Here is a 55,744-nt window from a genome sequence, read left to right on the forward strand (position 1 = left end):
GACTGTTTACTAAAAACACAGGTCCGTGCGAAGCCGTAAGGCGATGTATACGGACTGACGCCTGCCCGGTGCTGGAACGTTAAGGGGACCGGTTAGCTCACTTTCGGGTGGGCGAAGCTGAGAACTTAAGCGCCAGTAAACGGCGGTGGTAACTATAACCATCCTAAGGTAGCGAAATTCCTTGTCGGGTAAGTTCCGACCTGCACGAATGGCGTAACGACTTCTCGACTGTCTCAACCATAGGCCCGGTGAAATTGCACTACGAGTAAAGATGCTCGTTTCGCGCAGCAGGACGGAAAGACCCCGGGACCTTTACTACAGTTTGATATTGGTGTTCGGTTCGGCTTGTGTAGGATAGCTGGGAGACTTTGAACTCTGGACGCCAGTTCAGGGGGAGTCGTCGTTGAAATACCAGTCTGGTCGTGCTGGATGTCTAACCTGGGTCCGTGATCCGGATCAGGGACAGTGTCTGATGGGTAGTTTAACTGGGGCGGTTGCCTCCTAAAGAGTAACGGAGGCGCCCAAAGGTTCCCTCAGCCTGGTTGGCAATCAGGTGTTGAGTGTAAGTGCACAAGGGAGCTTGACTGTGAGACCGACGGGTCGAGCAGGGACGAAAGTCGGGACTAGTGATCCGGCGGTGGCTTGTGGAAGCGCCGTCGCTCAACGGATAAAAGGTACCCCGGGGATAACAGGCTGATCTTCCCCAAGAGTCCATATCGACGGGATGGTTTGGCACCTCGATGTCGGCTCGTCGCATCCTGGGGCTGGAGTCGGTCCCAAGGGTTGGGCTGTTCGCCCATTAAAGCGGTACGCGAGCTGGGTTTAGAACGTCGTGAGACAGTTCGGTCCCTATCCGCTGTGCGCGTAGGAGTCTTGAGAAGGGCTGTCCCTAGTACGAGAGGACCGGGACGGACGAACCTCTGGTGTGCCAGTTGTTCTGCCAAGGGCATGGCTGGTTGGCTACGTTCGGGAGGGATAACCGCTGAAAGCATCTAAGCGGGAAGCCTGCTTCGAGATGAGGACTCCCACCTCCTAGAGAGGGTAAGGCTCCCAGTAGACGACTGGGTTGATAGGCCGGATATGGAAGCACGGTAACGTGTGGAGTTGACCGGTACTAATAGGCCGAGGGCTTGTCCTCAGTTGCTCGCGTCCACTGTGTTGGTTCTGAAACCACGAACAACAACCCCATGTGCCACACATGGTGCGGTTGTCAGTTTCATAGTGTTTCGGTGGTCATAGCGTAGGGGAAACGCCCGGTTACATTCCGAACCCGGAAGCTAAGCCTTACAGCGCCGATGGTACTGCAGGGGGGACCCTGTGGGAGAGTAGGACGCCGCCGAACAATTTTTCAGGAAAACCCCGCACCGATACGGTGCGGGGTTTTCTGCGTTTATGGTCAAGGTATGCGCTATGACCTCGTCATCTTCGACAACGACGGCGTTCTCGTCGACAGTGAGCCGATCTCCAATCGGCTTCTGGCCGCCTATCTCACCGAACTCGGCCACCCGACGTCCTACGACGACTCCATCCGCGACTACATGGGTTCCGCCATGCACCGCGTGCACGACCTCGTGGAGGAGCGGACCGGGCGGCGGTTGCCGGCGGACTTCGACGACGTGTTCCACGCCCGGGTGTTCGCCGCGTTCGAGCGGGAGCTGAAGCCGGTCGTCGGCGCCATGGACGTACTCGAGAAGCTGGCCGCCGACGGGGTGCCGTACTGCGTGGCCTCGTCCGGGAGCCATGAGCGGATCCGGGTGGGGCACCGGACGACCGGGCTCGACCGCTGGTTCGACGACGAGCGGATCTTCAGCTCGCAGGACGTGGGACGGGGCAAGCCCGCGCCGGACCTGTTCCTGTACGCGGCGGAACGCATGGGCGTGGCCCCCGCGCGCTGCGTGGTCGTCGAGGACAGCCCGCTGGGCGTCCGGGCCGCGGTGGCGGCCGGCATGGACGTGTACGGGTTCACCGCGATGACGCCGGCCGGGAAGCTCAGCGGCGCCGCGCGACTCTTCGACGACATGCGGGAGTTGACCGGGCTGCTCGAGGCGGACCAGGGCGGAAACTGAGCAGGATTCACCTTCTACCGGATCTACCCACCGGTACCCCCGAGCCCTACGCTCGCCGCCATGACTGATGTGCTGCGGCGCGGCAGGGCCTCGCTGGCGTTCAGCTTCCTCGCGCAGGGCGTCGCCTTCGCTCTGCTCGTGACGCGGATCCCGGCCATCCAGGACCGCTACGGGGTCTCCGACGCGCTGCTGCCGGTCTTCCTGGCCGCCGTGCCGATCCTGGCCGGCGTCGGCAGCGTCGCCACCGGGCGTCTGGTGAAGCGGGTGCCGCCGAGCCGGGTGCTGCGCTGGTCGCAGCCCGTCGTGCTGCTGGCGCTGCTGGGCGTGGGAGCCGGGGAGCACATGGCCGGGCTGGCGGTGGCGCTGGCCGCGTTCGGGCTGGCGGTCGGCGCGCTGGACGCCTCGATGAACATGCTCGGGGTGAGTCTGCAGCGGTCGTACGGGCGCAGCATCATGCTGAGTTTCCACGCCGCGTACAGCCTGGGCGGGATCGTCGGGGCCTCGCTCGCCTGGGCCGGGGCGCACTGGGAGCTGGCGCTGTGGGTGTCGTACCTGCCGGTGGTGCTGGTGCTGCTGCCGGCCGCGCTGGTGGGGAGCCGGTGGTACGTCGACCGGGGTGGTGAGCGGTCGCCGGTGGAGGAGGCGGCCGCGGAGGGCGGGGGCGCCACCGCCGGACTCAAGTGGCTGCTGCCGCTGTGCCTGGTGATGACGGTGGCGTACATCGGGGACTCGACGGTCTCCAACTGGAGCGCGAAGTACCTCCAGGACGTGCTGGGGAGCTCGGAGCAGCTGGCGACCGTTCCGTACAACGTCTACATGGTCACCACGCTGCTGGGGCGGGCGCTCGGGGACGTCTCCGTGCGGCGGTTCGGGGCCGTGGCGGTGGTGCGGGCGGGGGCGCTGGTGGCGGCGGCGGGGTTCGCCGTGGTGGCCGGGGCGCCGGGCGCCTGGGTGGGCATGCTGGGGTTCACGCTGCTGGGGATCGGGCTGTGCGTGCTGGTGCCGGGGACCTTCGCGGCGGCGGGGCGGCGTGCCTTCGAGAGCGGCCGTCCGGGGGCGTCGGACGCGGCCGTCGCGCGGCTCAACGTCTTCAATTACGTGGGCTTCCTGATCGGTTCGCCGCTGGTCGGGGCGCTCGGCGATGCCTGGAGCTACCGCGGGGCCATGCTGGTGCCGATGGTGTTGGTGCTGGTGACGCTCGTGTACGCCAGGTCGTTCGCGGCTCAACCGGACCGATACGGTGGCGGGCATGAGCGGCCGCACACAGCTGATGTGGGACGAGGCAGTAACGGGCTATGACTTCGGCCGGGACCATCCCATGGACCCGGTCCGGCTCGCGCTGACCCGGAGTCTGGTCGGTGCCCTGGGGCTCGACCGTGAGGTGCGGGTGGTCGCCGCGAAGGCGGCCGGGGAGTCGACGCTGCGGCTCGTCCACCGGGAGGACTACATCGCGGCCGTGCGCGCCGCGTCGGCCGATCCGGCGGCGGCGGACCAGTCGTACGGGCTGGGGACCGTCGACGATCCCGCGTTCGCCGGGATGCACGAGGTGTCGGCGCTGATCGCGGGCCAGTCGGTGGGGGCGGCGGAGGCCGTGTGGCGGGGGGACGCGGCGCACGCCGTGAACTTCGCGGGCGGGCTGCACCACGCCATGCCGGGTGCGGCCTCCGGCTTCTGCGTCTACAACGACGCGGCGCTGGCGATCGCGCGGCTCCTGGAGCTGGGCGCCGAGCGGGTCGCGTACGTGGACGTCGACGTGCACCACGGGGACGGCGTGCAGGCGGCGTTCTGGGAGGACCCGCGGGTGCTGACGGTCTCGCTGCACGAGCATCCGCGCACGCTGTTCCCGCAGACCGGGTGGCCGGAGGAGACGGGGGCGGACAGCGCCGAGGGCAGCGCGGTCAACGTCGCCCTGCCGGCCGGCACCGGGGACGCGGGGTGGGTGCGGGCGTTCCACTCCGTCGTACCGGAGCTGCTCGCGGACTTCCGGCCGCAGGTGCTGGTGACCCAGCACGGGGCCGACACGCACTTCGAGGACCCGCTGGCCCACCTGGCGGTGTCGCTGGACGCCCAGCGGGCGGTGCAGGTGGCGTGTCACGAGCTGGCGCACGAGTACGCCGACGGCCGCTGGGTGGCGCTGGGCGGTGGCGGCTACGCGGTGGTGGAGGTCGTGCCGCGGTCCTGGACGCATCTGGTGGGCATCGCCGCCGAGCGGCCGGTGGACCCCACCACGATGATCCCCGAGGACTGGCGGCAGCAGGTGTACGCCCGGACCCGGCAGCCGGCGCCGCGGCGGATGACGGACGGCCGGTGGCCGGTCTCCTGGGCCGCGTGGGACGAGGGCTACGACCCGGCGGACCGGCTGGACCAGGCGATCCTGGCGGCGCGGCGTGCGGTGTTCCCGCTGCGGGGGCTGCTGCCCTGACGTCGCGGCGGCCGGGCGTTCCGTTACGCCGACCGTGCGGTGTTCCCCCGTTCCGGCCGCGCCCGGCTCCGGTATCGCGCAGCATCGCTTGCGTGCTGACCGACGTCGACCTCCGTGCGCATCTCCTCGCGGCCGGGCTCGCCGGTGCCGTGGGCACCACACGGGAGGAGAGCCTGCGGAGTTACCGGCTGTTCGCCGCCCGGGATCCGCGCCTGCTGATCGGGCTGGACCCGGAAGGGGTGTGGGGCGAGCGGGAATTGCTCATGTTGATGGCGGACAGATGCGGGGTTTCGGTCGATCCCGCGCACACTTCGGGCCATGATGTGATCGACCCCGAGCGGACGCTGGCCGCCCTGGACGCCCTGGCGGGGCGGCTCGCGGTCGCCGCCGGGCGTGGCGAGCCGGTGCTGCTGGGCACCGGGCACCCGCACCGGATGCTCGGCTTCTACGCCGCTCTCGCAGACGCCCTGTCGGCGGCGGGATGTGCCGTCCTCACCCCCGCGCAGGGTCGCTCTGTCGACATAACGACCCGGTTCGGTCTACGCACGCACAACCTCGACTACGTACGGGGAGTCGGGCTCGTCCGGGCGGACACCGGTGAACGCCCCGGTGGTGAGCCCGGCGCGCACACGCACTCCCCGCTCCCGGTTCGGGCCGCGCTGGCCGCGGCCGCCGACGCCGGCGGGCCGCTTCCGGAACTGGTGATCGGCGACCACGGCTGGGTCTGCGGAGCAGGTCAGCTGGGGTTCGAAGCGGTCGGGGCGGCCGATGTGAACGACCCCGCGCCGTTCGTCGGTGAGGCCGAGGGGTCCGTGTCGCTCGTCGTTCCACTTGATGACGGCGTGCGGTCCGACTACTACCTGCCGCTGGCCCGCTACGTACTCAATCGAGCGTGTCTGTCACAGTAGGCCGCCGATGGGTGCACCTCTTCCCCACTCGCATCACCCGCCCCTACATTGGGGAGTGAGCACGCAGCGACGAAGAGTCACCGGAAGGGGAAGCCGGTGGCCGTCGAGTGCGGAAGGTTCAGGTGTGTCATGGCTGCAGCTGGCGAAAGGCCTCTGAACGAGGTTCAGTTCCTTACCGTGGCGGAAGTCGCCTCGGTGATGCGAGTGTCGAAGATGACCGTGTACCGGCTGGTGCACAGCGGTCATCTGCCCGCGATCCGGGTGGGGCGGTCCTTCCGCGTCCCCGAGCAAGCGGTTCACGAGTACCTCCGCGAGAGTTACGTGGGGGTGGACACCGCCTGACGACGAGCCGGGAGGCCCGTACCGGGCACTCACGGGCCTCTCCGGTCACCTCGATTACGACCTCAGCGCTCGGACCGGTAGGCTAGCCCCTCGTAGGTCGTGTGGGCCCATGGCGCCCAAACACCGAGTGATGAGAAGTGAGCGAGGGTAGTCGTGGGCTCTGTTATCAAGAAGCGGCGCAAGCGGATGGCCAAGAAGAAGCACCGCAAGCTGCTCAAGCGCACGCGCGTTCAGCGTCGCAACAAGAAGTAAGCGACAGCGCGAAAGCGTGTCCAGTGGCCCCTCACCGCATTCCGGTGGGGGGCCACTGCCATTCGTACGTCCGGGTCATTCGTCCACGGCTCGTCGTCACTTCAAGCATCCGGTGGACACCACAGAGCGACGGCGACCCGATAGGTTGACCGTCGGGGGCAGGGCGAGAGGAAGGCGCTGATCTTGGGAAAGGTCGTGCTCGTGACCGGGGTGGCCCGTCAGCTGGGGGGCCGTTTCGTCCGGCGGATCCTGCGTGATCCCGAGGTGGACCGGGTCGTCGCCGTGGACGCGGTGCCGCCCGGGCACCATCTGGGCGGCGCCGACTTCGTCCAGGCGGACATCCGGCAGCCCAGCATCGCGCGGGTCCTCGCCGAGTCGGGCGCCGACACGGTCGTCCACCTCGACGTGACGGGCATGCCGCTCGGCAGCGGCGGCCGGGCCGCGCTGAAGGAGACCAACGTCATCGGCACCATGCAGCTGCTGGGGGCCTGCCAGAAGTCCCCGAACATCAAGCGGCTGGTCGTGAAGTCCAGTACGAACGTGTACGGGTCCGCGCCCCGCGACCCGGCCGTCTTCACCGAGTCGACGCCGCCCAAGTCGCTGCCCAGCGGCGGGTTCGCGAAGGACACGGTGGAGGTCGAGGGCTATGTGCGCGGCTTCGCGCGCCGCCGTCCGGACGTCGCCGTGTGCGTGCTCAGGTTCGCCAACATCCTGGGTCCCGCCGCGGACAGTCCGCTCGCCGCGTACTTCGCGCTGCCGGTGCTGCCGACCGTGCTCGGCTACGACCCGCGGCTGCAGTTCGTGCACGAGGACGACGTCATCGAGGTGCTGCGGATCGGCGCGCACGAACCCCGCCGTGGCACGCTCAACAGCGGCACCTTCAACGTCGCCGGGGACGGCGTCCTGCTGCTGTCGCAGTGCTCGCGGAGGCTGGGCAGGCCCACCGTGCCGTTGCTGCTTCCCGCGGTCACCTGGGCGGGCTCGCTGGTGCGTACGCTGGGCGTGACGGACTTCTCGCCCGAGCAGATCCGGCTGCTCACCCACGGGCGGGTGGTGTCGACGGACCAGATGCGGGAGACGCTGGGCTTCACCCCGAAGTACTCGACTGCTGAAACGTTTGCGGACTTCGTGCGCGGCCGCGGCCCCGGGCTGCTGCCGCCGGAGAAGGTCGCGAAGGCCGTCGACCGGATCGCCGCGCTGCCCCTGCCGGGCAGCGGTCACCCCCCGACGCAGAGCGCCAACTGAGGAGCGCAGCAACGATGGCGGACGCCAAGGTCATTCCGTTCGACGACGACCACCGCTCCCGCGGCGGCGCGGCGCAGCGCCCCTCGCGCCGTCGAGGCGCAGGGAGCCGGGGCGGCGGCCGGTCCGCCGCGGTGGGGGAGGTCCAGCCGCTGCCGGGCATGGCGTCCGTACCGGATGATGATCCGGTGACCGGTGACGAGGAGCAGCCCCAGGAGCAGGCCGGTGACGGCACCGGTGAAGGGATCGGCGGACTGGAACGGCGGGTCGCGAGCGGGCTGGCCTTCCTGCGCCGCCGGCTCACCGGGGACTACGAGGTCGACGACTTCGGCTACGACGAGGAGCTCACCGACCAGGTCCTGATGTCCCTGCTGCGCCCGGTGTACGAGAAGTACTTCCGGGTCGAGGTGAAGGGCATCGAGAACATCCCGGCGGAGGGCGGGGCGCTGATCGTCGCCAACCACTCCGGGACGGTGCCGGTGGACGGCCTGATGATGCAGATCGCCGTGCACGACCACCATCCGGCCGACCGCCATCTGCGGCTGCTCGCGGCGGACCTGGTGTTCGTGCTGCCGGTGGTCAACGAGCTCGCCCGCAAGCTCGGGCACACCCTGGCCTGCGCGGAGGACGCCGAGCGTCTGCTCGCGCAGGGCGAGCTGGTGGGGGTGATGCCGGAGGGGTTCAAGGGCATCGGGAAGCCGTTCAGCGAGCGGTACAAGCTGCAGCGGTTCGGGCGGGGAGGGTTCGTCTCGACCGCGCTGCGGCAGGGCGCCCCGATCGTTCCCTGCTCGATCGTCGGGGCGGAGGAGATCTATCCGATGATCGGCAACGCGAAGACGCTGGCCCGGGTGCTGGGCTTCCCGTACTTCCCGTTGACGCCGACGTTCCCCTGGCTCGGCCCGTTGGGCGCGGTGCCGCTGCCGACGAAGTGGACGATCCAGTTCGGTGAGCCGATTCCGACGGACGGTTATCCGCCGGAGGCGGCGGAGGATCCGATGCTGATGTTCAACCTGACCGACCAGGTCAGGGAGCAGATCCAGCACACCCTCTACAAGCTGCTGGTGCAGCGCCGGTCGGTGTTCTTCTAGGGGTCGGGGGCGCCCCTCGTGGTGAGGGGCGCCCCTGGTGCCTAGTCCGCGTCCTCGGCTTCGATGCCCAGGCCCGGGAGGAGTCCGGGCAGGAGCGGCGGGAGGGTGACGTCGGGCGCGGGGGGCGGGGTGATGCCGCCGCCGCCCACGGCCGGTGGCGGGGTGGTGAGCGAGCCGCTCTCCTTGGGCTGGTCGAGCAGTCCGCCGGTGTTGCCGCCGAGCAGTCCGTCGCCGTCCCGGTCGTTCTCGGCGGAACCGGAGGGTCCCGCACTGCTGGAGCGGCTCTCGCCGGACGCGCCGCTGCCGGGGGAGTGCGAGGGGCCCGTGGCGGACGGGTCCTCGGGGGTCGATCCGGTGCCGCGCCGCCGGTCTCCGGCGCCCTTGTCGTCGGTCGGCGACTGGGGGAGCAGCGACTCCAGCGGGGCCACGTCCTGCTCTATGGCGTCGAACACCGACGAGACCTGCTCACTCACGTCCCCCAGCTGCACGGGCAGCCGGTCGCGCAGGGTGCCCCAGGTCTGGCGGTGCGCGTGGGAGAAGGAGGAGAGGGCCTGCATCGGGCCCAGGGAGTCGGGGTTCCGCTCGTACGCCTCGCGCAGCAGCCGGTGGCCCTCGGCGGCGTCGTGCCGCATGCCGGACAGGGTGCGGCGGACCTCGCCGAGGGACTCGTGGTCGAGCGGGCCGCTGCGGGTGCGCTCCATCAGCCGGCGGGCTTCGCCGAGGCGGGTGGAGGCGTGGTCGAGATAGACCCGGCCGCGCTCGTCGTTTCCGTCGGCGAGGCCGAGCTTGACGTCCTCGATGCCGCGCTTGACCCCGTAGAGGGAGTCGCCCGGCAGGGCGTCGGAGCTGGCGGCGGCCACCCCGCCGAGGGCGCCCGCGGCGACGCCGACGGTGAGTCCGCCGGCGGTGAGCCCCTTCGCCAGCCTGGAGCGCGGTCGCAGCTTGCCCAGCGGGCTCGCCCGGTGGGCGCCCCTGGCCCGGTGCGCGCGCTGCTCGGGCACGCCCGGGCCCGTCGCCCCGCCCGCCGCGGTGCCCTCCTGGAGCATGGCCTCGAACGCGGCCACCAGCTGGGCCCGCTGGACGACCTTGACCTCGGGGTCCAGCGCCGGCTTGGGTAGCGCGCCGAGGCCGGAGGTCAGCGCGAGCAGCTGTGCCTGCCCGGTCTCCGCGGCGGCCGGGGCCGGTGGCGATCCTTCGGACTGCTCGGCCGCCGTGCCCCGGTCGGACTGCTCCTCCAGGGCCTGGGCGAAGGCGTTGGCCCGCCGGTGCGCCGATACGTTAGCGATCACAGGCGGCACCTCCTCTCGTCATCACGGTCGACTCCCCAGGGGTGACCGCAGGGAGCCTGTATCCCGCACAACGAGCGGCGCGGCACTTGGGTTACGCATTCGGGATCGCCGAATCGGGAAGCCAACCGGGTTTTACGCAACGTGAGTTGACTGTCGCGGAGTGTCGTCCGGCCGACCGGTCGGCGGGTCCGGTCGTCCGGTCAGCGGGCGTCTTCCGGGAGGAGGCGGGCGAGGGTGCGGACGGCCCGGTACTGGAGGGTCTTGATGGCGCCCTCGTTCTTGCCCATCACGCGGGCGGTCTCGGCGACGGACAGACCCTGGAGGAACCGGAGCGTGACGCACTCCTGCTGTTGGGGGTTGAGTCGTCGTACGGCATCGAGGAGGGCGGCGTTGGAGAGTGACTCGAGAACGGAATCCTCGGGGGAGCGCTCGACCTCGTTGGCGTCGAGCATCTCCCCGGTGGTGACCTCGAGGCGGAAGCGGCTGGACTTGAAGTGGTCGGCGACGAGGTTGCGGGCGATGGTCACCAGCCAGGCGCCGAAGTCGCGGCCCTGCCAGGTGAAGGTGCCGATGCGGCGCAGTGCGCGCAGGAACGTCTCGCTGGTGAGGTCCTCGGCGGTCGCCTTGCCGCCGACCCGGTAGTAGATGTAGCGGTACACGGTGTCGCTGTACTGGTCGTAGAGACGTCCGAAGGCCTCGGCCTCGCCGGCCTGTGCGCGCTCGACGAGGTCCATCATCCGGGCGCTGTCGCTGTCCGCGGCGGGCCTGCGGGTGGCGGGGGCGCCGCCGGCCGTCCGGGCGGCGGCTCCTCTGGCCGCCCCCCTGGCCGCGCCGGCGGGTGCTGTGGTGTGGCGGCCTCGTCTGCCGACCGCGGCGCCGCCGTCGGCCAGGGCGTAGCACGGGCCGGTGGTGGCGGTGGCGGTGGCGCTGGCGAGAGCGGGGACCGCGTGCGCGGGGGGGACGATTCCGCGCAACATCTCTCGGGCTGTCGCGACTGTTGCGCGCAGCGTAGCCAGGCCCGAGGCGTCAACCCCGACGTGTGGGTACACGGGACTCCCAGAGGCAGAGCTTTCATCACGTACGGTGCGGGGCCGTTCACCCAAGGTGGTGAGGGGTGGGCCCGGAATGCGTCTGAGGAGAATAACGCTTCGTGTAGGGGCTGCTACACCGAGTTGCTCAAATCATCGATTACGTCGCTTCCGTAACCGGTTGGGGGGTGGTTGGGTGCCAGGTAGTGACCGGTTCTTGACCGGAAACGTTCGTGTTTCTGGGCGGTGTGGGGCGAGTTGTGGCCGTGTGCAGCCAAGTGGACTGGACAGGGGGGTTGCGGGGTAGCGCCGGTGGATTGGGCTGTGTTGACCGGGGTGGTGCGGTTTCGTGGCCCTGGGCGGCGGGGTGGTGTGGGTTGCCGCCGGTGCGGGGGGCTGGGCGGGGGTGGGTTGCGCTGCCCGGCGTTTGCGGGGTGCCGTCGCGCCCACCCGTGCCGCCCCAGCGGCACGACTGCCCGCGGAGGGCGGCGGGGGTGCTGACCGTGGCCGGCCACGGCCTGAGTCGGGGGCGGCGGTGAGGGGTGTTCCCGCGGTGGGGCCGGCGGCGGGGGTCGGGAGGTTAGCGGCGTTTGCGGTGGAGGGCGATGGCGGCTGCTGTGCCGCCGGCCACCGCTCCGACGCCCGCCGCCGCCGGGATGCCGACCTTCGCGGCCTTGCGTCCGGTGCGGTAGTCGCGCAGACGCCAGTCCATCCGCCGCGCGTGCTTGCGGAGCTTGGAGTCCGGGTTGATCGCGTAGGGGTGGCCCACCAGCGACAGCATCGGGATGTCGTTGTGCGAGTCGCTGTACGCCGCGCAGCGCCCCAGGTCCAGCTCCTCCGCGAGCGCCAGCGCGCGTACCGCCTCCGCCTTCGCCGGGCCGTGCAGCGGCTCGCCCACCAGTTTGCCCGTGTACACGCCGCCGACCGACTCGGCGACCGTGCCCAGCGCCCCGGTCAGCCCCAGCCTGCGGGCGATCACCGTGGCGATCTCCACCGGCGCCGCCGTGACCAGCCACACCCGCTGTCCCGCGTCGAGGTGCGCCTGCGCCAGCGCCCGGGTGCCCGGCCAGATCCGCTCGGCCATGTACTCGTCGTAGATCTCCTCGCCGATGGACTGCAGCTCGGAGACGCGGTGGCCCTGGACGATGGAGAGGGCCGAGTCGCGGGCCTCCTGCATGTGCTCGGGGTCCTCGACCCCGGCCAGCCGGAACCACGCCTGCTGCCAGGCGAACCGGGCCAGGTCGCGCGTGTCGAAGAACTTCCGCTTGTACAGGCCCCGCCCGAAGTGGAACAGGGCGGCGCCCTGCATCACGGTGTTGTCCAGGTCGAAGAACGCGGCGGCGTGTTCGTCCCCGTGTACCGGGAACTCCGGTTCACGTTCGGAAACTTCCTGGGTGGACTTGCGTGCTGCCTCCGCCGAGGCCTCGCCTGCCAACACGCTCCGCGCCGTGGCGGAGCGCCTACGGGGAGTGAGCCATCCGAGAGCGGCCATGGCGTGAGCATAGCCAGTCGGCCGGGCGGTTCCGGAGCCGAGAGGTTCGGACGCCGTGAACTCTGCGTGTCCGGGGTGTCGCGCCGGGCGGGACAATGGCCCGTATGACCCCTCTCTTCCGCCGCAGTACCCCGGCCGCCCCGGGGGACCGGCTCGTCACCCTCGTCCGCAAGCCCGGCTGCCATCTGTGCGACGACGCGCAGGCGGTGGTGGAGAAGGTGTGCGGGGAGCTCGGTGTCCCGTGGGAGCGGAAGGACATCACCCAGGACCCGGCGCTGCACGACCAGTACTGGGAGCAGATCCCCGTCGTCCTCGTCGACGGGCGCCAGCACACCTTCTGGCGCGTGGACGAGGGTCGTCTCCGCAAGGCCCTCGGGGACTGACCGACCAGTTCAAAGTGACCGGAAAGTCGCTTAGGATCGATGGTGACCAGGTCTCGGGGGCGGGATTCACAGAGGAGAGTGTGCGGTTTTGCCCCCGGAAGAAAAGGAACGGTGCTGCTCGTCCGCCGGTTCCGCGCGAGTGCGCCGGGGGCGCGTGACCCCGGTCACGTTGGCCGGGCAAATCGGACACAATCTTTGTGCACGCGTTCACAAAGACATAGCCTGCATTCGACGGGGCGGTCCGGGGACGTATGACCGCCTGAAGCCCCGCTCTACCCGCAGGAGCACCGTGGCAACTGGCCGAACTCACCGACCGGCGACCCGTAGCCGAGGGATTCCCGAGGCCACCGTCGCCCGTCTTCCGCTGTATCTCCGCGCCCTCACGGCGCTCTCGGAGCGCTCGGTGCCCACGGTCTCCTCGGAGGAGCTGGCGGCCGCCGCGGGGGTCAACTCCGCGAAGCTGCGCAAGGACTTCTCCTACCTGGGCTCCTACGGGACCAGGGGCGTCGGCTACGACGTCGAGTATCTCGTGTACCAGATCTCCCGCGAACTCGGCCTCACCCAGGACTGGCCGGTTGTGATCGTAGGAATCGGTAACCTCGGCGCCGCCCTCGCCAACTACGGCGGGTTCGCCTCCCGTGGCTTCCGGGTCGCCGCGCTGATCGACGCCGACCCGGCGATGGCCGGGAAGCCCGTCGCCGGCATCCCGGTGCAGCACACCGACGAGCTCGAGTCGATCATCCAGGACAACGGCGTGTCGATCGGCGTGATCGCCACCCCCGCCGGCGCCGCCCAGCAGGTCTGCGACCGTCTCGTGGCCGCCGGTGTCACCTCCATCCTGAACTTCGCGCCGACCGTGCTGACCGTCCCGGACGGTGTCGACGTGCGCAAGGTGGACCTCTCCATCGAGCTGCAGATCCTCGCCTTCCACGAGCAGCGCAAGGCCGGCGAGGAGGCCACCGCGGAGGCCCCCGCCGCCCCGGCCGCCGCCCGCCGCAGCTCCGCCTCCGGCCGGGACTCCGGCACCGACCAGGGACCCGACGGGGACGTGCCCGCCGTGATGCCGGCATGAGTCTCCTCGTCGTCGGACTGAGTCACCGCAGCGCGCCGGTCAGCGTGCTGGAGCGGGCCTCGCTGCACGTGGACGCGCAGACCAAGCTGCTGCAGGACACGGTCGCCGCGGAGCCCGCGGCCGAGGGCGCGGTCCTCGCCACCTGCAACCGGATCGAGCTGTACGCCGACGTGGACAAGTTCCACGCCGGTGTCGCCGAGCTGTCCACGCTGCTCGCCCAGCACAGCGGGGTCGGCCTGGAGGAGCTCACTCCTTATCTCTATGTGCACTACGAGGACCGGGCCGTCCACCACCTGTTCTCGGTGGCCTGCGGGCTGGACTCGATGGTCGTGGGCGAAGGCCAGATCCTCGGCCAGATCAAGGACTCGCTGGCCCGCGCGCAGGAACTGCACACCGCGGGCCGTCTGCTGAACGACCTGTTCCAGCAGGCGCTGCGGGTCGGCAAGCGCGCCCACTCCGAGACCGGCATCGACCGGGCCGGGCAGTCCCTGGTGACGTTCGGCATGGAGCAGCTGGCCCTGGGCGCGCCCGTCGAGATCTGGGCGCGGGACAAGAGGGCCCTGGTCATAGGCGCCGGCTCGATGTCCTCGCTGGCCGCGGCCACGCTCGCGCGGGCCGGGGTCGCGGAGATCGCGATCGCCAACCGCACGCCCGAGCGCGCCGAGCGCCTCGCGGCGATCCTGGGCGAGGGCGACGACACGGACGTGCTGGCCCGCGCGGTCCCGATGGACTCGGTGCCGTTCGAGCTGACACGTGCAGATGTCGTCGTCTCCTGCACCGGCGCGACGGGGCTGGTCCTGACGGCCGACGCGATCGCCGCGGGCGCCGGGAGCCGCACCGGCCGGCCGGTGGTCGTCGACCTCGACGAGGAGGCGGCCGCGGAAACGCCTCCGGGGCCCGCCTCGGCGGGCGCCGACGAGGGCTGCCCGCTGGACCTGTCCGCCGTACGGCCCGGCTTCTCCGTGATGGGGGAGGCGGCCGTCGCCGGGATGGACGCGGCGACGCTGGAGCAGCACGCGGCGTGGGCCGCGAGCGGCACCGCCGACCGCAGGGAGTCCGCCCGCGGCGGCCCCGGCGCCGACGCCGAGCTGATCGGCGCGCTCGCCGCGACCGCCTCCACCGTCGGCCGGATCCCCGAGCGGCGCCGTCCGGAGCCGGTGGCCGAGCCGCCGCGCCCCGAGCCCGTGCTGTTCCTGCTGGACCTCGCGATGCCGCGCGACATCGACGCGGCCGCGCACCGCCTCGCCGGGGTGCGGCTGGTCGACATCGAGTCGCTCGCCGAGGCGTCCGCGGACGCTCCGATGGCTGCCGATGTGGACCAGGTCCGGCGTATCGTCTCCGACGAGGTCGCCGCGTTCGGGGCGGCACAGCGGGCGGCGCACATCACGCCGACTGTCGTCGCCCTGCGCACCATGGCGGCCGATGTGGTGGCCGGCGAGATCGCCCGACTGGAGGGGCGGCTTCCCGGCCTGGACGACAAGCACCGCGCGGAGATCACCCAGACCGTGCGGCGGGTGGTCGACAAGCTGCTGCACGCGCCGACCGTGCGCGTCAAGCAGCTCGCGGCCGAGCCCGGCGGCGCCGGGTACGCGGACGCGCTGCGCACCCTGTTCGACCTCGACCCCGAGACGGTGGCCTCCGTCTCCCGCGCCGAGGAAAGCACCGAGAAGAACGCAGAGAACCGAGGGCCGTGATGACTGAGAAGGCACTGAGGCTGGGGACCAGGCGGAGCAAGCTCGCCATGGCCCAGTCCGGGCAGGTGGCGGAAGCCGTGAGCCAGGTGACCGGACGGCCCGTCGAGCTCGTCGAGATCACCACGTACGGCGACGTCTCGCGCGAGCACCTCGCGCAGATCGGCGGCACGGGCGTGTTCGTCGCCGCGCTGCGCGAGGCGCTGGCGCGGGGCGAGGTGGACTTCGCGGTGCACTCGCTGAAGGACCTGCCCACCACGCAGCCCGACGAACTGGTCGTGGCGGCCATACCGGTGCGCGAGGACCCGCGCGACGTGGTCGTCGCGCGGGACGCGCTGAAGCTCACCGACCTGCCGCGCGGCGCCCGCATAGGCACCGGCTCGCCGCGCCGCATGGCGCAGCTGAACGCGTACGCGCGCAGCCACGGCATGGACTTCGAGACGGTCCCGATCCGGGGCAACGTCGACACCCGCATCGGGTACGTCACCAAGGGCGACCTGGACGCCGTGGTGCTGGCCGCCGCCGGACTGAACCGGGTCGGCCGCAGCGAGGACGTGACCGACTTCCTGTCGGTCGACACTGTTCTGCCCGCCCCCGGCCAGGGGGCGCTGGCGATCGAGTGCACCGCGGACAACGCGGCGCTCATCGCCGAACTCGCCGAACTCGACGACCCGCTCACGCGGGCCGCCGTGACGGCCGAGCGGTCACTGCTCGCCGCCCTGGAGGCCGGGTGCAGCGCCCCTGTGGGTGCGCTGGCCGACCTGCTGGCCGACGGGCAGATTGTCAAGGAAATGCGCCTGCGCGGCGTCGTCGGCACGACCGACGGCTCGACGCTGGTGCAGCTGTCCACCACCGGTCCCGTGCCCGAGACGCACGAGGCGGCGATGGCACTCGGTCGCGATCTCGCGACCGGGATGCTCGCGCAGGGCGCGGCCGGTCTGATGGGGGAGCGAGCACAGTGAGCCCCACCACCCTTCCCGCCCCTCCGGAACACGGGCACGTCACCTTCCTCGGTGCCGGACCCGGGGATCCGGGACTGCTGACCCTGCGCGCCGTGGAGGCGCTGGCGAACGCGGACGTCCTCGTCGCCGAGCACGAGGTGCTCGACGTCGTACGCACGCACGCGAGGCAGGGCGTCGCCGAAGTGCACACGGACTCCGACACGTCGGATCCGGGCACGGGCACGCCCCAGCTGACGGTCGTTGACGGGGCGTCAACAACCGCCGCTGTCCCCGCGATGCGGGATGCGGCACATCTTGTCATGGAGGCCGCGCGGGGCGGCAGGCGGGTCGTGCGTGCGGTGTCCGGTGATCCCGGGCTCGACACGTACGCCGCCGAGGAGATGCTGGCGTGCGCCTCGGCCGGGGTGCCGTTCGAGGTCGTCCCCGGTATCGCCACCGCCGTCGGCGTGCCCGCGTACGCGGGTGTGCCGCTGCGGGACGCCGAGGGCGCGGACGTGCGGTTCGTCGACGCCCGCACGGCGTCCGACCGGTGCTGGACGGAGGTCGGGGCGTCGGACGGCACGGTGGTCGTGTCCACCACGCTCGACTCCGTGGCCGCCGCGGCGGGCGAACTGGTGTCCGCCGGACGCAAGCCCGACACCCCGATGACGGTGACCGTCGCCGGTACGACGACCCGGCAGCGCACCTGGGCGGCGACGCTCGGCACGATCGCGCAGACGCTGAAGCAGGCGAAGGTGCTGCCGTCCCCGGAGGGCGGCCGGCCGGTGATAGCCGTGGTCGGCGAGCGTTCCGCCCCCGCCCAGCGCGACCGGCTGGCGTGGTTCGAGTCCAAGCCGCTGTTCGGCTGGAAGGTGCTCGTGCCGCGTACGAAGGAGCAGGCGGCGTCGCTCTCCGACCAGCTGCGGTCGTACGGCGCCGTCCCGCACGAGGTGCCGACGATCGCCGTCGAGCCCCCGCGCACGCCCCAGCAGATGGAGCGCGCGGTCAAGGGCCTGGTGACCGGCCGCTACGAGTGGATCGCGTTCACCTCGGTCAACGCGGTGAAGGCGGTCCGCGAGAAGTTCGAGGAGTACGGCCTCGACGCCCGTGCCTTCGCCGGTATCAAGGTCGCGGCGGTGGGCGAGCAGACGGCCAACGCGCTGATCGCCTTCGGCGTGAAGCCGGACCTGGTGCCGAGCGGTGAGCAGTCCGCCGCCGGTCTGCTGGAAGACTGGCCGCCGTACGACCCGGTCTTCGACCCGATCGACAGGGTCTTCCTCCCGCGCGCCGACATCGCCACGGAGACCCTGGTCGCGGGCCTCATCGAGCTCGGCTGGGAGGTCGACGACGTCACGGCCTACCGGACCGTGCGCGCCTCGCCGCCCCCGGCGGAGACCCGTGAGGCGATCAAGGGCGGCGGCTTCGACGCGGTGCTGTTCACGTCGTCGTCGACGGTCCGGAACCTGGTCGGCATCGCGGGCAAGCCGCACAACGTGACGGTGATCGCCTGCATCGGCCCGGCCACGGCGAAGACGGCCGAGGAGCACGGCCTACGGGTGGACGTGATGGCTCCCGAGCCGTCGGTCCACAAGCTGGCGGAGGCCTTGGCCGACTTCGGCACCCGCCGCCGGCTCGCCGCCTTGGACGCCGGCGACCCGGTGACCCGGCCGAGCGAGCGGCGCCCGGGGGCGCGGAGACGCCGGTCGACGACCTGACGGTCGTCCGCACGAGGTGAGGAGGGGCGTCCTTTCGGGGGCGCCCCTCTTCGTCCGGCCTCCGACGCCGCCACCGCGACACTCGGCCTCCGGACATCCGGCAGGCGGACGCCGTGTCTTGCAGCACCTGTTCAGACTCGGGTCACCGCGGTGTGGAGTTCCCGTACGCCCGTGGTCCGCGGGTGTCGCTCGGCGAGTTCGTCGACGATGCTCCGGATCGCCGGCCGGTCGCGTACTTCGCCGGGGCTGGCCCGGTAGGCGTGCAGCAGGGCGCGGGCCGCTTGTTCGGGTCGGTTCCACGCCCACCACGCGCGCGCCATGTCGGTACCCATGCGGGCCTCGCGCTCGGCGGTCGGGAACTGGTCGGCGCGCAGGTTCCCTCCCGGTGCTTTGGGCTCCGGCCGACCGCCGGAGTCCAGGGCACGTAGGGGTGAGATTCCCTCGAACCGGTCCGCCCGGAGGCTGCGCGCGCCACCATGGGCCGGGTGACAGCCCTCGCCTCTGCAGACTTGTGGTACCACTACGGCCGCACCCGCCACGCTAGTGACCGGACCGTGCCCGACACGTTCCGGTGGGCCTGGGGCCAGGACTGCGGGCCCGGTCCGGACGTTCTCGGTGACCTGTCCGGACTGTGCGTCGCCGATCTCGGCGCGGGCGCAGCCCGGCATGCCGCCCACCTGGCCGTGCATCACCGGCCCGCCCGGGTCGTCGCCCTCGACGCATCACCCGCCCAGCACACCATGGCCACGGACCTGTACGGCCATCTCGCGCCACGCCTGCAGTTGGTCCGGTCGGACGTCGTGGAGCACTTGCAGGCGGCGCCAGGCACGTATGACGTGCTCTACAGCGTGTTCGGCGCGGTCGACTTCACAGAGCCGCGCCACCTGTTGCCGGCGGCGGCGTCCGCGCTGCGGCGGGGCGGGCGGCTGGTGTTCTCCACTCTCGCCCACTACCTCAGCGGGGCGCCCGCACAGCCTGACGTGGAGCACGCCGACATTCCGGCCAAGACCCCGGACGGGGAGCCGGTCACGATGCGTCGCTGGGTGCTCCAGGAGCACGTATGGGCCAAGCTTCTCGACGAGGCCGGATTCACGCGGATCAGCGGCGATCTCCTGCCCGCCGGGCAGGGGCCGCGAGCAGCCGACACACTGTTGCTCACCGCATGCCGCGGTCCGCTGCCGTGATGGCCGCCGGGGACGGTCGCTGAGGCCTCGGCCGCCGACTGACGCGCAAGCGTGGCCCGCACCCGGGCATCCGGGTGCGGGCCACGTGTGTTTGCTACGTCAGCGCTCGGACGCGTACGGCAGGAATGCGGCCCAGGTGGTGGCCGTGACGGCGAGGCGGGGGCCGTTCGGGACCTTGGAGTCGCGGACGAGGATGTGACACTCGTCGGGGGTGGCCACCTCGACGCAGTCGGGGCCGCTGGACGTGCTGTAACTGCTCTTTATCCACTCCAGCTTCATGTCTCTCCAAGCGCTTTCTCGATGAGGGCCATCGACTCCCGTGGGCTGAGAGCCTGTGCCCGGATGATTCCATACTGGATGTCCAGAAGCTGCACCTCCTTCGGCTCCGCGATCACACGGCTGATGTGCGCCACTTCGACATGACCGACAGTGCTGCCGTCCTCGAGCCTGAGCAACCTGAACGAGCCGTCGAGCCCGGAGTTCTCCTCGCGGCCCAGGGGCAGCACCTGGAGGTCGACGTTGGGGAACTTGGCCACCTGCAACAGCCTTTCGAGCTGCTCACGCATGACCATCTTGCCCCCAATGGGTCGTCGGAGCGTTGACTCACACTGGACGAAGTTGAAGAGCGGTCGAGCCGTCGTGTCACTGACGATCTCCTGTCGTGCCACGCGGGCCGACACCTGCTGCTCCAACTGGTCGGCGGTGAAGGGCGGGCGGCGGGCGCTGAGCACTGCCCGTGCGTACTTCTCGGTCTGCAGCAATCCATGGATGACGGAATTGTTGTAGGCACACAGCTCGGTGGCCTCTGCCTCCAATTTCTTCAGGTCCCGTACCTTTTTCGGGTACCGGACCTCTGCCACGTCCTGCTTGAGCGCTGCGATCTTCCCGCCCGCGCCCAACACCTCGTCCGCCGCGTCCAAGTACTCCGGCCGGGGGATCCGCCGCCCTCGCTCCACGCAGGAGACCGTCTCCTCCCCGTACTTGATCGCCGCCCCGAACTCCGCCTGCGTAAGGCCGGCTGCCTCCCGCCACAGTTTCAACTGCCGTGTGACCGTGCGCATCACGGCCCCGGCCTCTTCGTCGTCCAGCCCCGCTTCCCACTCACCCATGTTCGCCGCCTCCCGTCGCGCGCCCTTCCCCGGACCAACTCCGGCCGCCCGTGCCCGGTCACCCCGGGCAGGCCGGACAGAAACCGGACAGCCGGCGTACAGACGTTGGCCGTACGAGCTGCCCGTATTCACAGTGTGCGCACGCGTGAGCACACTGTGTGGCGAGAATCTGGAACTCCGCATCGCGGACATAGAAGGGACCCCCCATGACGACACTCGCCCCCGAGGCACCCTGGGCGCTGCGCCTGGTCACCGACCGGCTGCCGGTCGGGCCGCCGCCTTACGCGACCGTGACGCTCGACCCCGTCACGCAGACCGCCCGCTACACCGACACCGCCGGGCGGCCGGTCGAGATGGGCAAGCACGGGACGTCGAGGACGGCCAGCACCGCATCCGTGTCCGGGGGCGGTGACGGGAACGGCCCGCAGTCCCAGACGAGGGACGACAGCACCACCGACTACGAATCGGACTGACCGATGGCCTCCACCGTCCTGGTCGTCACCGCGCTGGAAGACGTCACGGCGGACCGGGTCGTCGCCGCGTTGAACGAGCGTGAGGTGCCCGTCGTCCGGGTCGACCCCGCCGACGTCGGGCCCGCTCTGATGTTCGGCTTCCGCATCGGCGCGGGCCGTCCGGCATGGCGCGGACGACTGCGTACGGCGAGCCGGGAGGTGGAGCCGGGAGAGGTGGCGGCGGTGTACTACCGCCGCCCCACTCCGTACGGTCCCCGGTTCGCGCATCTGCCCCGACAGCAGCGGGACTTCGCCGCCGCCGAGGCGCGGCACGGGCTCGGCGGGGTCCTGAACGCCCTGTCCGGCGTCCGGTACGTCAACCACCCGGCCGCGGTGGCTCGCGCGGAGTCCAAGCCCGCCCAGCTCCGCAGGCTCGCCCGGCTCGGACTGAGGATTCCTCCGACGCTGATCACCAACGACCGTAAGGCGGCGCGGGAGTTCGCCGCCGAGCACGGCCCCGTCGTATGCAAGACGTTCCGCGGTCTGCCCGCGGACGACGACGGACGCGCCGGGGCGATCTGGACCCAGCGGGTCGACCCGGGGACCTTCGACGACACGCTCACCGCGACCGCCCACCTGTTCCAGGCCGAGATCCCCAAGACCGGTGACGTGCGCGTCACCGTGGTCGGCCGTCGTGTCTTCGCCCAGCAGATCGCCGCACCGGACGGCGCGCTGGACTGGCGCCGGGGCGACTGGGACGCCCTGCTCCACGCCCCGATCACGGTGCCGCCGCCCATCGAGGCGGCGCTGCACACCTACCTGGCCTCGTTCGGTCTGGTCTTCGGCTGCTTCGACTTCGCCCTCACCGGTGACGGCGACGACCCGGAACACTGGACGGCGATCGAGTGCAACCCGAACGGGCAGTGGGGCTGGCTTCCCGACGCCGACGACATCACCGAGGCGTTCGCCGACCTCCTCACCGTGGAAAGGAAGGGCCGTCCATGACGCTGCCCGTCGACCTCGAAACCGATGCCGCGCGGCTGCGCGCGATCATGGCGGAGGACCTCGCCGTACGCGGGGTGCTGGACGATCCCGCCTGGCGGGCGGCGGTGGAGGCGGTGCCCCGGCACCGGTTCGCGCCCGGCTTCTATCTGCCCGGTGAGGAGCGGGACGGGCTGGGGCTGACCGTGTGGCAGCCGGTCACCGCCGCGCTCGATCCCGGGCGCTGGCTGGCCGCCGCGTACTCCGACACCACGCTCATCACGCAGTTCGACGGTGACGAACCCGACTGGGAGCACCCGGCCGAGCGGCACGGAGGGGCGCCGACCTCGTCCTCCACCCTGCCGTCGCTCGTGGTGCGGATGTGGGCCGACGCCGACGTGCGGGAGGGGCACACGGTGCTGGAGATCGGCACGGGGACGGGGTACTCGACCGCGCTCGCCTGCGAACGCCTCGGGTCGGCCGGCGTGACGAGCGTCGACGTGGACCCGTACCGGCTGGAGCGGGCCGCGAGCTCGCTGCACGGCTGCGGTTACGCGCCCACTCTCGCGGTCGCGGACGGGGTGTACGGGTACTGGCCCGAGGCCCCGTTCGACCGAATCGTCGCGGCCTGTTCCTTCCGGGCCGTGCCTCCGGCTCTCGTCGCCCAGACCCGGCCGGGCGGGAAGATCCTGCTGACGCTGTCCGGCTGGCTCTACGGCTACGCCCGCGTCCTGCTCACGGTCTCCGGGGACGGTACCGCCGAAGGGTGCCTGCTGGGCGGCACCGTCTCCTTCATGTCGGCGCGTACCCATGCGGCGCCGGCCTTCGGTAACCCCGCCCACTGGGCGGCGGAGCTGCCGGGGGAGGCGCGGGACGCCCGGCACGGGCCCGAGCGGATCACCGCCGCGACCGAGGAGGCCTTCCACCTGCGTTTCCTCGTGCAGAGCGCGGTGCCCGGTGCGCAACTGGCCACCGTCGGCGACGTCGTGCACCTGGTCGACGTGGTCAGCGGGTCGGCCGCCACGCTGACCCCGGACTGCGAGGGCGGTTGGCGTGTGCGGGAGGGCGGACCGGTCAGGCTGTGGGAGAGCGTCGAGCGGGTCGTCGACGTCTACGAAGCTGCCGGACGGCCGGGGTCGGAGAGCTTCACCCTGAGCGTCCACCATGGCGGGCAGCATCTGAGGCACCCGCGGGTGCCCTGCCTTCCGCTGCCATCGCCCGAGGGGCGGCCCGGACGGAGCCGGACAGCCTCCGGTCGCACGGGTCACTCGTCTTCACAACTGGCACGTGAGTGAACACGCTGAGTGACATGAATCAAAGGATCACCGCACCGCGCACTCCGCTCCGCCAGTACACCGTGCCGCTCTCCACCACATGTCGGGGTGCCCGGCTCGCCCGTCTGCTCGCCGCCGAGCAACTGGAGGCCTGGGGAGTGCCGTTGGACCCGGCCCGGCTGATCGTCGCCGAACTCGCCGCGAACGCCGTTCTGCACGGCCGGGTCCCCGGCCGGGGCTTCCGGCTCACCCTCGCCCTCACCATGGACGGGGTGCTGCGCATCGAGGTGATCGACCCCAGGGGCGAGAACGCACCCGTCACCCGTGACGCTCCACCGGAGCCCGCCGAGTCGGGCTACGGGCTGCTGCTGGTGGAGGAGGCGGCCGACCGCTGGGGTGTGCTGCCGGGGCCGTTCCCGTGCAAGACCGTGTGGGCCGAGGTGGAGCTCGGACGCTTCCGGTGACCTCAGCGGCAGAGGGCGTCGATGTCCTCGGCGAAGGCCGGGAACTCGGCGCGGGCCTCGGTCACGATGTCTCGGGCCGGACGCCGAGGGGTGGTGGCATGGCGTTCGGCGAGTGCGGTGAGGGCCGCGTCGGAGCGTGACTGGGCGGCCCCGTACATCACGGCCTCGAAAGGCCCGCAGCCGTCGGCCAGCATCCACAGGAAGTCGGAGAGGTTCCCGGCCACCACGCCGCACTCGCCCTCCGAGCCCACGAAGACCACGGGCTGTTCGGTGAGGGGCAGGCCGGGCCGCACGTACCAGAGGGCCGCGAGGCCGCCGGACCCGTCCTGCCCGAACACTCGGTAGGCGTCACCGCCGACTTCGGGGTTACCCGTCCATTGGCGCAGCCAGTCGGTGGTCTCCTCGGCCGAGTCGAAGACACCGTACGGTTCGAAGTCGATCCCCTCGCCGTCCGCGTAGTCGATCTCCATGCGGGCCAGTTCGGCGAGGGCGGGGGGAAGGGCGCGGTGGTCATCGGTCGTCTGGTTCACGCGCGTACCGTAACCGCCGGCCTGACGTACGTCCGAGCCTGCCGGCCGGATCGGGGCAGGCCGCTGGTGTGCGGGTGGTGGGCCGGGGGCCGATGGTGCGGGTCAGCCGCCCTGGCCGGCGCTGCCGATCGGACCTACCCGTACCGGGGTGCCGGAGCCGTCCGTGACGGGCAGCGAGGCGGCGCCCGGCCAGTCGAGGGTGACCGACTTCGTCTCGTTCGGCGGGGTCACCACCAGGCCGGTGACGCGGACGCCGGAGCCGCCCGAGTCGTTGATCGGGTAGGTGATGCCGAAGAACACCGACTCGCCGTCCTTGAGGACGACCGAGGGGGACTGCTCGCCGGTGCGCTCGGCGGACAGGGAGCCCGCGTTGGTCTTCAGATCGACGCCCGCGTAACCCGAGAGGGCGCAGTCCCGGCCGCCCCCGTTCTTGAACTCCACCGCGACGCTGCCGTCCTCGTCGCCGTCGATGGTGCTGTCCGTCGCCGTGACCTCAAGTTCGTCGGTGCGGCACTCGCCGATCTCGCCGTTCTCGTTGGAACCGGTTCCGGCGACCGTGCCCTGCCCCTCTTCCGAGTCCTTCCCGGTGGAGTCCTTCGCTGAGCCGGATTCCGAGCCACCGGCGGAGGGGGACGAGGCGGCGGCGGAGGAGTCGCTCGTCGCGTCGTCGTTCTGGCAGGCGCTGAGCGAGAGACCCGCGACGACGGCCAGGGCGGCGAGGGCGATCTTGTTGAGGCGCATGGGGTGTCTTCCTCGGTGTCGGTCGGGTGCCGGCCCGTCGGCGCGGGACGGCGTTTCCGCCCACCAAGAGCCGTCCGGTCCGTCCGCCGTTTCGCCCAACCATCCGCTGGTACACCCCTGTTACAGGCGTATCCCGTCCGTATCGTGCCGGGGGAGGGTGAGGGTGGGTCAGGAGGGGTCCTCCGCGCGGCGGCGGGCGATCTCGGTGCGGACGGCGGTCGCGCTGGTGTAGAGGCGGAGGAGGGTCGGGGTGGGGAGGATGCCGGCCGGGCAGTCGGGGGTGTGGTCGAAGCAGGCCTGCTGGTCGCGCCATTCGGGCAGGTAAGCGCCGCGGCAGAGGGGGCAGTACGTCGTCACGCGGTCGTCGAAGTCGTCGTCCCAGTCGATGCCCATGCTCATGGTTCCTGCCTCCGGCTGTGTCGGTTGCGTCGGACGCGTCGGGCCTCCGCCGTCGTGGTGACGGCCACGCGCACGGTGGCGACGACCACGAACGCGCAGGCGGCCCAGCGGCACGCCGCGTGCGCGGACGAGGCACTCTCGTGCGGGGCCAGCGCGGTGGCCGTGCCCATGCCGAGTGTCACCACACCCCAGTTGTAGAGCCTGACCGCTCTGCGGGACGACTGTTTCCAGATCTGGAAGTCGCGTTGCTGGATCTGCATGAGGACGGTGTCCGGAGGTTTCTCGGACGATCCGTACCAGGCGTCCAGGTCCGCCGGGTTGAAGAGATGGGTGGCCGCGTTGAAGCTGCTCTGGATGCAGGAGACGAAGAAGACGGCGCACACCGTCATCAGCGTCATGGCCGGTCCCGGCCAGCGGAACTTGTCGCCGTCGGCGGCCATCACCCCGGCGATCCCGATGGCCGCGGCGGCCAGCAGTGGGGCCGCGACGAAGTGCGCGTTCTGCGCGGCGTTGACATAGCCGATCTTCGGCGGGATCGCCCAGCGGTCCCTCGGCGTCTGCGACATGCTCCCCCCAGGAACCTGGTCCCGCCTGTCGGGCCAGGTCCCCGGCCACGGTACGGGCGAACGCCTCGGGGCTGTCCAGCGTCAGGGTGTGCCCACCGGGGGCCGGGCCGACTGGGCGTCGGTAAAGGCACGGGTGGGGCGGGCGTAGCGTAGGTGGTATGACGACGTACGGATCCTTTCCCGGCACGCGGCCCCGGCGTCTGCGGACCACCCCCGCCATGCGTCGGATGGTCGCCGAGACCCGGCTGCACCCCGCCGACTTCATCCTCCCGGCCTTCGTGCGCGAGGGCGCGGACGAACCCGTGCCGATCGCTGCCATGCCGGGTGTCGTGCAGCACACCCGCGACAGCCTGAAGAAGGCCGCCGCGGAGGCGGTGGCGGCCGGGGTCTCCGGGATCATGCTGTTCGGCGTGCCGGAGGAGTCGAAGAAGGACGCCGTCGGGACGCCGGGCACCGACCCGGACGGCATCCTCCAGGTGGCGCTGCGCGATGTGCGGGCCGAGGTCGGGGACGACCTGCTCGTCATGTCCGACCTGTGCCTGGACGAGACCACCGACCACGGGCACTGCGGCGTCCTCGACGAGCAGGGGCGCGTGGACAACGACGCCACGCTCGAGCGGTACGCCGAGATGGCGCAGGTCCAGGCCGACGCGGGCGCCCACGTGGTGGGTCCGAGCGGGATGATGGACGGGCAGATCGGGGTCGTCCGCGACGCCCTCGACCAGATCGGGCGGGAGGACGTCGCCATCCTGGCGTACACCGCCAAGTACGCCTCGGCCTTCTACGGGCCGTTCCGGGAGGCCGTCGCCTCCTCGCTGCAGGGCGACCGCAAGACGTACCAGCAGGACCCGGCGAACGTCCGTGAGTCGATGCGGGAGCTGGCGCTCGACCTGGAGGAGGGCGCCGACATGGTGATGGTGAAGCCGGCGGGCCCGTATCTGGACATTCTGGCGCGGGTCGCGGACGCGGTGGACGTGCCGGTGGCGGCGTACCAGATCTCCGGTGAGTACTCGATGATCGAGGCCGCCGCCGAGAAGGGCTGGATCGACCGGGACCGGGCGATCCTCGAGACGCTGACCGGCATCAAGCGGGCCGGTGCGCGCAACATCCTCACCTACTGGGCCACCGAGGCGGCCCAGAAGCTGAGCGCCGTTCAGTAGGTGAGGGCGTCGTCCATCGACTGCTGCCAGTAGGACACCGCCAGCGTGCTGTCGTAGTACACGCCCTTCGCCGGCAGGGACGGGATCGCGGAGGGGCCGCCGCTGCTGTTAGGCGTGCGGCCCTGGAAGCCGACGGCGAGCTTGTGGCCGGTGGTGCCGCCGTCGCCGCTGCCGTCGGCGGCCGACAGCAGCACCCCGGCGTACGCCGACTCGCCCGGGTCGATGCCGACCACGGCCTGCGGCTTCGTCTCCTCGATCGGCTGCGGCACCCACTGCATCTCGTCGAAGCGGAGCACCGGGTAGTAGGTGAGGTCGCAGGGCCCCGAACCGGTGTTCTTGACCGTGATCAGCATGTGGTTGAGGGGGCGGGAGACCGGCCGGGCGGTGACGGTGGTGTTGGAGCCGTTGCAGGCGACGCGGGTCTCCGGACCGTCGTCGGCCCCCTCGTCGGTCTTGCCGTCGTCCGTGTTCCCGCCCTTGCCCCCGCTCCCGGTGTCCTTGCCTCCGCTCCCGGTGTCCTTGCCGCCGCCGGCTTCATGGCTGCCGCCGCCGGCCGCCGTCGGGGCGCTGGAGGCGGAGTCGTCCTTCCCGGCGTCCGAGGGTGTGTCCGTGGTCGCCGTCGCGGTCGGCCGGGAGGTGCTGCCCGCGCCCTCGTCCTCGGTTCCGGTGCCGTCCTCGCAGGCCGTGAGGGCGAGGGCGGCGAGGGTGGCGCCGGTGGCGGCGAGCAGGCGGATGCGGGACGTACGCATGGCGAAATCCTTTGCTTCGAGTACGGGTTCGGCGTGGCCGCTCGACCGGTGACCGGGAGCGGCGTGCTTGGATGACCAGAGCTTGTCGGGTGATCCGTCCCGGCTGCCACACCTGACGGGGCATCCGGGACGCTGGAACGCTCATACCGCTGTGACCTGGGGAAACGACCGTTCCCTGGAACGGCGGAATGGGACACGGGGGTGGGAGGAACGGTGTCGGAGGGCACGGCCGCGGCGGAGTTCGCCGCACGGTTGAGGGAGCTGAAGGAGCGGTCCGGGCTGAGCTACGGGGTGCTCGCCAAGCGGCTCCACATGAGTACGTCGACCCTGCACCGCTACTGCAACGGGGACGCGGTGCCGGCCGAGTACGCACCGGTGGAACGGCTGGCCCGGCTCTGCAAGGCGGGTCCCGGGGAACTGGTCGAGCTGCACCGGCGGTGGGTGCTGGCGGACGCGGCACGGGGGCGGAAGGGGGCACCCGCGGAGGCGGTCGCACCGGCCTCGGAGGCACCGGCCACTGACCCGGGGGCCGGTGCCGCGGCGACGGAGACCGGTGCCGCGGAAACGCAGCCCGCAGCCCCGGACGACGGCCCTCCGCAGGACGAGGTCCCCGAAGTCACCGACTCCGGCGCACCCCGGCCCGCCCCCCGTTCCCGCCGCCGCACCCGCACCGCCGTCCTCGCCGGAATCGCGGTGGCCGCCGTGCTCGGCGGGGTCACCCTCGGCCTGAGCCTCTCGGGGGGCGGGGAGACGGACGGGGACGGCCGGAAGGGGCCGGTCGGGGCCGCGAACGCCGGCGACGGGGCGGGCGAGGACGTCACCGCGTCACCGTCCCCGTCGGCCTCGCCCTCGACCTCGCCCTCCGCCGGGAAGAAGGAGAAGGGGGCGCCCAGCGCCTCCGCCTCCCCGTCCGCCGCCCCGCCGGAAGCCGCCAAGGGCGGGGGAGGTCAGGCGGACGCCGTGCCGCTCACCGTGCGCACCGCCCCGTACACCTGGGAGGACCCCTGCTCGCAGCGGTACCTGATCGACCGGGCGCCGGGCGAGGTGCCGCCGCCCCCGCTGGAGCAGGACGTGCCCGCGTGGACGAGCGCGGTCGGCGCGGTGTCGTCGGGCGGGCAGTACGTGCAGCTCACCGTGCAGGGCACGGGTGCGGAGACGGTCGTGGTGGAAGGGCTCACCGTGCGGGTGGCGGGCAAGCGGTCGCCGCTCGCCTGGAACGACTTCGCCATGGGCTACCCCGGTGTCGGCTGCGGCGGCAACGTGCCCACGCGTTCCTTCACCGTCGCCCTGGACGCCGCGCGGCCGGTCGTGACGCCGGAGTCCGGGCACCGCGACTTCCCGTTCAAGGTGAGCGAGTCGGACCCCGAGATCTACTACATCAAGGCCGACGCCTCGGCGTACGACGTGAGCTGGTCCCTGGAGCTGAAGTGGTCCAGCGGCTCCCGCAGCGGCACGCTCACCCTGGACGACAAGGGCCGCCCCTTCCGTACCAGCGGCAACAACGGGCGCCCGGCGTACGAGTTTCCGCTGGGCGGGGAGAAGTGGGTCCCGGAAGGCACCACGAAGCTCGAGTAGTGCCCTCCGGGACTCCGGGACCGGCTTTCGCGATCCTCTCCCGGCGACGCGGGATCACGGCGCCGGCACGGTCTCCTTCTCGCCCCGCAGGGCGGCCAGCCGGGCCTGCCGGGTGCGGGGCCCGAACAGGGCCAGGGCGACGGCCCCGACCAGCCAGGTCGCGGCGATGAAGTAGAAGACGCTCGCGTAGCCGTTGCTCTGGTAGAGCGCCGCGACGATCAGCGGACCGGCGGCGTTCGACAGCCGTCCGAGGCCGTAGGAGACGCCGGTGCCCAGCGAGCGGCCGCGGGTGTCGAACAGCTCGGGGGAGTAGGCGTAGGCGAGGGCCGTGTAGCCGCGCTCGAACATGTTGACCAGGAAGCCGAACACGATGATCAGCACCGGGTTGAAGGTCAGGCCGTACAGCAGACCGCACAGCGCGATGACCGTGCCGAAGGCGGCCAGGCTCCACTTGCGTTCGAAGCGGTCGGTGACCAGGGACGCGAGATACGAGCCGAGCGGTGCGCCGACGGTGGTGAGCGCCACGTAGAAGACGGACTTCTCGACGCTGAAGCCCTCCTTGGCGAGCAGCGTGGGCGCCCAGCTGGAGAAGCCGAAGAAGCCGATGGTCTGGGTCACCCACAGCACCGTGAGCAGCAGCGTCGGGAAGAGGTACTTCTTCTGCAGCAGCACGCGCAGCGGCGTCCGGGTCGACGGGGTCTCGGCCACCGGGGGAGCCGGCTCGGGCAGCGGGCCCTTCTCCGCGGCGACGCTCGCCTCGATCTCCCGCAGGACCTCGTCGGCCTTGGCGTGCTCGCCCCGGCTTTCGTACCAGCGGGGCGACTCCTTCAGCCGCTTGGTGAACAGGACGAGCAGGATGCCCAGCGAGCCCCAGAGGTAGACGAGCCGCCACGACCAGTCGTTGAGCGGCACGACCGCGCTGGCGATGAGGTTGGTGGCCGGGGTGCCGCAGATGCCGATGACGATGGCGTACGCCTGGTACTTGCCGCGGACGGCGGCCGGGTACATCTCGTTGACGTAGATGACCGCGACGACGGTCATCGCCGCGAGGCCCGCCGAGGTGAGCACGCGGAACACGCCCAGCGACACGACGTCCCAGGAGAACACGGACACGAACGAGAACGCGCCGAACCAGACGGTGGTCAGCATCAGGGCCCGTTTGCGGCCCCAGCGGTCGGCCATCGCGCCGGCGCAGATCGAGCCGACGAACATGCCGACGAACGACAACGAGGTCACGTAGGCGATCTGGTCGATCGTCACGCCCCACAGCTTGATCAGCTTGGGCGCGGTCGTCGCGAAGGTGTTGATGTCCGCGAACTCGAAGAAGTAGGCGAAGGAGACGGCCACCAGGGTGACCTTGTGGAACCGGCCGATCGGCAGCCGGTCCAGCCGGTTCATCGCGTTGGCGTGGGTGGGTGAGTGCTGCACGGTTCAGATCTCCTCGCCGGGCCAGTACAGGTTCATGGGGTTGTCGACGAGCAACTTGCGCCGCTGTTCGGGCGTGACCGCGATCCGCGGCACGTAGTCGACGAGGAGGCCGTCGTCGGGCATGTGGTCGGTCAGGTTGGGGTGGGGCCAGTCGGTGCCCCACAGCACCCGGTCGGGGAACTCCTCCACGACGCGGCGGCCGAAGGGCACGACATCGGCGTACGGGAGCCGTTCGCCGTTCAGGGCGGCGGGCCCGGTCGCGCTGAGACGTTCGGGGCAGGTCACCTTGACCCAGACGTCGCCGTCGCCGACGAACCGCAGGAACCGGGAGAACTCCGGTCCGTCCGCCGGCCGGGTCACGTCCGGGCGGCCCATGTGGTCCACCACCAGCGGGGTGGGCAGCGAGGCGAAGAAGTCCTCCAGGTCGGGCAGGTCGGCGCTCTCGAAGTAGAGGACGACGTGCCAGCCCAGCGGGGCGACCTTGTCCGCGATCACCCGCAGGTCGTCCCGGGGCGAGGCGTCGACCAGACGCCGTACGAAGTTGAACCGCACCCCGCGTACGCCCGCCGCGTGCAGTTCCTCCAGCTCGCGTTCGGTGACGTCCGGGCGGACGGAGGCGACGCCCCGCGCCCGGTTCCCGGCCGACCGTACGGCGTCGACCATGGCGGAGTTGTCCGTGCCGTGGCAGGTGGCCTGCACGACGACGGTGCGCGAGATTCCCAAGTGGTCGCGGAGCGCGAACAGTTGATCCTTGCCGGCGTCGCAGGGCGTGTACTTGCGCTGCGGCGCGAAGGGGAAGGCGGCCTGGGGGCCGAAGACATGGCAGTGGGCGTCGACGGCGCCCGGCGGGAGCCGGAAGGCGGGCCGGGACGGGTCCGGATGCCAGTCGAGCCAGCCCGGGGTCTTGGCGGTGGGCATGGGTCTCCTCGGGGAGGGGAAACGGGGCGGGGAGGGGGGTGCGGGCGGGGGCCTTCGGGCCGGGTCAGCGGCCCTGGCTCTTCAGCAGCGCGTCCAGGCGCGGGTACACGGCGCGGGCGTTGTGCTCCTGGACGGCGGCCAGGTCCGCCGGGGACAGCGCGGCGGCCTCGGCGTAGCGACGGGTGTCGTCGAAGTGGTGGCCGCTGCAGGGATCGATGTCGCGGACGGCGCCGATCATCTCGGAGGCGAAGAGGATGTTCCTGGCCGGCAGGACGTCGAACAGCAGGTCCGCGCCAGGCTGGTGGTACACGCAGGTGTCGAAGAAGACGTTGCCCAGGACGTGTTCCTCCAGCGGCGGCTTGCCGAGCGCCATCGCCAGCCCCCGGAAGCGGCCCCAGTGGTAGGGCACCGCGCCGCCGCCGTGCGGGATGACCAGGCGCAGCTCCGGGAAGTCGGCGAACAGATCACCCTGGACGAGCTGCATGAACGCCGTGGTGTCGGCGTTGAGGTAGTGCGCTCCGGTGGTGTGGAAGGCGGGGTTCACGCTGGTGCTGACGTGGATCATCGCCGGGATGCCGTACTCGGCCATCTTCTCGTAGACCGGGTACCAGGAGCGGTCGGTGAGCGGCGGGGCGGTCCAGTGGCCGCCGGACGGGTCGGGGTTCAGGTTCACCGCGACGGCGCCGTACTCCTCGACGCAGCGGACCAGTTCGGGGACGCAGGTGGCGGGGTCGACGCCGGGCGACTGCGGGAGCATCGCGGCGGGCGCGAACCGCTCCGGGTACAACTGGCTCACGCGGTAGCAGAGTTCGTTGCAGATCGCGGCCCACTCGGCGGAGGTGCGGAAGTCCCCGACGTGGTGCGCCATGAAGGAGGCGCGCGGGGAGAAGACCGTCAGGTCGATGCCGCGCTCGTCCATCAGCCGCAGCTGGTTCGCCTCGATGGTCTCGCGCAGCTCGTCGTCGCCGATGCGCAGGTCGGCGCGGGCGGGGGCGAGGGCCGGATCGGCGAGCCCGGCGATCTGCCGGTCCCGCCACGCCGCCAGGGCCGGCGGGGCGGTCGTGTAGTGGCCGTGGCAGTCGATGATCATGGCTGGTTCCTCTGCTCCGGTACGTCGTCCTCGACCGCTGCAGCCTGGCTCCGCCCGCCACGGCGACGGGAGACGGCCGTGCCCAGAACTAACCTCCCCTTAACATTCCGGACCCGGGCCGTCCGGCCGCGCTCCGGCCGCGCTCCGACCGCGCTCCGGGGGCACCTCCGGCGGTGGTCTACATTCGGAACCGGAAGTTCCTCACAGTGGCCGGAGGGAGGCGGGCGGGGATGCAGATACTGCTGGCCGAGGACGACGACGGAGTGGCCGCGGCCCTCGTCGAGGTCCTGTACGACCACGGCCACGACACCCGCCGGGTGCGCCACGGCAGGGACGTCCTGACCTACCACCGCAGCGCCGACCTGCTGCTCCTCGATCTGGGCCTGCCCGACATCGACGGCCTGGAGGTACTGCGCGGACTGCGGGCGGTGAGCGGCGTCTCGGTGCTGATCCTCACGGCGCGCGGCGACGAGCGCTCCGTGGTGCGCGGGCTGCGGCTCGGCGCCGACGACTACCTGGTCAAGCCGGTACGGCTCACCGAGCTGCTCGCCCGGATCGAGGCCGTCACCCGGCGCACCACCGCCCGCGCGGTCACCCCGGCCGCCCCCGGCGCGCGCACGGTCCGCTCCGGTGACGTGGAGGTCGACCTCGACGCGCGCCGGGTCAGGGTGGACGGCACGGAGGTCGAGCTGACCGCGAAGGAGTTCGACGTCCTCGCCGCCCTGGCCGCACGCGCCGGCACGGCGGTCAGCCGCGAGCAGCTCCTGGACGAGGTGTGGGGCGACGCCCACCACGCCGTGTCCCGCTCCCTCGACGTCCACCTCACCCAGCTGCGCGCCAAGCTGGGCCGCCCCGGCCCGCTCACCACCATCCGCGGCTTCGGCTACCGCTTCGGGGACTGAGGGACCGGCGCGTGCGTACCCGGGTCCAGGCCGTGCTGCTGGTGTTCGGCATCCTCGTGGTCGCCGCGTTCGCCGTCCCCCTGCTGCTGTTCACCGCCTCCGACCGCACCCAGCAGCTGGTCCTGGCCCGCAGCTCCTCCCTCGACCGCTTCGCGTCGCTGATGGACCAGGCGGCGGCGACCGGCGACACCTCCGCGGTCGTCGCCGAGGCCCGCCGCTACACCCGCCTCTACGGCGAACCGCTCGTCGTCACCGACGTCCGCCGGGTCCCCGTCGTCCAGACCGGCGGCATGCGCGCCGCCGACCCCGCCGTCGCCCCGCTGATCGACGCGGCCCTGCGCAACCAGACCGCGCACCCCGGGGGCCCGCTGCGCCCGTGGTCACGCGGCCACCGCACGTTCGCCCAGCCCGCCGGCACCGGCACCCGCGTCACCGGCGCCGTCGTCATGCGGGCGTCGGTGGGGGCCGCGGCGCGGGACATCACCCGGAGCTGGGCCGCCGTACTGGCCGGCACGGCACTGGTCGCCCTCGCCTGCACGGCCCTCGCCCGGGCCGCCACCCGCTGGGTGGTCAGCCCGCTGCGCCGGCTCGACCGCGCCGTGGGCCAGCTCGCGGCCGGACTGCCGCCCGAGCAGACCAGCGCCGGCGGCCCGCCGGAACTGCGTCAGCTCGCCACCGGCTTCAACCGCATGGCGAGCACCGTCACCGCCGCCCTGGAGCAGCAGCGCCGGCTCGTCGCCGACACCTCCCACCAGATGCGCAACCCGATGGCCGCGCTCAGGCTCCGGGTCGACGCCCTGCACACCCATCTGCCGGCCTCCGCCGACCGCACGTACAACGGCGTCACCGGCGAGCTCGACCGGCTGGAGACCCTGCTGGACGACATGCTGGCCCTCGCCGCCGCGGAGCACCGGGCCGGGGAGCTGACGGTGACCGACGGCACGGACGCCCGCTGCGACGCGGCCGCCGTCGCGCTGAGCCAGCACCGGCGGTGGGAGCCGGTCGCCCACCGCGCCGGAATCACCCTCACCACCGACGCCCCCGCCCCGGTCACCGCCGCCTGCACCGACCGCGAGCTCACCCAGATCACGGACATCCTCCTGGACAACGCCATCAAGTACGCGGGGGGCCCCGGCGCCCGGATCACGCTCGGCTGCACCGCCGAGGGCTCCCACGCGGTGCTCACGGTGACGGACGACGGCCCCGGCCTCGACCCGGACGAGCTCGCCCGGGCCACCACCCGCTTCTGGCGCTCGGCCCGGCAGTCCGGGACGGCCGGCACGGGCCTGGGGCTGGCGATCGCCGAACAGCTCCTGTCCGGGCGGGAAGGCCGGCTGGAACTCCGCCCGGCGCGGCCCCGCGGACTGCGGGCGAGGGCGCTCGTCCCGCGCGCCCCGGGTGAGGACGGCACGCCGTGACGCCACTTCCCGATCGCCGTACCGTGCTGCGGACGGGCGCCGGCGCGGCGGCCGCCGTCGCCCTCGGGGGCGTGCTCGCCGGCGACACCTCAGGGCGGGGACCCGGACCGGGCGGCGTGCTCCGTCTCGCGACCGGCGAGCCCACGGCGTTCTACGCGGCCTTCGGCCGGCTGCTCGCCGCCGAGATCGAGCGCGCCCACCCCCGCCTGAGCTGCCGTGTCCGCACCACGGCGGGCAGCACCGCCAACATCGAGCTGCTCCGCGACGGCCGGGCCGACCTCGCGCTCGTCCTCACCGACACCGCCCGCGCCGCCCGGGGCGACGGCCTCTTCCCGCGTCCGGTGCCCGTGCGCGCGCTCGGCAGGCTCTACGAGACCTACCTCCAGTTCGCCGTCCGCGCCGACTCGCCCGTACGCACGGTGTCCGGCCTCGCCGGGCACAAGGTGTCGCTCGGCGCCGTCGGCTCGGGCGCGGCCCTCCTCGGCGAACGCATCCTCAACGCCGCCGGCCTGTCGCCCGGCACCGACGTCCCCGTCCTCCATCTGCGGCTGGCGGAGGCGGCCGACGCCCTGCGGGACGGCTCCATCGAGGGCCTGCTCGTGGCGGGCGGCGTACCGCTGCCCACCCTCACCGACCTCGACGCCGGGCCCGGACTGCGGTTCCTGCCGCTGGCCGGACTGCTGCCCCGGCTCGGCGGTCACGAGGGCCTGGCCGCCTCGGGCCTGGAGGAGGTGCCGTTCCCGCAGGGCGCCTACCGCGGGGCGGGCGGCGTCGCCACCATCGGCGTCTCCAACCTGCTGGTGTGCCGTCCGGGCCTGGCCCCCGCCGTGGCCGACGCGGTCACCCGCCTGCTGGTGCTGCGCGCCACCGCCCTCGTCCCCGCGCACGCCGTCGGCGCCCAGTTCCTGGACGTGCGCACCCTGATCGGCACCGGCAGCGTCCCGCTGCACCCCGGCGCGGTCTCGGCGTACCGCTCACTGCACGGCTGAGCGGCATCCGGCACCGGCCGGCCGTGCGGAGCGGGCACCACCAAGTGCGGGAGCGCGTTAGGTTGTTGAACGCCGACAGACCTCACAGAACCCAGGGGAGACGCCCATGACCGGTGACGCGCTCAGTCAGGATCCCACCGAGCTGCAGCGGCGGATCGACAGCAGCAGGGCGCATCCGGCCCGGGTCTACGACGTCTTCCTCGGGGGCAAGGACCACTACCCCGCCGACCTGGCGGCGGCCGCCGCGGCGCTGGCCGCGAACCCGACCGGCTTCCTCGACGTGCGGCACAACCGCGACTTCCTGCGGCGCGCGGTGAACACGCTGGTGAAGGAGGACGGCATACGCCAGTTCCTCGACATCGGCACCGGGCTGCCCACCGCGGAGAACGTGCACCAGATCGCCCAGCGCGTCGCCCCCGAGTCCCGCGTGGTGTACGTCGACAACGACCCGGTGGTGCTGGCGCACGCGCGCGCCCTGCTCACCAGCGGGCCCGAGGGGCTTACGGACTACATCGACGCGGACCTGAAGGACCCCGCGGCCATCCTCGAACGGGCCGCTAAGACACTGGACTTCGACCGGCCCATCGCCCTGTGCCTGGTCGCCGTCCTGCACTTCGTCGAGGACGAGGAGGCGTACCCGATCGTGCGCGAACTCGTCGACGCGCTGCCCGCCGGCAGCCGGCTGGTCCTCAGCCACCTCACCGAGGACCTCAACCCCGAGAACGTGCGGGCGGTGCAACGCACCTACACCGAGCGCGGGTTCACCTTCGTGCTGCGGACACGGGCGGACGTGGAGCGGTTCTTCACCGAGCACTCCCTGGACATCGTGGAACCGGGTGTGGTCCCGGCGCACCACTGGCGCCCCGACCACGCGGCCCCCGTCCCCGCCCAGCCGGAGGCCGCCTACCTGGAGGGCCTCGACCCGGTCGAGCGGGTCCGCTACGCGGACATCAACGACGTGACGGACGCCGACATCAACGTCTACGCGGCGGTCGCCACGAAGGGCTGAGACGGTCCCGGCCGTCCGGATGACGGAAGGCCACTTGTAGAGGGCACGTATTTTTCTAGGCTGCGGGGCACGCGCCGTCCCGCAGCCCAAGGAGCCGTGCCATGACCGTCACCGAGCCCGTCCGCGTCCCCGCCCCCACCCCGCAGTTCGCGGCGCGGGCCCGCACCGTCGGCGGCTCGCCCGTACGGGACATCCTGGCCGTCACCGCACGCCCCGAAGTCATCAACTTCGCCGGCGGGCTCCCGGCGCCTGAGCTGTTCGACGCCGACGGCATCGCGGCCGCGTACCGGACGGTGCTCGCCGGGACACCCGCGCGGGCCCTGCAGTACTCCACGACCGAGGGCGAGCCCGCGCTGCGGGCCGCACTCGCCGAGCGCACCACCACCCGCGGCCTGCCCACCACCCCCGACGACCTGCTCGTCACCACCGGGTCCCAGCAGGCCCTCTCCCTCCTCGCCACGGCGCTCGTCGAACCCGGCGACACGGTCCTCGTCGAAAACCCCTGCTACCTGGCGGCGCTCCAGGCCTTCGCCCTGGCCGGGGCGCGCGTGGTGGCCGTCCCCGGCGACGAGCACGGCATCGACCCGCAAGCGCTGGACGACCTGGTGGCGCGCGAGCGCCCCAAGCTCCTCTACACCGTGCCCACGTTCCAGAACCCCACCGGACGCACCCTGCCCGCCGCCCGGCGCGCCGCCGTCGCGGAGGTCGCCGCCCGGCGCGGACTGTGGATCGTCGAGGACGACCCGTACGGCGAACTGCGCTACGCGGGCACACGCGTGCCGTGGATCGCCGCCCACCCCGGCGCCGAGGACCGCACCGTGCTGCTCGGCAGCTTCTCCAAGGTCATGGCCCCCGGCCTGCGCCTGGGCTGGCTGCGCGCCCCCGCCGGCCTGCGTCGCGCCTGCGCCGTCGCCAAGCAGGCCGCCGACCTGCACACCCCCACCGTCAACCAGCTCGCCGCGGCCCGCTACCTGGCCGACAACGACCTCGACGCGCACGTCGCACGGGTCGCCGCGGTCTACGGCACCCGCCGGGACGCGATGCTCGCGGGCCTCCCGGACGCCCTCCCGGACGGTTCGGCCTGGACCCGCCCGGACGGCGGCATGTTCCTCTGGGCCCGCCTGCCGGACGGGCACGACACCACGGCCCTGCTCCCCGAGGTGGTCCGGCACGACGTGGCCTACGTCCCCGGCGCCCCCTTCTACGCCGGCGACCCCGACCGGGCCACCCTCCGCCTGTGCTTCGTGACCCAGACCCCGGACGAGATCACGGAGGGCCTGCGCAGACTGGGGAACGCGCTGCGCCCCCGGCGTTAGTGGGCCGAGGGCGGCGGAGCCGCGGTGGCGGTCCGGTGCGGCATGCACACGCGTCGCGGCCCGTCCTCACGGGGAGGACGGGCCGCGACGTGCCGCTGTCAGGTGCTCAGAGCCGCTCGGGCGTCCGGATGCCCAGCAGGGCCATGCCCCGGTGGAGGGTGCGGGCCGTGAGGTCGCACAGGAACAGGCGGTTCTCCACCTGCTCCGGCGAATCGGCCTTCAGCACCGGGCACTTGTCGTAGAACGACGTGTACAGCGACGCCAACTGGTACAGGTACGCGGCCAGTTTGTGCGGGGCGTACTCCGCGGCCGCCTCGAAGACGGTGTCCCCGAAGGCGTCCAGGTGCAGGCCCAGCGCGCGCTCCGCCTCGTGCAGCTCCAGCTCCGGGTGGGCGGCGGGGCGGACCTCGCCGGCCTTGCGGAGGATGGACTGGATACGGGCGTAGGCGTACTGGAGGTAGACCGAGGTGTCGCCGTTGAGCGAGACCATCTGGTCCAGGTCGAACTTGTAGTCGCGGCTCGGCGACGTCGACAGGTCCGCGTACTTCACCGCGCCGATGCCGACCTGCGCGGCCCGCTCCCGGATCTCGTCGTCGGTGAGGTCCCGCGCCTTCTCCCGGACGACCTCCGCGGCGCGCTGCACGGCCTCGTCGAGGAGGTCCTCCAGCCGTACGGTCTCGCCCTCACGGGTCTTGAAGGGCTTGCCGTCCGCGCCGAGCACCGTGCCGTAGCCCATGTTGTGCGCGGTGACGTCGTCGTTCAGCCAGCCCGCCCGGCGGGCCGTCTCGAAGACCATCCGGAAGTGCAGCGACTGGCGCACGTCGACGACGTACAGCAGCGTGGTGGCGTGCAGGTCCTGGACCCGGTCGCGGATCGCGGTGAGGTCGGAGGCCGCGTAGCCGAAGCCGCCGTCGGCCTTCTGCACGATCAGCGGCACGGGCTGGTCGTCCTTGCCGCGGATCTCGTCGAAGAACACCACCAGCGCGCCCTCGGAGCGCACCGCGACGCCCATCTCCTCCAGGAGACGGGCGGTCTCCGGCATGCCCTCGTTGTACGCGGACTCGCCGACGATCTCCTCGTCGCGGATCTCCATGTCGAGCTTCTCGAAGACGGAGTAGAAGTAGACCTTCGACTCGTCCACGAACTGCTGCCACAGCTCCAGCGTCTCCTTGTCGCCGGACTGCAGGGCGACGACCCGCTTGCGGGCCCGCTCCTTGAACTCCTCGTCCGAGTCGAAGAGCACCCGCGACGCCTTGTACACGCGGTTCAGGTTGCTCATGGCCTGCTCGCCGTCGACGTCGGCCGCGGGGGCCAGCTCGCCCGGGTGCTCGAACAGGTACTGGATGAGCATGCCGAACTGGGTGCCCCAGTCGCCGATGTGGTGCCGGCCGATCGTTTTCTCGCCGGTGAAGTCGAGCATGCCGCGCAGCGCGTCGCCGATGACCGCCGACCGCAGGTGACCGACGTGCATCTCCTTCGCCACGTTCGGCTGGGCGTAGTCGACGACCGTGACGCCCGCGTTCTCCTTCAGCGGCACGCCGAGGCGCTCGCCGTCCGCGTGCCGCGCGGCGAGGTTCGCGGTGATCGCCCGGTCGGCGATGGTGAGGTTCAGGAAGCCCGGCCCGGAGACCTCGACGTCCTTGATCAGGTCGCCGGTGGTGAGGTGGGCGACGGCCTCCGCCGCCAGCTCCCGCGGGTTCGCCTTCGCCTTCTTGGCCAGCGCGAGGATGCCGTTGGCCTGGAAGTCCGCCCGGTCGCTGCGTCGCAGCAGCGGGTCCGCGCCGGCGGCCTCCGGCCGGGTGGCCGTGAGGGCGGACGCGAGCTGCTGCTGGACGGAGTCGGTGAGGGACGTGACCGAGGCCATGGAGTGGCTGCCGTTCTCTCGGGTTCGTGGACTGCTACGGAAGACGAGTATCCCACGCGGTGAAAAGCGGTTTTCGCGGATGAGGGCCGTACTGGGAGAATGGAACGGTCAGCCGTGCGACCGTACCGGCTGCTCCAGCGCAGAAAGAAGGACGTGCCGATCGTGGCTCAGAGCACCGAGACCACCGACTGGGTCTCCCGTTTCGCGGATGAGGTCATCGAGGAGTCGGAGCGCCGGGCCCCGGGCAAACCTGTTGTCGTCGCGTCCGGGCTGTCCCCCTCCGGTCCGATCCACCTGGGCAACCTCCGCGAGGTCATGACCCCGCACCTGGTCGCCGACGAGGTCCGCCGCCGCGGGCACCGGGTGCGGCACCTGATCTCCTGGGACGACTACGACCGCTACCGCAAGGTGCCGGCCGACGTGCCCGGCGTCGACAAGACCTGGTCCGAGCACATCGGCAAGCCGCTGACCTCCGTCCCCGCCCCCAAGGGCTCCGCTTACCCGAACTGGGCCGAGCACTTCAAGGCCGCGATGGTCGAGTCGCTGGCCGAGATGGGCGTGGAGTTCGACGGGATCAGCCAGACGGCGCAGTACACCTCCGGCGTCTACCGCGAGCAGATCCTGCACGCCATGAAGCACCGCGGCGACATCGACGCGATCCTCGGCCAGTACCGCACCAAGAAGGCCCCGGCCAAGAAGCAGCAGCAGAAGCCGGTCGACGAGGCCGAGCTGGAGGCCGCGGAGGGCTCCGGCGCGGCCGGCGAGGACGACGGCAGCTCCGGAGCGGCCGGGTACTTCCCGTACAAGCCGTACTGCGGCAACTGCGAGAAGGACTTCACGACCGTCACCTCCTACGACGACGACTCCACCGAGCTGACCTACGCCTGCACGGAGTGCGGCTTCTCGGAGACCGTCCGGCTGAACGAGTTCAACCGCGGCAAGCTGGTCTGGAAGGTCGACTGGCCCATGCGCTGGGCGTACGAAGGCGTGATCTTCGAGCCCAGCGGCGTCGACCACTCGTCCCCCGGGTCGTCGTTCCAGGTCGGCGGGCAGATCGTCGGGATCTTCGGCGGCGAGCAGCCCATCGGCCCGATGTACGCGTTCGTCGGCATCAGCGGCATGGCGAAGATGTCGTCGTCCAAGGGCGGGGTGCCGACCCCCGGCGACGCGCTGAAGATCATGGAGCCGCAGCTGCTGCGCTGGCTGTACGCCCGCCGCCGGCCCAACCAGTCCTTCAAGATCGCCTTCGACCAGGAGATCCAGCGTCTCTACGACGAGTGGGACCGGCTCGACGCCAAGGTCGACGACGGCTCCGCCCTGCCCGGGGACGTCGCCGCGCACTCCCGCGCGGTGGGCACGGCCGGCGGTGAGCTGCCCCGGACGCCCCGGCCGCTGCCCTACCGCACACTCGCCTCGGTGGCCGACATCACCGGCGGCCACACGGACCAGGCGCTGCGCATCCTGAGCGACCTCGACCCGTCGAACCCGCTCGGCTCCCTGGACGAGGCCCGGCCGCGCTACGACAAGGCCGAGGCGTGGATCAACAACCACGTCCCCGCCGACCAGCGCACCATCGTCCGCGCCGAGCCCGACGCCGAACTGCTGAAGTCGCTCGACGAGCAGGGGCAGCGGTCGCTGCGCCTGCTGCTCGACGGGCTCGCCGCCAACTGGTCGCTGGACGGGCTCACCCACCTCGTCTACGGCGTGCCCAAGGTCCAGGCGGGCTTCTCCGCCGACGCCACCCCCAAGGAGCTGCCGCCCGAGATCAAGACCGCCCAGCGGTCGTTCTTCGCGCTGCTCTACCACCTGCTGGTGGGACGGGACACCGGCCCGCGGCTGCCCACGCTGCTGCTGGCGGTCGGCCAGGACCGGGTGCGGGCGCTGCTCGGGGAGTAAGCGGAAGCACGGAAGAGGGGGCGTCCCGGTGCGGGACGCCCCCTCTTCCGTCGCGGGCCCTCGCTACGCGATGTGGTCCTCTTCCATCTCCGCCATGTGGCGCGCCTGGAAGCCCTCGGCGAGCGCCTTCAGGGCGCTCGGGCTCAGCGCCGTGCCGTACGTCGCCTCGATGTTGTCGCCGAGCACCCGCGGGGTCGGGTAGCTGCCGTCTATCGACTGGCGGAACACCTGGTAGTACGCCTCCTCGTCCGGGTCTGCGGCGGGGGTCCCGCCGCCCTCGCCCAGCTCGCGGGTGCGGCCGCCGGGGACCACCGGGATGGGGAAGCTGCCGGTCTCCTCGGGAGACGGCTCCTGGAGGGGAGGCTCCTCCTGGTACTGGTCCTGGTACTGCTCGGCCTGCTGCTGTTCCGCGACCCAGCGCGCGTACTCCTCGTCCGGGTCGTAGGTGGGGTCGTAGCCGCCGTGGTACTCGACGGTCCGGGGGTCCCGGGCGTGCAGCCACTGGTTCTGGTCCGTGTCCCCGTCCTCCTGGGACCCGGGGGCGGGGTGGGCCTCCAGCTCCAGGCGCTGCTCGCCGGAAGGCGCCGCCGGGCCGACCTGCGCCGCCCCGGCTCCACGGCCGCCGCCGGCCGTGTCGGCACGACCGGCCGTGGCCGAATCGAGCTCCGGGGCCGGGGGTATGAGCGCCGGTTCTATGCCGGCCGCCGCCAGACCCGCGGGGGCCGTGTCGGCCAGAGGGACGCCGTACTTGGCGAGGCGGAGCGGCATCAGGGACTCGACCGGGGCCTTGCGCCGCCAGGCGCGGCCGAAGCGGGAGCGCAGCCGGGCCTGGTAGACCAGGCGCTCCTGCTCCAGCTTGATCACCTGCTCGTACGAGCGCAGCTCCCACAGCTTCATCCGGCGCCACAGCAGGAACGTCGGTATCGGCGACAGCATCCAGCGGGTGAGGCGGACACCCTCCATGTGCTTGTCGGCGGTGATGTCGGCGATCCGCCCGATCGCGTGCCGGGCCGCCTCCACCGAGACGACGAACAGCACCGGGATCACACCGTGCATGCCCACACCGAGCGGGTCGGGCCACGCCGCCGCGCCGTTGAACGCGATCGTCGCCGCCGTCAGCAGCCACGCCGTCTGCCGCAGCAGCGGGAACGGGATGCGGATCCAGGTCAGCAGCAGGTCCAGCGCCAGCAGGACGCAGATACCGGCGTCGATGCCGATGGGGAAGACGTAGCTGAAGTTCCCGAAGCCCTTCTGCAGGGCGAGTTCACGGACGGCCGCGTACGAACCGGCGAAGCCGATCCCGGCGATGATCACGGCACCGAAGACGACCACACCGATGAGAACCCGGTGCGTCCGTGTCAGCTGAAGTGGCGCGGCCACCCGTACTCCCCTCCCAGTGCGTGTTGTTGCGCGCAACAGAGTGGCACATGTGTGCGGGGGACGGGTGGCCGGTTCTGCTTCAGCGGGCTCAGTCCTTGTCGGAGGCCTTGTCGGAATCCGACTTCGAGGCGGACTCGGACGGCGCCTTCGACGCCGAGCCGGAAGGCGAACCGCCCTCCTTCTCCGTGTCGTTGGCCTCCGTCACCGAGGCCACGGCCTCCTTGGCGGCCTTCTGCGCGTCCTTCATCAGGTCGTCGGCGGAGGGCGTCTTGTCCCCGGCGAGACCGGCGCCGTTGTAGTCGAGCGTGAGGACCACGTTCTCCACCCGCGCCACGACCGTCTGCTGCTTGAAGGCGCCTTCCTTCTTCTTCAGGTCGTAACGCACCGCCGTCGCCTCGTCACCGACCCCGGAGACCGGCTCCGACTTGGTGCCCTTGGCGCCCTCGGCGGACTGGGCGTCGGCCACCTGCTTGGCGTAGTACTTCTTGGCCAGCTCGTCCGCCGGGCCACGGGTGGTGTCCGAGTCGAAGCGCAGCAGCGAGACGCTGAGCCAGCGGAACTGCGAGCCCTTCACGCCATTGTTGTCCAGGCTGTTCCAGGAGCAGTTGGCGCGGGTGGAGATGTCGTCCGAGTTGCCCTCCTTGCCCGACTTCGCCTTCGGCGCCAGATCTTCGAGGGTCTTCTTGGACAGCACCGTGCACGCTTCCGGGAGCTTCCCGTACTTCGCCGCCCGCACGGTGGGGGAGGGGCTCGCGGACTTCGAGGCGGACGCGCTCGCGCCCTTGTCCTTGCCGTCGTCGGAGCCGGAGTCCGAGGAGCAGCCGGCGGCGACCAACGGGACGGCGGCCGCGCAGACAAGGACACGGGCGAGTCGCTTCACTCGCCGGCCGGACTGCTGCTCTCGCTGTGCTCGTCGCTGCATGGTTCCTTCACTCATGACGCTCGTGTTCCCTGCGGTCGGGACGGGGTCCGAGGGGTCACCGTACGCGTTGACTCGCCCGTGTGGTCTTCCTTCGGGTGGTTCGCGCAGGGCGGTGAAGGGGTCGTGAACGGTGCTCAGCCGCCCAGCGAATCGGCCAGCTCGGAGGCCAGTTTCCGTGCCCTGTCCTGCAGTTCCTTGCTGTCCGGGACGGCGCCGACGGTCATCGGCTGCTCCGCGTACTCGATGGTCACGATGACGTTGGACGTGCGGAACGCCACAGTCACGGTGCGCTGCCCGGCGGTCGAGCCGGAGCTGTCGAGCTCGTCGTCGAGGAACGCCTCCTCGCCCAGGTCCTCCAGCAGCCGGGGCCGCAGGTCGGTGGGGGCGGCGGAGGGCGGCACCGCGGAGCCGGACGGCGCGGAGGCGGAGGGGGAGGAGGCGGAGGCGGACGAACTCGGGTCCGGGGTAGGGGCGATGGACGGCGTGCCGGACTCCGTGGTCGTCACCGTGGGCTCCGGGAGCTGCGCCGCCGTCCGCTTCGTCGCGAAGAGCTCGCCCGCCTGGGCGTCGTCGCTGACGGCGTTGTCGTAGGAGACGACCCGCTCGAAGTCGACCAGCAGATGGTCCGTCGCCAGCGACGACTCCACCTTCCAGCGGCAGCCGACCTTGCGGTCGGTGTCGTACGTGAGGGTCGCCTCGCCCGCGTACGCCTTCTCGCGCTGTGTCTCGTCGGCCATCTCCGCGACTCCGGGCAGGAGTTGGCCGAGGGTCTCGTCGGCGACCAGACCGCAGGGCTCGGGGAGCGTGGCGTATCTGCCGGGCTGGGCGGCCTGCGTCGACGTGCCGGCGCTTCCCGGGTTGGAGTTGTCCGACTGGCCGCCGTCGTCCGAGCTGCCGGTGCAGCCGGCCAGGACGGCCGCCAGGAGCGCGGCGACGCCGGGTACGTACGCCTTCCGCTGCACGTTCGGGTTCCTCTCGACGGTGGGTGCGGGCCGGGGCCCGCCGGGTCTCTCCAGTGTCCCCGCTGGTTAATCGCTTGCCGCACGGGGGCGGCTCCAGCAGACAATGTGTATCGCACGCACTGCCGTGGACGCCGGTCCGTCATCCCTTTTCGTCGACCTTGGCGCCGGTTTTGCGATTCGTGACTTCTGCTGTCTTTCGGGGGAATGGGGGCGTTGTGTCGTACGTGGAACTGCCGGGTGCCAAGGTGCCGATCCGGATGTGGACGGACCCGGCGACGGTGGAGGAGGGCGCGCTCCAGCAGCTGCGGAACGTGGCGACCCTGCCGTGGATCAAGGGCCTGGCCGTGATGCCGGACGTGCACTACGGCAAGGGGGCGACGGTCGGCTCGGTCATCGCGATGCGGGGCGCCGTGTGCCCGGCGGCGGTGGGCGTCGACATCGGCTGCGGGATGTCCGCGGTGCGGACGTCCCTGACGGCGAACGACCTCCCCGGTGACCTGTTCCGGCTCCGGTCGAAGATCGAGCAGGCGATCCCGGTGGGCCGGGGCATGCACGACGACCCGGTCGACCCGTTCCGCTTCCACGCCTTCGCGACCGGCGGCTGGGACGGCTTCTGGGAGCGCTTCGGCGGGGTGGCGGACGCGGTCAAGTTCCGCGAGGAACGCGCCACGAAGCAGATGGGAACACTCGGATCCGGCAACCATTTTGTCGAAGTGTGTGTGGATTCGACCGATTCTGTCTGGCTTATGCTGCACTCCGGTTCCCGGAACATCGGCAAGGAGCTCGCCGAGCACCACATCGGCATCGCCCAGAAGCTCCCGCACAACCAGGGCCTGGTCGACCGCGACCTCGCCGTCTTCGTCGCGGACACCCCGCAGATGGCGGCGTACCGCAACGACCTGTTCTGGGCGCAGGAGTACGCGAAGTACAACCGCTCGATCATGATGGCACTTCTGAAGGACGTGGTCCGCAAGGAGTTCAAGAAGGCCAAGCCGCTCTTCGAGCAGGAGATCAGCGCGCACCACAACTACGTGGCCGAGGAGCGCTACGAGGGCGTGGACCTGCTCGTGACCCGCAAGGGCGCGATCCGCGCGGGCTCCGGCGAGTACGGGATCATCCCGGGGTCCATGGGCACGGGTTCGTACATCGTCAAGGGCCTCGGGAACACCAAGTCCTTCAACTCGGCGTCGCACGGCGCCGGTCGGCGGATGAGCCGCAACGCGGCGAAGCGGCGCTTCTCGACGAAGGACCTGGAGGAGCAGACGCGGGGCGTGGAGTGCCGCAAGGACTCCGGCGTCGTGGACGAGATCCCGAGCGCGTACAAGCCGATCGAGCAGGTCATCGACCAGCAGCGGGACCTCGTCGAGGTCGTCGCCAAGCTGAAGCAGGTCGTCTGCGTCAAGGGCTAGCGCCCCGGCGTCACGCCTCGCGGTAGACCTTCGTGTTGGAGGCCTGGGCGCGGGGGCGGACGATCAGGAGGTCGATGTTGACGTGGGGCGGGCGGGTGACCGCCCAGGTGATGGTGTCGGCGACGTCGTCGGCGGTGAGGGGGTCCGGCACGCCCTGGTAGACCTTCTCGGCCTTGGCCGTGTCGCCGCCGAAGCGGGTGAGGGCGAACTCCTCGGTCCTGACCATGCCGGGCGCGATCTCGATGACGCGCACCGGGCGGCCGACGATCTCCAGGCGCAGCGTCTCGGCGAGGACGTGGGCGCCGTGCTTGGCCGCGACGTAGCCCGCGCCGCCCTCGTAGGTGGCGTGGCCCGCGGTGGAGGAGACGATCACGACGGTGCCGTCGCCGCTCGCGTCCAGCTTGGGGAGCAGGGCCTGGGTGAGGTGGAGGGTGCCGAGGACGTTGGTCTCGTACATGGTGCGCCACTGGTCCGGGTCGCCGGTGGCGACCGGGTCGGCGCCGAGCGCGCCGCCGGCGTTGTTGACGAGGACGCCGACGGTCTTGAAGGCGGTGGCGAACTCGTCGACGGCGGCGCGGTCGGTGACGTCGAGGGGGTAGGCGGTGGCCTGGTGGCCGGCCGTGGTGATCTCCTCGGCGAGCGCCTCGATGCGGTCCTTGCGGCGGGCGGTGAGGACGACCCGGTAGCCGGCCTCGGCGAGCCGGCGGGCGGTGGCGGCGCCGATTCCGCTGCTCGCACCCGTGACGACGGCGATACGGGACGCGGCGGGCGGTACGGCGGTGGCCATGGGCTGCTCCTCGGACGTTCTGCTTCGTGTTGCTTCCTGGCGGGTACCCTGCGCGGCCAGCATAGGCGGGCGCCGCCGGGTGGCGGCGGGGGCGTCAGCCGTTGCGCGGGGCCCACATGATCAGGGCCATTCCGGCGAGGCAGACCAGCGCGCCGGAGATGTCCCAGCGGTCCGGGCGGTAGCCGTCGGCGACGACGCCCCAGAGGATCGAGCCGGCGACGAAGATCCCGCCGTACGCGGCGAGCACGCGGCCGAAGTGGGCGTCGGGCTGGAAGGTGGCGACGAAGCCGTAGGCGCCGAGGGCGAGGACGCCGCCGGCCGCCCACATCCAGCCGCGGTGTTCGCGTACGCCCTGCCAGACCAGCCAGGCGCCGCCGATCTCCAGCACGGCGGCGAGGACGAACAGGGCGGCGGAGCGGAGGATCGGCATGGGCGCAGCTTCGCACGCCGGACGTCACCTGATGGACGGCGCCTGCCAGGGCCCGGGGGCGTGGGATACATCCGCAGATGTGGCAGGAGCGGAGAGGAGTCGCACATGCCCGAGGACGCGCGGCCGGGGCTGCTGGCCGAGCTGGCCGTGGTGTCCCGGCGCTACATGGCCGCGTACGCCCTGTTCGGCCAGGCGCTGGCCGACCACATGGGCCTGCACCCCACCGATGTGCAGTGCCTGAACCTGCTGACGCTGGAGGGCGGCCCGGTGACCACCACCCGGATCGGGCAGCTGACCGGTCTGACGACGGGGTCGGCGACGCGGCTGGTGGACCGGCTGGAGCGGGCGGGGTACGTGGTCAGGAAGCGGGACGCCGCGGACCGGCGGCTGGTGCTGGTGACGGTGGTGCCGGCGAAGGCCGCCGAGTTCGGGCGGGTGTGGGAGCGGCTCGGTGGCGGCTGGGTCGCGTTCTTCGAGGATCTCGACGACGCGCAGCTCGCCCTGTTCATCGACCACATGCGGCGTACGACGGAGTTCGGTGTGGAGCAGGCCGCGCGGCTGCGGGCGGGCGCCGTCGAGCGGACGGAATAGCCGGGGCCGGTCCGCCGTTCCAGGGGTATAGTTGAACCGTAAACAACCTGGAGGGTGAGCGGTCATGCAGTTCGGGATCTTCAGCGTCGGGGATGTCACGCCCGACCCGACGACGGGGCGTACGCCGACCGAGCGCGAGCGGATCAAGGCCATGGTCGCCATCGCGCTGAAGGCCGAGGAGGTGGGCCTCGACGTCTTCGCGACCGGCGAGCACCACAACCCGCCGTTCGTGCCGTCCTCGCCGACCACCATGCTCGGCTACATCGCGGCCCGCACCGAGCGGCTGGTCCTCTCCACCTCGACGACGCTGATCACCACCAACGACCCGGTGAAGATCGCCGAGGACTTCGCGATGCTCCAGCACCTGGCCGACGGCCGGATGGACCTGATGATGGGCCGCGGGAACACCGGCCCGGTCTATCCCTGGTTCGGCAAGGACATCCGCCAGGGCATCAACCTGGCGATAGAGAACTACGCCCTGCTCCACCGGCTGTGGCGCGAGGACGTCGTCGACTGGGAGGGCAAGTTCCGCACCCCGCTGCAGGGCTTCACCTCCACGCCCCGCCCGCTGGACGGCGTGCCGCCGTTCGTCTGGCACGGCTCCATCCGCTCGCCGGAGATCGCCGAGCAGGCGGCGTACTACGGCGACGGCTTCTTCCACAACAACATCTTCTGGCCGGCCGACCACACCAAGCGCATGATCGAGCTGTACCGCAACCGCTACGCCCACTACGGCCACGGCACCCCCGAGCAGGCGATCGTCGGGCTCGGCGGCCAGGTGTTCATGCGGAAGAACTCGCAGGACGCGGTACGCGAGTTCCGCCCGTACTTCGACGTCGCGCCGGTCTACGGGCACGGGCCCTCGCTGGAGGAGTTCACCCGGCAGACCCCGCTGACCGTGGGCTCCCCGCAGCAGGTCATCGAGAAGACGCTGTCGTTCCGCGAGTACGCCGGTGACTACCAGCGCCAGCTGTTCCTGATGGACCACGCCGGACTGCCGCTGAAGACCGTCCTCGAGCAGCTCGACCTGCTCGGCGAGGAGGTCGTCCCGGTGCTGCGCGAGGAGTTCGCCAAGGACCGCCCGGCGAACGTGCCGGACGCGCCCACCCACGGCTCGCTGCTGGCGGGGGCGAAGGACAAGGAAGGAGCGCGGGCATGAGGCTCGTCGTCGTCTCGGCGGGACTGAGCGTCCCGTCGTCCACGCGGCTGCTCGGCGACCGCCTGGCCGCCGCGACCGCGGCGCAGACCCCGGCGGACGTCCAGGTGGTCGAGCTGCGGGACCTCGCCGTGGAGATCGCGCACAACTTCACCAACGGCTTCCCGGGGCGGGCGCTCGCCGACGCCTTCGACGCGGTGACCGCCGCCGACGGGCTGATCGTGGTCACCCCGGTGTTCTCGGCGTCGTACAGCGGGCTGTTCAAGTCGTTCTTCGACACGCTGAGCGTGAGCGACCCCGAGGCCCTCGCCGGCAAGCCGGTGCTGATCGCGGCGACCGGCGGCACGGCCCGGCACTCGCTGGTGCTGGACCACGCGCTGCGGCCGCTCTTCTCCTACCTCAAGGCCGTCGTCGTCCCCACCGGCGTCTACGCCGCCTCGGAGGACTGGGGCGCCGAGGGGCTGGACGGGCGCGTCGAGCGCGCGGCCGGCGAGCTGGCGGCGCTGACGGCGGGACTGTCCGCCGCCCGTCCGCGTCCCACACGGGACTCCTTCGAAGAGGTCACCCCCTTCGAGGAGCGGCTCGCCGCGCTGCGGCCCACCGGGTGAGAGCGGAGTAAGAAGCGCGCCCCGGCACCGTCCGCCGGAGCCGGGGCGCCGCGGCGGTTGGCAGACTGGGGGCGTGCCGCACACCGTTCTGCTCGCCGAAGACGACCGCGCCATCCGCAACGCCCTGGAGCGCGCCCTGACCCTGGAGGGCTACCGGGTCACGGCCGTCGCCGACGGTGTCGAGGCCCTCGCGCAGGCCCACCGCAGCCGGCCCGACGTGCTGGTGCTGGACGTGATGATGCCCGGCATCGACGGGCTCCAGGTCTGCCGGGTGCTGCGCGCCGAGGGCGACAGCACCCCGGTGCTGATGCTGACGGCGCTGGTGGAGACCGCCGACCGGATCGCCGGACTGGACGCGGGCGCCGACGACTACGTCGTCAAGCCCTTCGACGTCGAGGAGGTCTTCGCCCGGCTGCGCGCGCTGCTGCGCCGGGCGGCGCCGGTGACACCGGTTCCCGAGCCCGTCAGGGAGCCCGCCGAGGAGCCGAAGCCGGACACCTCCGGGCGGTTCGTGGAGGCGGCCGGACTGCGCATGGACCCGCAGGCCCGCCGGGCCTGGCGCGGCCGGCGGGAGCTGGAGCTGACCCGCACCGAGTTCGAACTGCTGGAGCTGCTGATCCGCAACGCGGGCGTCGTCCTCGACCACTCCACCATCTACGACCGCATCTGGGGCTACGACTTCGGCCCCGGCTCCAAGAACCTCGCCGTCTACGTCGGCTATCTGCGCCGCAAGCTCGACGACCCCGGCGCGCCGCAGCTGATCCACACCGTGCGCGGAGTGGGTTACGTGCTGCGGGAGGGCTGAGTGTCCCAGGGCCCCGTCCCGCGGCGCAGGCTGCGGCTGCTGTCGCTGGGGACCACCTTCGCGGTGGCGTTCGCCGCGGTGACGGCCACCATCACCGTGCTGGTCGGCATCCTGTCGTACAGCGCGGCCGCCCGGCTGGTGCGGGTGGACCAGCAGTCCGTGTTCGACGAGGTCGTGCAGGACCTGCGGGACGAGGTCCGGCAGAACCGGATGTCGCCCCACGACTTCTCCTCCGCCGCGCCCGGCCACGACCTGGTGCGGCCCGCCCGGACCGACGTCCAGGTGCTCGGGCCGGACGGCCGGATCGTCGACCCCGGCAACCCCGGGCTGCCGGTGGTCGACTCCGACCGCGGGATCGCCGGCGCCACCACGGCCGGACGGGTGGTGGTGCACGCGGACGTCGACGTCGGCGATGACGTGTACCGGGTCGCGACCGTCGCGCTCGGCGGCAGCCGGGGCGCGGTGCAGGTCGCGCAGGAGTTCAGCGACACCGAGGACCTGCTGCGGGCGCTCCAGCGGCGCACGCTGATCCTGATGGCGGCGGTGGTGGTCGGCGCCGGCCTGTTCGGCTGGTGGCTGGCCCGGCGCATCACCCGCCGCCTCGTCGTCCTCACCCGCACCGCCGAGGCCGTCGCCCGCACCCGCCGGCTCGGCATCCAGGTGCCCGTCGCCGGCTACGACGAGGTGGGGCGCCTCGGCCGCGCCTTCGACCGGATGCTGGGCCGGCTCGCCCAGTCCGAGGAGGACCAGCGCCGGCTGGTCCAGGACGCCGGACACGAGCTGCGCACGCCGCTCACCTCGCTGCGCACCAACATCTCCCTGCTGCGCCGCATCGACGAACTGCCGCCCGGCACCCGGGAGGAACTCGTCGCCGACCTCACCCAGGAGGCCCGCGAACTGACCGACCTCGTCAACGAACTCGTCGAACTCGCGGCCGGGCAGTCCGACACCGAGCCGCCGCGGCGGGTCGACCTCGCGGACATCGCCGAGGAGGTGGCGGCGCTGGCCCGGCGGCGCACCGGACGGGACATCGTGGTGAGCGTGAGCGGCGACACCACCAGCGACGGGCGGCCCGGGATGCTCACCCGGGCGCTGTCCAACCTCGTGGAGAACGCGGTCAAGTTCGACCGGGACGGCCGTGCCGCCGTGGAGATCCACGTCGCGGGGCCGGCGCGGGCGGGCACGGTGCGGGTGGAGGTGCGGGACCGGGGGCCGGGGATCGCCGACGACGACCTGATCCGCGTCTTCGACCGCTTCTACCGCGCCGCGGACGCGCGTTCCCTGCCGGGGTCGGGGCTCGGGCTTTCCATCGTGCGGGAGGTGGCGCTCGCCCACGGGGGAGCGCCGTACGCCTTCCGGCGGGAGGGCGGCGGGACGGTGACCGGGTTCACGGTGGGGGGCGGAGCCGGCGGGGCGGGGGGCGGTGGGTGAGCGGGGGCGTTCGCGCGGCGCCCCCGCAGTGATGCCGCTCACTGGCCGTTGAGGGAGGAGTAGGGGAGGTGTTGGCTGTGCAGGTATGCGTGCGGGGGCGCGGTGGTGTGCCCGTCCCCCGGAGAAGGGGAGGGCAACGTGCTGACCGACGAGGAGACCGCCGCGCTGGCGGCGGTCGACGAGGTGGCGCTGGGGCGGACGCTGATGGAGCTGATCTCGGTGCCGAGCGTCACCGGGAGCGCCGCCGAGTCGGAGCTCCAGCACCAGCTGGCCGGGCGGCTGGAGTGGCTCGGCATGGACGTCGACCTGTGGTCGATGGATCTGCAGGAGCTGCGCGCCGACCCGGACTTCCCCGGCACGGAGGCGCCCCGCGAGGAGGCCTGGGGGCTGGTCGGGACGACCTCCGACGGCGGTGACGGGCCGACCCTGATACTCCAGGGCCATGTGGACGTCGTACCGCCGGGCGACCTCGACGCGTGGGACGGCGACCCGTTCGTGCCCCGGGTGACCGGGGACCTCGTGCACGGGCGCGGCGCCTGTGACATGAAGGCCGGGATAGCGGCCCACCTCGCCGCGCTGGCCGCGATACGGACGGCCGGGATACGGCTGCGCGGCCGGGTCGCCGCGCACTTCGTGGTGGGCGAGGAGGACGGTGGCGTGGGCGCCTTCGGCACCCTGCGGCGCGGCCACCGGGGCGACGCCTGCGTCATCGCCGAACCCACCGACGGCACCCTGATCACCGCCAACGCGGGCGCCCTGACGTTCCGCGTCACCGTGCCCGGCAGGGCGGCGCACGGCAGTGCGCGGGAGCAGGGGGTCAGCGCCGTCGACGCCTATCTGCCCCTGCACCGGGCGCTGGCGGTGCTGGAGACCGAGCGCAACCGCGACCCGGACCCGCTGCTCGCCGAGTACTCCCTGCCGTACGCCCTGTCGGTGGGCACCGTGCGCGCCGGGGACTGGGCGAGCAGCGTGCCCGACCTGCTGATCGCCGAGGGCCGGCTCGGCGTCCGTCTCGGCGAGGAACCGGCGGACGCCCGCGCCGAGTTCGAGCGGTGCGTGGCACGGGCGTGCGCCGCGGACCCCTGGCTGCGCGACCATCCGGCCACGGTGAGCTGGCCGGGCGGTCTGTTCGCGAGCGGCCGGCTGCCCGAGGGGCACGCCCTGGCGGACGCCGTCGGGGCCGCGCACGCCGACGCGACGGCAGGCCCGCGGCCGAGGCAGCGCGGCGCGACGTACGGCAGTGACCTGCGGCTGTACGCCGCCGCCGGCATCCCCACGCTCCAATTCGGGCCGGGGGACATCGCGGTGGCCCACAGCGACCGCGAACACGTCTCCCTGCGCGAGACGGTGGCGGCGGCCCGGACGCTGGTCCTGACGGTGCTGCGGACCGTCGGCACCAAGTAACGGCGTCCGCGACGCGGGGGAGTGGCCCGGCCGGTCCCCCGCACTCCTCCCCGTCCGGCTTCGGGTCTCCGGCTGCCGTTCTCCGTTTTCCGTTATCCGGCCCGGGGCGGTGGCTCTCCTTCAGTGACAGGGCCAGGACAGTACGGTCCAGGACCGAGAAGGAGCGTGGACGAGCGTGGCAGCGAGCAGCGGACCCGGCAGGGAGACGGTCGAGGCGGCACAGCGTGGCGACACGAGGGCCCAGGACGAACTCGTCGCCGCCTACCTCCCGTTGGTGTACAACATCGTGGGCCGGGCCCTGAACGGGCACCCCGACGTCGACGACGTGGTGCAGGAGAGCATGCTCCGCGCGCTCGCCGCGCTGGGCTCGCTGAGGGACCCCGACGGCTTCCGGCCCTGGCTGGTCGCCATCACCATGAACCAGCTCCGCCACCACTGGCGCGCCCACCGTACGGCCCCGGCGGGCACGGCCCTGCACGACGCGTACGAAGTCGCCGACCCCGGAGCCGACTTCGTGGACCTGACGATCGTGCGGCTCGGCCTGGAGGGCCAGCGGCGCGAGGCCGCCGCGGCCACCCGCTGGCTGGACCCCGACGACCAGGCGCTGCTGTCGCTGTGGTGGCTGGAGGCGGCGGGCGAGCTGACGCGGGCGGAGGTGGCGGCGGCGCTGGAGCTGTCGCCGCAGCACACGGCGGTGCGGGTGCAGCGGATGAAGGCGCAGCTGGAGACGGCCCGGCTGGTGGTGCGGGCGCTGTCCGCGCGGCCGCGGTGCGTGCTGCTGGACGACGTGGTCGCGTCCTGGGACGCCGTCCCCTCGGCCCTCTGGCGCAAGCGCATCGCCCGGCACGCCCGGGACTGCACGGTCTGCTCGGGCTTCCAGTCGGGCCTGGTGCCGGCGGAGGGCCTGCTGGTGGGCCTGGGCCTGGTCCCGGTCGGCGCGAGCCTGCTCGCGGCGTCCGCCCTGTTCACCGTCTTCGGCGCGGGCACGGCGGACGCGGCACCGGTGTCGGCCGTCTGGGACGCGACGGGACCCGCAGGCGCGGGCGACCCGTGGGTGGGCTCCGGGGAGCCGGTGGGGCCCGGGAGCACATCGGGCTCCGCCCAGCGAAGCGACTCGGGACCCTCCGGACCGGCGGTCCCCGAACCGGCCACGGTGCTGGGCCACCGTACGCACCTCCGCGCGCGCAGGCGGCGGCGCAGGAACGTCGCGGCCGTGGCGGCGGCGCTGCTGGTCGCCGGGGGCACGGTGTCCGGGATCGCCCTCCTGATACCGGACGGCGACGGGGACACCGTGCGGGCGGCGTCGGAAAGCGCGTCGCGGTCCGCCCTGTCTCCCACGGCCGAGGCCTCCGCTCCGTCCGCCACGGCCTCCTCCGCCACCCCTTCTCCCTCGTCCTCCCCGTCGGCGAGTGCGTCCCGCAAGCCGAAGCCCTCGGCCACGCCCCGCCCGGACAGCTCCGAGGCGAAGTCCGCCCCCGCGCCCACGTCGGCGCCCGCCTCGGCGCCCGCGAAGCCGCCGGCGCAGCCGTCCGCACCCGCGGCCGCGGGGCCCGCCGCCGACGTCCTGAGCCTCACCAACACGGAGCGGGCGAAGGCGGGCTGCGGCCCCGTGAAGTCCGACGACCGGCTGGCCAGGGCGGCCCAGCTGCACAGCGAGGACATGTCCGCCAACGACTACTTCTCCCACACCGGCCAGAACGGCAGCAGCTTCGTGGACCGGGCCAAGGCCCAGGGCCACCCGAGCCCCGGCGCCGAGAACATCGCCCGGGGCCAGAGCTCCGCCGCGAGCGTCATGGACGCCTGGATGAACTCCGCGGGCCACCGCGCGAACATACTCAACTGCTCACTGACGTCCCTCGGCGTCGGCGTGACCGAAAGCGACTGGACCTGGACCCAGGTCTTCGGCTACTGAGA

At 72.0% G+C, this 55,744-nt stretch carries 53 protein-coding genes, 2 rRNA genes and 1 pseudogene (1 of these 56 cut by a window edge); 36 read left to right on the plus strand and 20 right to left on the minus strand.

The features are described 5' to 3' along the window. The 10 genes from CNQ36_RS19820 to CNQ36_RS19865 form a co-directional block, all read left to right on the plus strand. Positions 1 to 1,138: ribosomal RNA gene (locus CNQ36_RS19820) — 23S ribosomal RNA — on the plus strand; it begins 1,986 nt to the left of the window's first position. An 87-nt stretch (positions 1,139 to 1,225) separates the two neighbouring features. Next, a 5S ribosomal RNA gene (gene rrf, locus CNQ36_RS19825) occupies positions 1,226 to 1,342 on the plus strand. A 61-nt stretch (positions 1,343 to 1,403) separates the two neighbouring features. Then, entirely contained in the window at positions 1,404 to 2,066 is a 663-nt protein-coding gene (locus CNQ36_RS19830) for an HAD family hydrolase (RefSeq protein WP_121546980.1), read from the plus strand. Positions 2,067 to 2,126: 60 nt separating this feature from the next. Beyond that, on the plus strand, positions 2,127 to 3,365 hold the full coding sequence (locus tag CNQ36_RS19835; RefSeq protein ID WP_121546981.1) for an MFS transporter: 1,239 nt from the start codon (positions 2,127 to 2,129) through the stop codon (positions 3,363 to 3,365). Then, positions 3,316 to 4,488 (plus strand): acetoin utilization protein AcuC, encoded by a 1,173-nt coding sequence (locus CNQ36_RS19840; protein WP_121546982.1) that lies wholly within the window; start codon positions 3,316 to 3,318, stop codon positions 4,486 to 4,488. The genes CNQ36_RS19835 and CNQ36_RS19840 overlap by 50 nt, the downstream gene beginning before the upstream one ends. Positions 4,489 to 4,580: 92 nt before the next feature. After that, positions 4,581 to 5,396 carry a phosphatase gene (locus CNQ36_RS19845; RefSeq protein WP_121546983.1) on the plus strand — a complete coding sequence of 272 codons (816 nt, stop codon included), beginning with the start codon at positions 4,581 to 4,583 and terminating at the stop codon, positions 5,394 to 5,396. A gap of 129 nt (positions 5,397 to 5,525) precedes the next feature. Beyond that, on the plus strand, positions 5,526 to 5,738 hold the full coding sequence (locus tag CNQ36_RS19850; RefSeq protein WP_157842153.1) for a helix-turn-helix domain-containing protein: 213 nt from the start codon (positions 5,526 to 5,528) through the stop codon (positions 5,736 to 5,738). A gap of 153 nt (positions 5,739 to 5,891) precedes the next feature. Beyond that, a complete protein-coding gene (locus tag CNQ36_RS19855; protein WP_003948845.1) occupies positions 5,892 to 5,990 on the plus strand; it encodes a 30S ribosomal protein bS22 in 99 nt (32 codons plus the stop codon). Positions 5,991 to 6,173: 183 nt separating this feature from the next. Next, a complete protein-coding gene (locus CNQ36_RS19860) occupies positions 6,174 to 7,235 on the plus strand; it encodes an NAD-dependent epimerase/dehydratase family protein (protein WP_121546984.1) in 1,062 nt (353 codons plus the stop codon). A 14-nt stretch (positions 7,236 to 7,249) separates the two neighbouring features. Next, complete coding sequence (locus tag CNQ36_RS19865; RefSeq protein ID WP_121546985.1) at positions 7,250 to 8,320, plus strand: lysophospholipid acyltransferase family protein; 1,071 nt, start codon at positions 7,250 to 7,252, stop codon at positions 8,318 to 8,320. A gap of 41 nt (positions 8,321 to 8,361) precedes the next feature. Here the strand turns inward: CNQ36_RS19865 and CNQ36_RS19870 are convergent, their stop codons facing one another. From CNQ36_RS19870 to CNQ36_RS19880, 3 genes are all read right to left on the minus strand, one after another. After that, complete coding sequence (locus tag CNQ36_RS19870) at positions 8,362 to 9,609, minus strand: DUF5667 domain-containing protein (protein ID WP_121546986.1); 1,248 nt, start codon at positions 9,607 to 9,609, stop codon at positions 8,362 to 8,364. 200 nt (positions 9,610 to 9,809) lie between these two features. Further along, entirely contained in the window at positions 9,810 to 10,658 is an 849-nt protein-coding gene (locus CNQ36_RS19875) for an ECF subfamily RNA polymerase sigma factor, BldN family (protein WP_121546987.1), read from the minus strand. 559 nt (positions 10,659 to 11,217) lie between these two features. After that, positions 11,218 to 12,129, minus strand: coding sequence for an HAD family hydrolase (locus CNQ36_RS19880; protein WP_004927936.1), 912 nt, complete (start codon positions 12,127 to 12,129; stop codon positions 11,218 to 11,220). A gap of 104 nt (positions 12,130 to 12,233) precedes the next feature. Here CNQ36_RS19880 and CNQ36_RS19885 point away from each other — a divergent pair, with 104 nt between their 5' ends. From CNQ36_RS19885 to CNQ36_RS19905, 5 genes are all read left to right on the plus strand, one after another. Further along, complete coding sequence (locus CNQ36_RS19885; protein ID WP_040906467.1) at positions 12,234 to 12,512, plus strand: glutaredoxin family protein; 279 nt, start codon at positions 12,234 to 12,236, stop codon at positions 12,510 to 12,512. 289 nt (positions 12,513 to 12,801) lie between these two features. After that, positions 12,802 to 13,584, plus strand: coding sequence for a redox-sensing transcriptional repressor Rex (locus CNQ36_RS19890; RefSeq protein ID WP_004927930.1), 783 nt, complete (start codon positions 12,802 to 12,804; stop codon positions 13,582 to 13,584). Continuing rightward, positions 13,581 to 15,278, plus strand: a complete 1,698-nt coding sequence (locus CNQ36_RS19895; RefSeq protein WP_121546988.1) for a glutamyl-tRNA reductase — start codon at positions 13,581 to 13,583, stop codon at positions 15,276 to 15,278. The genes CNQ36_RS19890 and CNQ36_RS19895 overlap by 4 nt, the downstream gene beginning before the upstream one ends. Then, positions 15,278 to 16,237 carry a hydroxymethylbilane synthase gene (gene hemC / locus CNQ36_RS19900; protein WP_121548525.1) on the plus strand — a complete coding sequence of 320 codons (960 nt, stop codon included), beginning with the start codon at positions 15,278 to 15,280 and terminating at the stop codon, positions 16,235 to 16,237. Before CNQ36_RS19895 ends, hemC begins: the two co-directional genes overlap by 1 nt. Beyond that, a complete protein-coding gene (locus tag CNQ36_RS19905) occupies positions 16,234 to 17,931 on the plus strand; it encodes a bifunctional uroporphyrinogen-III C-methyltransferase/uroporphyrinogen-III synthase (protein ID WP_004927922.1) in 1,698 nt (565 codons plus the stop codon). The genes hemC and CNQ36_RS19905 overlap by 4 nt, the downstream gene beginning before the upstream one ends. Before the next feature lie 131 nt (positions 17,932 to 18,062). Here CNQ36_RS19905 and CNQ36_RS19910 read toward each other — a convergent pair. Next, positions 18,063 to 18,314, minus strand: a pseudogene (locus CNQ36_RS19910) (transcriptional regulator); the annotation flags it as partial. A gap of 93 nt (positions 18,315 to 18,407) precedes the next feature. On the opposite strand from CNQ36_RS19910, the gene CNQ36_RS19915 reads away from it, so the two are divergent. Then, positions 18,408 to 19,115, plus strand: coding sequence for a class I SAM-dependent methyltransferase (locus tag CNQ36_RS19915; protein ID WP_121546989.1), 708 nt, complete (start codon positions 18,408 to 18,410; stop codon positions 19,113 to 19,115). Between the two features lie 99 nt (positions 19,116 to 19,214). On the opposite strand, the gene CNQ36_RS19920 is transcribed toward CNQ36_RS19915, so the two are convergent. Both CNQ36_RS19920 and CNQ36_RS19925 read right to left on the minus strand, forming a co-directional pair. Further along, on the minus strand, positions 19,215 to 19,394 hold the full coding sequence (locus tag CNQ36_RS19920; RefSeq protein ID WP_040906461.1) for a DUF397 domain-containing protein: 180 nt from the start codon (positions 19,392 to 19,394) through the stop codon (positions 19,215 to 19,217). Next, entirely contained in the window at positions 19,391 to 20,224 is an 834-nt protein-coding gene (locus tag CNQ36_RS19925) for a helix-turn-helix domain-containing protein (RefSeq protein ID WP_121546990.1), read from the minus strand. The genes CNQ36_RS19920 and CNQ36_RS19925 overlap by 4 nt, the downstream gene beginning before the upstream one ends. A 206-nt stretch (positions 20,225 to 20,430) precedes the next feature. Here CNQ36_RS19925 and CNQ36_RS19930 point away from each other — a divergent pair, with 206 nt between their 5' ends. The 4 genes from CNQ36_RS19930 to CNQ36_RS19945 are packed head-to-tail and all read left to right on the plus strand — an operon-like array spanning position 20,431 to position 23,395. Next, positions 20,431 to 20,697 carry a putative ATP-grasp-modified RiPP gene (locus CNQ36_RS19930; protein ID WP_121546991.1) on the plus strand — a complete coding sequence of 89 codons (267 nt, stop codon included), beginning with the start codon at positions 20,431 to 20,433 and terminating at the stop codon, positions 20,695 to 20,697. 3 nt (positions 20,698 to 20,700) lie between these two features. Next, positions 20,701 to 21,681, plus strand: a complete 981-nt coding sequence (tgmB, locus tag CNQ36_RS19935; protein WP_121546992.1) for an ATP-grasp ribosomal peptide maturase — start codon at positions 20,701 to 20,703, stop codon at positions 21,679 to 21,681. Further along, positions 21,678 to 22,952, plus strand: coding sequence for an ATP-grasp peptide maturase system methyltransferase (tgmC, locus tag CNQ36_RS19940; RefSeq protein ID WP_121546993.1), 1,275 nt, complete (start codon positions 21,678 to 21,680; stop codon positions 22,950 to 22,952). Before tgmB ends, tgmC begins: the two co-directional genes overlap by 4 nt. A gap of 14 nt (positions 22,953 to 22,966) precedes the next feature. Further along, entirely contained in the window at positions 22,967 to 23,395 is a 429-nt protein-coding gene (locus CNQ36_RS19945; RefSeq protein WP_121546994.1) for an ATP-binding protein, read from the plus strand. Between the two features lie 2 nt (positions 23,396 to 23,397). Here CNQ36_RS19945 and CNQ36_RS19950 read toward each other — a convergent pair whose 3' ends face one another. The 4 genes from CNQ36_RS19950 to CNQ36_RS19965 form a co-directional block, all read right to left on the minus strand. Beyond that, complete coding sequence (locus tag CNQ36_RS19950; RefSeq protein ID WP_121546995.1) at positions 23,398 to 23,925, minus strand: SMI1/KNR4 family protein; 528 nt, start codon at positions 23,923 to 23,925, stop codon at positions 23,398 to 23,400. A 102-nt stretch (positions 23,926 to 24,027) separates the two neighbouring features. Beyond that, entirely contained in the window at positions 24,028 to 24,666 is a 639-nt protein-coding gene (locus CNQ36_RS19955) for a DUF4232 domain-containing protein (RefSeq protein WP_121546996.1), read from the minus strand. Positions 24,667 to 24,834: 168 nt separating this feature from the next. Continuing rightward, a complete protein-coding gene (locus CNQ36_RS19960) occupies positions 24,835 to 25,065 on the minus strand; it encodes a hypothetical protein (protein ID WP_163013309.1) in 231 nt (76 codons plus the stop codon). Further along, the gene (locus CNQ36_RS19965; RefSeq protein ID WP_121546998.1) at positions 25,062 to 25,631 is read right to left on the minus strand and encodes a hypothetical protein; all 570 of its coding nucleotides are present in this window, start codon (positions 25,629 to 25,631) and stop codon (positions 25,062 to 25,064) included. The genes CNQ36_RS19960 and CNQ36_RS19965 overlap by 4 nt, the downstream gene beginning before the upstream one ends. A gap of 158 nt (positions 25,632 to 25,789) precedes the next feature. Between CNQ36_RS19965 and hemB the strand changes: the two genes are divergently transcribed. After that, positions 25,790 to 26,791, plus strand: a complete 1,002-nt coding sequence (gene hemB, locus CNQ36_RS19970) for a porphobilinogen synthase (protein ID WP_121546999.1) — start codon at positions 25,790 to 25,792, stop codon at positions 26,789 to 26,791. Here the strand turns inward: hemB and CNQ36_RS19975 are convergent. After that, positions 26,785 to 27,540, minus strand: coding sequence for a DUF4232 domain-containing protein (locus tag CNQ36_RS19975; protein WP_121547000.1), 756 nt, complete (start codon positions 27,538 to 27,540; stop codon positions 26,785 to 26,787). The genes hemB and CNQ36_RS19975 overlap by 7 nt on opposite strands. A 213-nt stretch (positions 27,541 to 27,753) precedes the next feature. Between CNQ36_RS19975 and CNQ36_RS19980 the strand changes: the two genes are divergently transcribed. Further along, a complete protein-coding gene (locus CNQ36_RS19980) occupies positions 27,754 to 29,115 on the plus strand; it encodes a helix-turn-helix domain-containing protein (RefSeq protein ID WP_121547001.1) in 1,362 nt (453 codons plus the stop codon). 54 nt (positions 29,116 to 29,169) lie between these two features. Here CNQ36_RS19980 and CNQ36_RS19985 read toward each other — a convergent pair whose 3' ends face one another. The 3 genes from CNQ36_RS19985 to CNQ36_RS19995 form a co-directional block, all read right to left on the minus strand. Next, complete coding sequence (locus CNQ36_RS19985) at positions 29,170 to 30,543, minus strand: MFS transporter (RefSeq protein ID WP_206278478.1); 1,374 nt, start codon at positions 30,541 to 30,543, stop codon at positions 29,170 to 29,172. A 3-nt stretch (positions 30,544 to 30,546) separates the two neighbouring features. Next, positions 30,547 to 31,461 (minus strand): amidohydrolase family protein, encoded by a 915-nt coding sequence (locus tag CNQ36_RS19990; protein WP_121547002.1) that lies wholly within the window; start codon positions 31,459 to 31,461, stop codon positions 30,547 to 30,549. 64 nt (positions 31,462 to 31,525) lie between these two features. Beyond that, on the minus strand, positions 31,526 to 32,551 hold the full coding sequence (locus CNQ36_RS19995; protein WP_121547003.1) for an amidohydrolase family protein: 1,026 nt from the start codon (positions 32,549 to 32,551) through the stop codon (positions 31,526 to 31,528). Between the two features lie 230 nt (positions 32,552 to 32,781). Here CNQ36_RS19995 and CNQ36_RS20000 point away from each other — a divergent pair, with 230 nt between their 5' ends. The 5 genes from CNQ36_RS20000 (at position 32,782) to CNQ36_RS20020 (ending at position 38,185) form a co-directional block, all read left to right on the plus strand. After that, on the plus strand, positions 32,782 to 33,453 hold the full coding sequence (locus CNQ36_RS20000) for a response regulator transcription factor (RefSeq protein ID WP_121547004.1): 672 nt from the start codon (positions 32,782 to 32,784) through the stop codon (positions 33,451 to 33,453). An 11-nt stretch (positions 33,454 to 33,464) separates the two neighbouring features. After that, positions 33,465 to 34,871: a sensor histidine kinase gene (locus tag CNQ36_RS20005; RefSeq protein ID WP_121547005.1), complete on the plus strand. Its 1,407-nt coding sequence runs from the start codon at positions 33,465 to 33,467 to the stop codon at positions 34,869 to 34,871. After that, positions 34,868 to 35,860, plus strand: a complete 993-nt coding sequence (locus CNQ36_RS20010) for a TAXI family TRAP transporter solute-binding subunit (protein WP_121547006.1) — start codon at positions 34,868 to 34,870, stop codon at positions 35,858 to 35,860. The genes CNQ36_RS20005 and CNQ36_RS20010 overlap by 4 nt, the downstream gene beginning before the upstream one ends. Positions 35,861 to 35,966: 106 nt before the next feature. Further along, positions 35,967 to 36,869, plus strand: coding sequence for an SAM-dependent methyltransferase (locus CNQ36_RS20015; protein ID WP_121547007.1), 903 nt, complete (start codon positions 35,967 to 35,969; stop codon positions 36,867 to 36,869). 101 nt (positions 36,870 to 36,970) lie between these two features. Further along, positions 36,971 to 38,185, plus strand: a complete 1,215-nt coding sequence (locus CNQ36_RS20020) for an aminotransferase-like domain-containing protein (RefSeq protein WP_121547008.1) — start codon at positions 36,971 to 36,973, stop codon at positions 38,183 to 38,185. 106 nt (positions 38,186 to 38,291) lie between these two features. Here CNQ36_RS20020 and argS read toward each other — a convergent pair whose 3' ends face one another. Then, positions 38,292 to 40,049 carry an arginine--tRNA ligase gene (gene argS, locus CNQ36_RS20025; protein ID WP_121547009.1) on the minus strand — a complete coding sequence of 586 codons (1,758 nt, stop codon included), beginning with the start codon at positions 40,047 to 40,049 and terminating at the stop codon, positions 38,292 to 38,294. Between the two features lie 153 nt (positions 40,050 to 40,202). Here argS and lysS point away from each other — a divergent pair, with 153 nt between their 5' ends. Further along, positions 40,203 to 41,945 carry a lysine--tRNA ligase gene (lysS, locus tag CNQ36_RS20030; protein ID WP_121548527.1) on the plus strand — a complete coding sequence of 581 codons (1,743 nt, stop codon included), beginning with the start codon at positions 40,203 to 40,205 and terminating at the stop codon, positions 41,943 to 41,945. Positions 41,946 to 42,008: 63 nt separating this feature from the next. Here lysS and CNQ36_RS20035 read toward each other — a convergent pair whose 3' ends face one another. From CNQ36_RS20035 to CNQ36_RS34785, 3 genes are all read right to left on the minus strand, one after another. Next, positions 42,009 to 43,325, minus strand: a complete 1,317-nt coding sequence (locus tag CNQ36_RS20035; RefSeq protein WP_121547010.1) for a DUF2637 domain-containing protein — start codon at positions 43,323 to 43,325, stop codon at positions 42,009 to 42,011. An 88-nt stretch (positions 43,326 to 43,413) separates the two neighbouring features. Next, positions 43,414 to 44,262, minus strand: coding sequence for a DUF3558 family protein (locus CNQ36_RS20040; RefSeq protein WP_121547011.1), 849 nt, complete (start codon positions 44,260 to 44,262; stop codon positions 43,414 to 43,416). Positions 44,263 to 44,381: 119 nt separating this feature from the next. Beyond that, positions 44,382 to 45,209: a DUF3558 domain-containing protein gene (locus CNQ36_RS34785; protein ID WP_160160334.1), complete on the minus strand. Its 828-nt coding sequence runs from the start codon at positions 45,207 to 45,209 to the stop codon at positions 44,382 to 44,384. A gap of 215 nt (positions 45,210 to 45,424) precedes the next feature. Between CNQ36_RS34785 and CNQ36_RS20050 the strand changes: the two genes are divergently transcribed. Beyond that, on the plus strand, positions 45,425 to 46,618 hold the full coding sequence (locus CNQ36_RS20050) for an RtcB family protein (protein WP_121547012.1): 1,194 nt from the start codon (positions 45,425 to 45,427) through the stop codon (positions 46,616 to 46,618). Positions 46,619 to 46,628: 10 nt separating this feature from the next. Here CNQ36_RS20050 and CNQ36_RS20055 read toward each other — a convergent pair whose 3' ends face one another. Both CNQ36_RS20055 and CNQ36_RS20060 read right to left on the minus strand, forming a co-directional pair. Next, entirely contained in the window at positions 46,629 to 47,405 is a 777-nt protein-coding gene (locus CNQ36_RS20055) for an SDR family NAD(P)-dependent oxidoreductase (protein WP_121547013.1), read from the minus strand. Positions 47,406 to 47,499: 94 nt separating this feature from the next. Next, positions 47,500 to 47,835, minus strand: coding sequence for a YnfA family protein (locus CNQ36_RS20060; protein WP_121547014.1), 336 nt, complete (start codon positions 47,833 to 47,835; stop codon positions 47,500 to 47,502). 105 nt (positions 47,836 to 47,940) lie between these two features. On the opposite strand from CNQ36_RS20060, the gene CNQ36_RS20065 reads away from it, so the two are divergent. From CNQ36_RS20065 to CNQ36_RS20095, 7 genes are all read left to right on the plus strand, one after another. Beyond that, entirely contained in the window at positions 47,941 to 48,426 is a 486-nt protein-coding gene (locus CNQ36_RS20065) for a MarR family winged helix-turn-helix transcriptional regulator (protein ID WP_040906443.1), read from the plus strand. Between the two features lie 64 nt (positions 48,427 to 48,490). Then, positions 48,491 to 49,585 (plus strand): LLM class flavin-dependent oxidoreductase, encoded by a 1,095-nt coding sequence (locus CNQ36_RS20070; protein ID WP_121547015.1) that lies wholly within the window; start codon positions 48,491 to 48,493, stop codon positions 49,583 to 49,585. Then, complete coding sequence (locus tag CNQ36_RS20075) at positions 49,582 to 50,190, plus strand: FMN reductase (RefSeq protein ID WP_121547016.1); 609 nt, start codon at positions 49,582 to 49,584, stop codon at positions 50,188 to 50,190. The genes CNQ36_RS20070 and CNQ36_RS20075 overlap by 4 nt, the downstream gene beginning before the upstream one ends. A gap of 73 nt (positions 50,191 to 50,263) precedes the next feature. Further along, positions 50,264 to 50,995 (plus strand): response regulator transcription factor, encoded by a 732-nt coding sequence (locus tag CNQ36_RS20080; protein WP_121547017.1) that lies wholly within the window; start codon positions 50,264 to 50,266, stop codon positions 50,993 to 50,995. Then, on the plus strand, positions 50,996 to 52,426 hold the full coding sequence (locus CNQ36_RS20085; protein ID WP_121547018.1) for a HAMP domain-containing sensor histidine kinase: 1,431 nt from the start codon (positions 50,996 to 50,998) through the stop codon (positions 52,424 to 52,426). Between the two features lie 138 nt (positions 52,427 to 52,564). Next, positions 52,565 to 53,830 (plus strand): ArgE/DapE family deacylase, encoded by a 1,266-nt coding sequence (locus CNQ36_RS20090; protein WP_121547019.1) that lies wholly within the window; start codon positions 52,565 to 52,567, stop codon positions 53,828 to 53,830. 175 nt (positions 53,831 to 54,005) lie between these two features. Beyond that, entirely contained in the window at positions 54,006 to 55,742 is a 1,737-nt protein-coding gene (locus CNQ36_RS20095; RefSeq protein ID WP_121547021.1) for a sigma-70 family RNA polymerase sigma factor, read from the plus strand. Positions 55,743 to 55,744: the final 2 nt, after the last annotated feature.

The organism is Streptomyces fungicidicus (genome assembly GCF_003665435.1).
GTDB classification, from domain to species: Bacteria; Actinomycetota; Actinomycetes; order Streptomycetales; family Streptomycetaceae; genus Streptomyces; species Streptomyces fungicidicus.

Bases quoted from the DNA above. Each gene is read 5' to 3' on its own strand.
- CNQ36_RS19830 (WP_121546980.1), top strand. From the start codon at position 1,404: ATGCGCTATGACCTCGTCATCTTCGACAACGACGGCGTTCTCGTCGAC.
- CNQ36_RS19835 (WP_121546981.1), top strand. From the start codon at position 2,127: ATGACTGATGTGCTGCGGCGCGGCAGGGCCTCGCTGGCGTTCAGCTTC.
- CNQ36_RS19840 (WP_121546982.1), top strand. From the start codon at position 3,316: ATGAGCGGCCGCACACAGCTGATGTGGGACGAGGCAGTAACGGGCTAT.
- CNQ36_RS19850 (WP_157842153.1), top strand. From the start codon at position 5,526: ATGGCTGCAGCTGGCGAAAGGCCTCTGAACGAGGTTCAGTTCCTTACC.
- CNQ36_RS19865 (WP_121546985.1), top strand. From the start codon at position 7,250: ATGGCGGACGCCAAGGTCATTCCGTTCGACGACGACCACCGCTCCCGC.
- CNQ36_RS19880 (WP_004927936.1), bottom strand. From the start codon at position 12,129: ATGGCCGCTCTCGGATGGCTCACTCCCCGTAGGCGCTCCGCCACGGCG.
- CNQ36_RS19885 (WP_040906467.1), top strand. From the start codon at position 12,234: ATGACCCCTCTCTTCCGCCGCAGTACCCCGGCCGCCCCGGGGGACCGG.
- CNQ36_RS19895 (WP_121546988.1), top strand. From the start codon at position 13,581: ATGAGTCTCCTCGTCGTCGGACTGAGTCACCGCAGCGCGCCGGTCAGC.
- hemC (WP_121548525.1), top strand. From the start codon at position 15,278: ATGACTGAGAAGGCACTGAGGCTGGGGACCAGGCGGAGCAAGCTCGCC.
- CNQ36_RS19915 (WP_121546989.1), top strand. From the start codon at position 18,408: ATGGGCCGGGTGACAGCCCTCGCCTCTGCAGACTTGTGGTACCACTAC.
- CNQ36_RS19920 (WP_040906461.1), bottom strand. From the start codon at position 19,394: ATGAAGCTGGAGTGGATAAAGAGCAGTTACAGCACGTCCAGCGGCCCC.
- CNQ36_RS19925 (WP_121546990.1), bottom strand. From the start codon at position 20,224: ATGGGTGAGTGGGAAGCGGGGCTGGACGACGAAGAGGCCGGGGCCGTG.
- CNQ36_RS19930 (WP_121546991.1), top strand. From the start codon at position 20,431: ATGACGACACTCGCCCCCGAGGCACCCTGGGCGCTGCGCCTGGTCACC.
- tgmB (WP_121546992.1), top strand. From the start codon at position 20,701: ATGGCCTCCACCGTCCTGGTCGTCACCGCGCTGGAAGACGTCACGGCG.
- tgmC (WP_121546993.1), top strand. From the start codon at position 21,678: ATGACGCTGCCCGTCGACCTCGAAACCGATGCCGCGCGGCTGCGCGCG.
- CNQ36_RS19945 (WP_121546994.1), top strand. From the start codon at position 22,967: ATGAATCAAAGGATCACCGCACCGCGCACTCCGCTCCGCCAGTACACC.
- CNQ36_RS19955 (WP_121546996.1), bottom strand. From the start codon at position 24,666: ATGCGCCTCAACAAGATCGCCCTCGCCGCCCTGGCCGTCGTCGCGGGT.
- CNQ36_RS19960 (WP_163013309.1), bottom strand. From the start codon at position 25,065: ATGAGCATGGGCATCGACTGGGACGACGACTTCGACGACCGCGTGACG.
- CNQ36_RS19965 (WP_121546998.1), bottom strand. From the start codon at position 25,631: ATGTCGCAGACGCCGAGGGACCGCTGGGCGATCCCGCCGAAGATCGGC.
- hemB (WP_121546999.1), top strand. From the start codon at position 25,790: ATGACGACGTACGGATCCTTTCCCGGCACGCGGCCCCGGCGTCTGCGG.
- CNQ36_RS19975 (WP_121547000.1), bottom strand. From the start codon at position 27,540: ATGCGTACGTCCCGCATCCGCCTGCTCGCCGCCACCGGCGCCACCCTC.
- CNQ36_RS19990 (WP_121547002.1), bottom strand. From the start codon at position 31,461: ATGCCCACCGCCAAGACCCCGGGCTGGCTCGACTGGCATCCGGACCCG.
- CNQ36_RS19995 (WP_121547003.1), bottom strand. From the start codon at position 32,551: ATGATCATCGACTGCCACGGCCACTACACGACCGCCCCGCCGGCCCTG.
- CNQ36_RS20000 (WP_121547004.1), top strand. From the start codon at position 32,782: ATGCAGATACTGCTGGCCGAGGACGACGACGGAGTGGCCGCGGCCCTC.
- CNQ36_RS20015 (WP_121547007.1), top strand. From the start codon at position 35,967: ATGACCGGTGACGCGCTCAGTCAGGATCCCACCGAGCTGCAGCGGCGG.
- CNQ36_RS20020 (WP_121547008.1), top strand. From the start codon at position 36,971: ATGACCGTCACCGAGCCCGTCCGCGTCCCCGCCCCCACCCCGCAGTTC.
- argS (WP_121547009.1), bottom strand. From the start codon at position 40,049: ATGGCCTCGGTCACGTCCCTCACCGACTCCGTCCAGCAGCAGCTCGCG.
- CNQ36_RS20040 (WP_121547011.1), bottom strand. From the start codon at position 44,262: ATGAGTGAAGGAACCATGCAGCGACGAGCACAGCGAGAGCAGCAGTCC.
- CNQ36_RS20055 (WP_121547013.1), bottom strand. From the start codon at position 47,405: ATGGCCACCGCCGTACCGCCCGCCGCGTCCCGTATCGCCGTCGTCACG.
- CNQ36_RS20060 (WP_121547014.1), bottom strand. From the start codon at position 47,835: ATGCCGATCCTCCGCTCCGCCGCCCTGTTCGTCCTCGCCGCCGTGCTG.
- CNQ36_RS20065 (WP_040906443.1), top strand. From the start codon at position 47,941: ATGCCCGAGGACGCGCGGCCGGGGCTGCTGGCCGAGCTGGCCGTGGTG.
- CNQ36_RS20070 (WP_121547015.1), top strand. From the start codon at position 48,491: ATGCAGTTCGGGATCTTCAGCGTCGGGGATGTCACGCCCGACCCGACG.
- CNQ36_RS20075 (WP_121547016.1), top strand. From the start codon at position 49,582: ATGAGGCTCGTCGTCGTCTCGGCGGGACTGAGCGTCCCGTCGTCCACG.